The 56,520-nt window shown below is 67.0% G+C and carries 52 protein-coding genes, 1 tRNA gene and 1 pseudogene (1 of these 54 only partly in view); 22 read left to right on the top strand and 32 right to left on the bottom strand.

From position 1 onward, the window contains the following. A protein-coding gene (recG, locus tag CDO46_RS08975) for an ATP-dependent DNA helicase RecG (RefSeq protein ID WP_338619142.1) crosses the window boundary here: on the bottom strand, window positions 1–517 show its beginning. The gene continues 1,490 nt to the left of window position 1, outside the view; the window shows 517 of its 2,007 coding nt (coding positions 1–517); its start codon is at window positions 515–517; its stop codon lies beyond the left edge, outside the window. A 70-nt stretch (window positions 518–587) separates the two neighbouring features. Beyond that, window positions 588–977, bottom strand: a complete 390-nt coding sequence (locus tag CDO46_RS08970; RefSeq protein ID WP_087838210.1) for a Rid family detoxifying hydrolase — start codon at window positions 975–977, stop codon at window positions 588–590. 208 nt (window positions 978–1,185) lie between these two features. On the opposite strand from CDO46_RS08970, the gene CDO46_RS08965 reads away from it, so the two are divergent. Together CDO46_RS08965 and CDO46_RS08960 are read left to right on the top strand one after the other, a co-directional pair. After that, a complete protein-coding gene (locus tag CDO46_RS08965; protein WP_087838209.1) occupies window positions 1,186–3,156 on the top strand; it encodes an APC family permease in 1,971 nt (656 codons plus the stop codon). Between the two features lie 59 nt (window positions 3,157–3,215). After that, on the top strand, window positions 3,216–3,704 hold the full coding sequence (locus CDO46_RS08960; RefSeq protein WP_087838208.1) for an SRPBCC family protein: 489 nt from the start codon (window positions 3,216–3,218) through the stop codon (window positions 3,702–3,704). 6 nt (window positions 3,705–3,710) lie between these two features. On the opposite strand, the gene CDO46_RS08955 is transcribed toward CDO46_RS08960, so the two are convergent. After that, on the bottom strand, window positions 3,711–4,487 hold the full coding sequence (locus CDO46_RS08955; protein WP_087838207.1) for a ferredoxin--NADP reductase: 777 nt from the start codon (window positions 4,485–4,487) through the stop codon (window positions 3,711–3,713). 266 nt (window positions 4,488–4,753) lie between these two features. On the opposite strand from CDO46_RS08955, the gene CDO46_RS08950 reads away from it, so the two are divergent. After that, on the top strand, window positions 4,754–5,854 hold the full coding sequence (locus CDO46_RS08950; RefSeq protein WP_087838206.1) for an NAD(P)-dependent alcohol dehydrogenase: 1,101 nt from the start codon (window positions 4,754–4,756) through the stop codon (window positions 5,852–5,854). 141 nt (window positions 5,855–5,995) lie between these two features. Here the strand turns inward: CDO46_RS08950 and CDO46_RS08945 are convergent, their stop codons facing one another. From CDO46_RS08945 to CDO46_RS08930, 4 genes are read right to left on the bottom strand one after another with little or no spacing between them, the layout of a single operon-like run. Beyond that, a complete protein-coding gene (locus CDO46_RS08945; protein ID WP_087838205.1) occupies window positions 5,996–6,922 on the bottom strand; it encodes a LysR family transcriptional regulator in 927 nt (308 codons plus the stop codon). Between the two features lie 36 nt (window positions 6,923–6,958). Beyond that, window positions 6,959–7,978: an amidohydrolase family protein gene (locus CDO46_RS08940; protein ID WP_087838204.1), complete on the bottom strand. Its 1,020-nt coding sequence runs from the start codon at window positions 7,976–7,978 to the stop codon at window positions 6,959–6,961. Next, the gene (gene fahA / locus CDO46_RS08935; protein WP_087838203.1) at window positions 7,975–9,315 is read right to left on the bottom strand and encodes a fumarylacetoacetase; all 1,341 of its coding nucleotides are present in this window, start codon (window positions 9,313–9,315) and stop codon (window positions 7,975–7,977) included. Before fahA ends, CDO46_RS08940 begins: the two co-directional genes overlap by 4 nt. 26 nt (window positions 9,316–9,341) lie before the next feature. Then, window positions 9,342–10,421 carry a porin gene (locus tag CDO46_RS08930; protein WP_165963277.1) on the bottom strand — a complete coding sequence of 360 codons (1,080 nt, stop codon included), beginning with the start codon at window positions 10,419–10,421 and terminating at the stop codon, window positions 9,342–9,344. 275 nt (window positions 10,422–10,696) lie between these two features. On the opposite strand from CDO46_RS08930, the gene CDO46_RS08925 reads away from it, so the two are divergent. From CDO46_RS08925 to CDO46_RS08895, 7 genes are read left to right on the top strand one after another with little or no spacing between them, the layout of a single operon-like run. Beyond that, the gene (locus CDO46_RS08925; RefSeq protein WP_165963276.1) at window positions 10,697–11,701 is read left to right on the top strand and encodes a tripartite tricarboxylate transporter substrate binding protein; all 1,005 of its coding nucleotides are present in this window, start codon (window positions 10,697–10,699) and stop codon (window positions 11,699–11,701) included. Window positions 11,702–11,727: 26 nt separating this feature from the next. Then, window positions 11,728–12,666, top strand: coding sequence for a VOC family protein (locus CDO46_RS08920; RefSeq protein ID WP_087838200.1), 939 nt, complete (start codon window positions 11,728–11,730; stop codon window positions 12,664–12,666). Between the two features lie 8 nt (window positions 12,667–12,674). Further along, on the top strand, window positions 12,675–13,688 hold the full coding sequence (locus tag CDO46_RS08915) for a fumarylacetoacetate hydrolase family protein (RefSeq protein ID WP_087838199.1): 1,014 nt from the start codon (window positions 12,675–12,677) through the stop codon (window positions 13,686–13,688). Further along, entirely contained in the window at window positions 13,685–14,836 is a 1,152-nt protein-coding gene (locus tag CDO46_RS08910) for an FAD-dependent monooxygenase (RefSeq protein WP_087838198.1), read from the top strand. Before CDO46_RS08915 ends, CDO46_RS08910 begins: the two co-directional genes overlap by 4 nt. A gap of 11 nt (window positions 14,837–14,847) precedes the next feature. Then, on the top strand, window positions 14,848–15,777 hold the full coding sequence (locus CDO46_RS08905) for an NAD(P)-dependent oxidoreductase (protein ID WP_176400688.1): 930 nt from the start codon (window positions 14,848–14,850) through the stop codon (window positions 15,775–15,777). Window positions 15,778–15,784: 7 nt separating this feature from the next. Next, complete coding sequence (locus CDO46_RS08900) at window positions 15,785–16,570, top strand: class II aldolase/adducin family protein (protein WP_087838196.1); 786 nt, start codon at window positions 15,785–15,787, stop codon at window positions 16,568–16,570. After that, window positions 16,567–17,448 (top strand): MBL fold metallo-hydrolase, encoded by an 882-nt coding sequence (locus CDO46_RS08895; protein ID WP_087838195.1) that lies wholly within the window; start codon window positions 16,567–16,569, stop codon window positions 17,446–17,448. The genes CDO46_RS08900 and CDO46_RS08895 overlap by 4 nt, the downstream gene beginning before the upstream one ends. A 113-nt stretch (window positions 17,449–17,561) precedes the next feature. Here CDO46_RS08895 and CDO46_RS08890 read toward each other — a convergent pair whose 3' ends face one another. The 5 genes from CDO46_RS08890 to CDO46_RS08870 form a co-directional block, all read right to left on the bottom strand. Then, a complete protein-coding gene (locus CDO46_RS08890; protein ID WP_087838194.1) occupies window positions 17,562–18,779 on the bottom strand; it encodes a type II toxin-antitoxin system HipA family toxin in 1,218 nt (405 codons plus the stop codon). Continuing rightward, window positions 18,776–19,099 (bottom strand): helix-turn-helix transcriptional regulator, encoded by a 324-nt coding sequence (locus tag CDO46_RS08885; protein ID WP_087838193.1) that lies wholly within the window; start codon window positions 19,097–19,099, stop codon window positions 18,776–18,778. Before CDO46_RS08885 ends, CDO46_RS08890 begins: the two co-directional genes overlap by 4 nt. Before the next feature lie 212 nt (window positions 19,100–19,311). After that, window positions 19,312–19,387 (bottom strand) — tRNA-Ala (locus tag CDO46_RS08880). Window positions 19,388–19,402: 15 nt separating this feature from the next. Beyond that, a complete protein-coding gene (locus tag CDO46_RS08875; RefSeq protein WP_087838192.1) occupies window positions 19,403–20,578 on the bottom strand; it encodes an alpha-hydroxy acid oxidase in 1,176 nt (391 codons plus the stop codon). Between the two features lie 10 nt (window positions 20,579–20,588). Further along, window positions 20,589–21,557, bottom strand: a complete 969-nt coding sequence (locus CDO46_RS08870) for a tripartite tricarboxylate transporter substrate binding protein (RefSeq protein WP_087838191.1) — start codon at window positions 21,555–21,557, stop codon at window positions 20,589–20,591. Window positions 21,558–21,677: 120 nt separating this feature from the next. Between CDO46_RS08870 and CDO46_RS08865 the strand changes: the two are divergent. Next, window positions 21,678–22,679, top strand: a pseudogene (locus tag CDO46_RS08865) (phospholipase D-like domain-containing protein); the annotation flags it as partial. Between the two features lie 18 nt (window positions 22,680–22,697). On the opposite strand, the gene CDO46_RS08860 reads toward CDO46_RS08865, so the two are convergent. Further along, window positions 22,698–23,246, bottom strand: coding sequence for a Dps family protein (locus CDO46_RS08860; RefSeq protein ID WP_087838189.1), 549 nt, complete (start codon window positions 23,244–23,246; stop codon window positions 22,698–22,700). A gap of 284 nt (window positions 23,247–23,530) precedes the next feature. Between CDO46_RS08860 and CDO46_RS08850 the strand changes: the two genes are divergently transcribed. The 3 genes from CDO46_RS08850 (at window position 23,531) to CDO46_RS08840 (ending at window position 28,743) form a co-directional block, all read left to right on the top strand. Then, a complete protein-coding gene (locus CDO46_RS08850; RefSeq protein WP_132980376.1) occupies window positions 23,531–24,697 on the top strand; it encodes an MFS transporter in 1,167 nt (388 codons plus the stop codon). A 155-nt stretch (window positions 24,698–24,852) separates the two neighbouring features. Beyond that, a complete protein-coding gene (locus tag CDO46_RS08845; RefSeq protein ID WP_087838186.1) occupies window positions 24,853–26,451 on the top strand; it encodes a glucan biosynthesis protein in 1,599 nt (532 codons plus the stop codon). Window positions 26,452–26,523: 72 nt separating this feature from the next. Next, complete coding sequence (locus tag CDO46_RS08840; RefSeq protein WP_087838185.1) at window positions 26,524–28,743, top strand: FUSC family protein; 2,220 nt, start codon at window positions 26,524–26,526, stop codon at window positions 28,741–28,743. Between the two features lie 42 nt (window positions 28,744–28,785). Here CDO46_RS08840 and cadR read toward each other — a convergent pair whose 3' ends face one another. Next, window positions 28,786–29,238, bottom strand: a complete 453-nt coding sequence (gene cadR / locus CDO46_RS08835) for a Cd(II)/Pb(II)-responsive transcriptional regulator (protein ID WP_087838184.1) — start codon at window positions 29,236–29,238, stop codon at window positions 28,786–28,788. A gap of 109 nt (window positions 29,239–29,347) precedes the next feature. On the opposite strand from cadR, the gene CDO46_RS08830 reads away from it, so the two are divergent. Then, window positions 29,348–31,612, top strand: coding sequence for a cation-translocating P-type ATPase (locus CDO46_RS08830; protein WP_087838183.1), 2,265 nt, complete (start codon window positions 29,348–29,350; stop codon window positions 31,610–31,612). On the opposite strand, the gene yaaA is transcribed toward CDO46_RS08830, so the two are convergent. Further along, complete coding sequence (gene yaaA / locus CDO46_RS08825) at window positions 31,555–32,328, bottom strand: peroxide stress protein YaaA (RefSeq protein WP_087838182.1); 774 nt, start codon at window positions 32,326–32,328, stop codon at window positions 31,555–31,557. The two genes, CDO46_RS08830 and yaaA, sit on opposite strands and share 58 nt — an antisense overlap. Window positions 32,329–32,345: 17 nt before the next feature. Here yaaA and CDO46_RS08820 point away from each other — a divergent pair, with 17 nt between their 5' ends. After that, window positions 32,346–32,759: a YchJ family protein gene (locus CDO46_RS08820; protein WP_087838181.1), complete on the top strand. Its 414-nt coding sequence runs from the start codon at window positions 32,346–32,348 to the stop codon at window positions 32,757–32,759. 63 nt (window positions 32,760–32,822) lie between these two features. Then, on the top strand, window positions 32,823–33,692 hold the full coding sequence (locus CDO46_RS08815) for an alpha/beta hydrolase (protein ID WP_087838180.1): 870 nt from the start codon (window positions 32,823–32,825) through the stop codon (window positions 33,690–33,692). Between the two features lie 16 nt (window positions 33,693–33,708). On the opposite strand, the gene CDO46_RS08810 is transcribed toward CDO46_RS08815, so the two are convergent. Further along, on the bottom strand, window positions 33,709–35,457 hold the full coding sequence (locus CDO46_RS08810) for a thiamine pyrophosphate-binding protein (protein WP_087838179.1): 1,749 nt from the start codon (window positions 35,455–35,457) through the stop codon (window positions 33,709–33,711). A 3-nt stretch (window positions 35,458–35,460) separates the two neighbouring features. Further along, window positions 35,461–36,438, bottom strand: coding sequence for a tripartite tricarboxylate transporter substrate binding protein (locus tag CDO46_RS08805; protein ID WP_087838178.1), 978 nt, complete (start codon window positions 36,436–36,438; stop codon window positions 35,461–35,463). Between the two features lie 109 nt (window positions 36,439–36,547). Between CDO46_RS08805 and CDO46_RS08800 the strand changes: the two genes are divergently transcribed. The 3 genes from CDO46_RS08800 (at window position 36,548) to CDO46_RS08790 (ending at window position 39,242) form a co-directional block, all read left to right on the top strand. Continuing rightward, window positions 36,548–37,447: a helix-turn-helix domain-containing protein gene (locus CDO46_RS08800; RefSeq protein ID WP_087838177.1), complete on the top strand. Its 900-nt coding sequence runs from the start codon at window positions 36,548–36,550 to the stop codon at window positions 37,445–37,447. Between the two features lie 69 nt (window positions 37,448–37,516). Continuing rightward, complete coding sequence (locus CDO46_RS08795) at window positions 37,517–38,248, top strand: enoyl-CoA hydratase/isomerase family protein (protein WP_165963274.1); 732 nt, start codon at window positions 37,517–37,519, stop codon at window positions 38,246–38,248. Continuing rightward, the gene (locus tag CDO46_RS08790; RefSeq protein ID WP_347944136.1) at window positions 38,202–39,242 is read left to right on the top strand and encodes a nitronate monooxygenase; all 1,041 of its coding nucleotides are present in this window, start codon (window positions 38,202–38,204) and stop codon (window positions 39,240–39,242) included. The genes CDO46_RS08795 and CDO46_RS08790 overlap by 47 nt, the downstream gene beginning before the upstream one ends. 1 nt (window position 39,243) lies before the next feature. Here the strand turns inward: CDO46_RS08790 and CDO46_RS08785 are convergent, their stop codons facing one another. The 14 genes from CDO46_RS08785 to CDO46_RS08720 form a co-directional block, all read right to left on the bottom strand. Next, complete coding sequence (locus tag CDO46_RS08785; RefSeq protein WP_176400687.1) at window positions 39,244–40,374, bottom strand: mandelate racemase/muconate lactonizing enzyme family protein; 1,131 nt, start codon at window positions 40,372–40,374, stop codon at window positions 39,244–39,246. 2 nt (window positions 40,375–40,376) lie between these two features. Continuing rightward, entirely contained in the window at window positions 40,377–41,342 is a 966-nt protein-coding gene (locus CDO46_RS08780) for a tripartite tricarboxylate transporter substrate binding protein (protein WP_087838173.1), read from the bottom strand. Window positions 41,343–41,419: 77 nt separating this feature from the next. Next, the gene (locus tag CDO46_RS08775) at window positions 41,420–42,619 is read right to left on the bottom strand and encodes a CaiB/BaiF CoA-transferase family protein (protein ID WP_087838172.1); all 1,200 of its coding nucleotides are present in this window, start codon (window positions 42,617–42,619) and stop codon (window positions 41,420–41,422) included. Continuing rightward, window positions 42,616–43,353 carry an enoyl-CoA hydratase/isomerase family protein gene (locus CDO46_RS08770; RefSeq protein WP_243724620.1) on the bottom strand — a complete coding sequence of 246 codons (738 nt, stop codon included), beginning with the start codon at window positions 43,351–43,353 and terminating at the stop codon, window positions 42,616–42,618. Before CDO46_RS08770 ends, CDO46_RS08775 begins: the two co-directional genes overlap by 4 nt. Before the next feature lie 175 nt (window positions 43,354–43,528). Continuing rightward, a complete protein-coding gene (locus CDO46_RS08765) occupies window positions 43,529–44,005 on the bottom strand; it encodes a MarR family winged helix-turn-helix transcriptional regulator (RefSeq protein WP_087838171.1) in 477 nt (158 codons plus the stop codon). Window positions 44,006–44,040: 35 nt separating this feature from the next. Further along, on the bottom strand, window positions 44,041–44,505 hold the full coding sequence (locus CDO46_RS08760; protein WP_087838170.1) for a PaaI family thioesterase: 465 nt from the start codon (window positions 44,503–44,505) through the stop codon (window positions 44,041–44,043). Then, window positions 44,498–45,436: a hydroxymethylglutaryl-CoA lyase gene (locus tag CDO46_RS08755; RefSeq protein ID WP_087838169.1), complete on the bottom strand. Its 939-nt coding sequence runs from the start codon at window positions 45,434–45,436 to the stop codon at window positions 44,498–44,500. Before CDO46_RS08755 ends, CDO46_RS08760 begins: the two co-directional genes overlap by 8 nt. Window positions 45,437–45,440: 4 nt before the next feature. Further along, window positions 45,441–47,084, bottom strand: a complete 1,644-nt coding sequence (locus CDO46_RS08750; RefSeq protein ID WP_087838168.1) for an AMP-binding protein — start codon at window positions 47,082–47,084, stop codon at window positions 45,441–45,443. Further along, window positions 47,077–47,844, bottom strand: a complete 768-nt coding sequence (locus tag CDO46_RS08745) for an enoyl-CoA hydratase/isomerase family protein (RefSeq protein WP_087838167.1) — start codon at window positions 47,842–47,844, stop codon at window positions 47,077–47,079. Before CDO46_RS08745 ends, CDO46_RS08750 begins: the two co-directional genes overlap by 8 nt. 111 nt (window positions 47,845–47,955) lie before the next feature. Beyond that, the gene (locus CDO46_RS08740; RefSeq protein ID WP_087838166.1) at window positions 47,956–48,624 is read right to left on the bottom strand and encodes an ABC transporter ATP-binding protein; all 669 of its coding nucleotides are present in this window, start codon (window positions 48,622–48,624) and stop codon (window positions 47,956–47,958) included. Beyond that, window positions 48,621–49,376 carry an ABC transporter ATP-binding protein gene (locus CDO46_RS08735; RefSeq protein WP_087838165.1) on the bottom strand — a complete coding sequence of 252 codons (756 nt, stop codon included), beginning with the start codon at window positions 49,374–49,376 and terminating at the stop codon, window positions 48,621–48,623. Before CDO46_RS08735 ends, CDO46_RS08740 begins: the two co-directional genes overlap by 4 nt. Then, entirely contained in the window at window positions 49,373–51,316 is a 1,944-nt protein-coding gene (locus CDO46_RS08730; RefSeq protein WP_087838164.1) for an ABC transporter permease, read from the bottom strand. Before CDO46_RS08730 ends, CDO46_RS08735 begins: the two co-directional genes overlap by 4 nt. Before the next feature lie 3 nt (window positions 51,317–51,319). After that, window positions 51,320–52,531 (bottom strand): ABC transporter substrate-binding protein, encoded by a 1,212-nt coding sequence (locus tag CDO46_RS08725; RefSeq protein ID WP_087838163.1) that lies wholly within the window; start codon window positions 52,529–52,531, stop codon window positions 51,320–51,322. Window positions 52,532–52,649: 118 nt separating this feature from the next. Further along, a complete protein-coding gene (locus CDO46_RS08720; protein ID WP_087838162.1) occupies window positions 52,650–53,624 on the bottom strand; it encodes a hypothetical protein in 975 nt (324 codons plus the stop codon). A 613-nt stretch (window positions 53,625–54,237) separates the two neighbouring features. Between CDO46_RS08720 and CDO46_RS08715 the strand changes: the two genes are divergently transcribed. Both CDO46_RS08715 and CDO46_RS08710 read left to right on the top strand, forming a co-directional pair. Next, entirely contained in the window at window positions 54,238–55,266 is a 1,029-nt protein-coding gene (locus CDO46_RS08715; protein ID WP_087838161.1) for an ABC transporter substrate-binding protein, read from the top strand. Window positions 55,267–55,293: 27 nt separating this feature from the next. Further along, on the top strand, window positions 55,294–56,322 hold the full coding sequence (locus CDO46_RS08710) for an ABC transporter substrate-binding protein (RefSeq protein WP_087838160.1): 1,029 nt from the start codon (window positions 55,294–55,296) through the stop codon (window positions 56,320–56,322). Window positions 56,323–56,429: 107 nt separating this feature from the next. Here CDO46_RS08710 and CDO46_RS27945 read toward each other — a convergent pair. Continuing rightward, window positions 56,430–56,520, bottom strand: a 91-nt coding sequence (locus CDO46_RS27945; RefSeq protein WP_140416819.1) for an IS3 family transposase, incomplete at its 5' end; no start/stop codon positions are given.

Below are 56,520 nucleotides of genomic sequence, written 5' to 3'. Positions count from 1 at the left end.
GGCGCACGGCCTCGCCGAAAGGCATCAGGCCATACCGTTGCAGCAGCGCCTCCGGCAGCGTGTCGCGCAGATCCGCCTGCTGCAGCGCCGCGGCAACGGCCTTGCGCAGCGTGGCCTGCGGCAGCCCCTCGGTGGTGGGATAGACCGGCGTCAGGCGATCCGGCAAGGGCGTGTCGCCGTCGGCGACCGTGGTGCGCGGGTGCACCATCTCCATGCCGAAGAAACCGCCGCGCGCCTCGCCCCGGGCGCGAATGCGGCGCCCCACCGCCAGTTGCTTCTGCTGGCTGGGATAGAAATTCAGGTAGCGCAGCGCGAGTTCGCCGGTGTCGTCCTCGATCGCGGCCACCAGTTGGCGCCGCGGCCGGTAGGCGACCTCGCAGCGCGTCACCACGCCCTCGACCTGCGCCCACATGCCCGGCAGCAACCGCTTGATCGGCGTCAGCTGCGTCTCGTCCTCGTAGCGGATGGGCAGGTGCAGGACGAAGTCGTCCGCGACGCGCAGCCCGAGCTTGCGCATCTTGCGCTGCTGCGGCGTCAGTTCGCTTTCGTCCTGGACGGCGGGGCGCGCGCTCATGTACCGGCCCGGTTCAGATGACCAGGATCGCCTCGACCTCGAACTCGGCGCCCTTGGGCAAGGCGGCCACCCCCACCGTGGAGCGGGCGGGGAAAGGCTGGGGAATCAGTTGCGCCATGATGTCGTTGGCCGTGCCGAACTTGGACAGATCCGTCAGGAACAGCGTCAGCTTGACGATCTGGTCCAAGGTGCCGCCCGCCTGGCGCACCACCGCTTCCATGTTGGCGAAGGCCTGGCGCACCTGGGCCTCGAAACTGCTCGTCTCGAGCTGGCCGGTGGCGGGAATCAGGCCGATCTGGCCCGACAGGTACACGGTCCTGCCGGAAGCGGGCACGGCCACGGCCTGGGAATACGGGCCGACGGCCGCCGGCGCGGCGTCGGTATGGATGATCTGCTTGCTCATGCTTGCCTCGAGAATTGGGGGATCGCGCCCATGGACGCCTATGCATAAAGCTATCAGAAATTCGTTTGTCATAGTGCCCGCCCCGCCACGGGGTAACAATTTCCCTGTTGCTAGAATGGCCTTCAAAGCGCGATTCCTTCCAAAAGCGTACGCTGCGCGCCGCGCGATCAAGAAGCCACCCGACACCAGGCAGCAGGAACCCCTTCGTATGAAAGCAACCTCATGGCGCGAGCGTCTGCTGGGCAAGGCCCGGGACCCGCTGTCCCCGGATACCCGGCATTCCCTCGCGCTGGCGGCCTTCCTGGCCTGGGTGGGGCTGGGCGCGGACGGCCTGTCCTCGTCGTCCTACGGCCCCGAGGAAGCGTTCCGCGCCCTGGGCACCCATACCCACCTCGCGCTATTCCTGGCCATCGCCACCGCCATCACGGTATTCGTCGTCGCGCTGGCCTACAACCAGGTCATCGAGCTGTTCCCCACCGGCGGCGGCGGCTACCGGGTTTCGACCGCGCTGCTCGGCCCGACGGCCGGGCTGGTATCCGGTTCGGCGCTGATCGTGGACTACGTGCTGACCATCGCCATTTCCGTGGCCAGCGGCACCGACGCGCTGTTCTCGCTGCTGCCGGCAAGCTGGCAGACGTTCAAGCTGTGGACCGCCTGTGTGATGGTGCTCCTGCTGATCTGGCTGAACCTGCGGGGCGCCAAGGAAAGCATCAAGGTCCTCCTGCCCATCTTCGCCGGCTTCGTGGTCACGCATGCCGTCCTGATTGCCTGGGGCATCTTCGCCCACGCCGAGGGCCTGCCGCTGCTGATTCCCGACACGATCCGGGAAGTGCGCGAGTTCTCGCAGGAAGCCGGCTGGTTCTTCGTGCTGGCGGTGTTCCTGAAGGCCTATTCGCTGGGCGGCGGCACCTATACCGGGATCGAGGCGGTCTCCAACAACGTCGACCGCCTGGCCGAGCCCGTGGTCCATACCGGCAAGGCCACCATGCTGCTGATGGCCATCAGCCTGGCCTTCACCGCCGGCGGCATCATCCTGCTGTACCTGCTGTGGAACGCGACGCCGGTGGAAGGCCAGACGCTGAACGCCGTGGTGTTCGGCAACGTGCTGGGCGAGATGGGCTTCGGCGGCGGCAACCTGGTCGTGGCGCTGACCGTGGTGCTGGCCTTCGAGGCCGGCCTGTTGTTCGTGGCCGCCAACACCGGCTTCCTGGGCGGCCCCTCGGTGCTGTCCAACATGGCTTCCGACTCCTGGATGCCGCACCGTTTCCGCTACCTGTCGAACCGGCTGGTGACCGAGAACGGCATCCTGCTGATGGGCATCTCCGCCTTCGCCATCCTGCTGCTGACGGGCGGCAAGGTGTCCGTCCTGGTGGTGCTGTATTCGATCAACGTGTTCCTGACCTTCACGCTGTCGCTGGCGGGGTTGTCGCTGTTCTGGATACGCAACCGCCACAAGCCCCTGCACAAGAAGCACTGGCGGCAGCGGCTGGCACTGTCGCTGGTGGCCGTCACCATCACCAGCTCCATCCTGGTCGTGACCATCGTCGAGAAATTCTTCGAAGGCGGCTGGGCCACGCTGCTCATCACCAGCGTGCTGATCTTCATCTGCCTGGGGATACGGGCCCACTACCGGGAAACGCGGCGCCGCATCGCCGCGATCGACGACATCTTCGCCGACCAGTCCTTCGGCTCGGACTGCTCGCCGCCCGCGCTCGACCCCTACGCGCCCACGGCCGCCTTCCTGGTCGGCTCCAGCCGCGGCGGAGGCCTGCATGCGCTGCTGTGGGTGCAGCGCATGTTCCCCGACCACTTCAAGAACTTCATCTTCATCAACGCACGGACGGTGGACGCGCAGGTCTACGGCGGCCCGGAAGCGATGGAGGCGATGAAGCTGCAGGCGACGACCTCCCTGAAGTTCTTCGAGCGGTTCTGCAACAGCTACGGCATGGCCGCGACCAGCCGCCTGGGCTTCGGCACCGACGCCGTGCAGACCCTGGAAAAGCAGATCACCGAGGTCTTGCAGGAATATCCCAACACCATCGTCTTCGCCAGCAAGCTGGTGTTCAAGCGCGAGAATTTCGTCACCCGCCTGCTGCACAACCAGGCGATCAACTCGCTGCAGCGGCGCATGCACGTCAACGGCCAGCAGTTGATGGTGCTGCCCATGCTGATCGACTAGCGCCCGGGCGCGCCGGAGCGCGGTATCCTTAGGGGAACACTCCGGGAACCGCGCTCTCCATGCTTCGCTTCGAACACCTCATCCAGATCAACGATCCGCTCGTGCCCCTGCTCACGCCGCTGACGCGCGAGCAGATTTGGCGCGGGCTGTTCATCCGGGCCCACGAACCCACGGAATTCGTCATGGGACTGGAAAGCTGCACCATCGAGGCGGAAGCGGTCGGGCAGGAGCACACCGTGCTCAAGCGCGTGCTCGACTTCGGGCCCTTCCAGGTCCACGACGAGGTCACGCTGACGCCCATGCGCCAGGTCAAGGTGCTGGCCACCGCCACCGAGCTGTGGCCGCGCAGCGAAGCCACGGTCCGCATCGAGGAACCCGAGCCCGACGTGCTGTTCCTGCGCTTCATCTACGAACTGGACCTGCAGGACGGCCACAGCGAACTGGACGATACCGTGGTGGCCCTGCGCAAGCAGGCCTACATCGCAGCCGACATGGACACGGTCCAGCGCATCCGGGAACTGGCCGAGTCGGGCCGGCTCGTGCACTGACCCGGCTTACTTTTCGACGAAAGCGCGCTCGACCACGTAGTCGCCGGCATGGCCGGTATGCTCGGACGCCTTGAAGCCCAGGCCATCGAGGATGGCGGTGACGTCGGCCAGCATGTGCGGGCTGCCGCACAGCATGGCGCGGTCGTGCTCGGGATTGATGGGAGGCAGGCCGATGTCCGCCGCCAGCTTGCCGCTGGTCAGGAGATCGGTGATGCGGCCCTGGTTGCGGAACGGCTCGCGCGTGACCGTGGGGTAATAGATCAGCTTGTCGCGCACCATTTCGCCGAAATATTCGTTGCCCGGCAGTTCGCTGCCGATGTAGTCCGAATAGGCCAGTTCGCTGACCCAGCGCACGCCATGCACCAGCACCACTTTCTCGAAGCGTTCGTAGACGTCGGGATCCTTGATGATGCTCATGAACGGGGCCAGGCCCGTGCCCGTGCCGAACAGGTACAGGTTCTTGCCGGGCAGCAGGTCGTCCACCACCAGGGTGCCGACGGGCTTGCGGCTGACCAGGATGGAATCGCCTTCCTTCAGGTGCTGCAGGCGCGACGTGAGCGGGCCGTTGGGCACCTTGATGCTCAGGAACTCGAGGTGTTCCTCGTAGTTGGCGCTGGCGATGCTGTAGGCGCGCATCAGCGGCTTGCCTTCGACTTCCAGGCCGATCATGACGAAATGGCCGTTGTGGAAACGCAGCGCGGGATCGCGCGTGGTCTTGAAGCTGAAAAGCGTCTCGTTCCAGTGGTGAACGCTCGTGACGCGTTCGGTATTGAAAGCGGCCATGGCCTGTCGGATCCCATCTAGATAGTCGGGCCAGTTTACCAAACCAGGACTGGCCGTCGGACGTAAACCTTAGATTTTATGCGGATTAGCGGGCAGTAAGGCGAAATTGGCCGCATCTTATGAACATGGGTTTTAAGCATATTGCCAATGGCCCGGGTAACCCACTGTTTCCTTCAAATCATGGCCGCGACTGATCTGTATCAATCAGACTGTCGAAGATCTCCTGTGTAATGTTTCCTCCCCCCTTACCTTCCGGAGGCCTGACGATGACTGCCATGATGAAAGCCGCCGTGTTCGTTGCACCCGGGCGCATCGAGATCGCGGACAAGCCCATCCCCGACGTGGGCCCGAACGACGCCCTGGTCCGCATCACCACCACCACCATCTGCGGCACCGACATCCACATCCTGAAGGGCGAATACCCCGTCGCGCCGGGCCTGACCGTGGGCCACGAGCCGGTGGGCGTGATCGAGAAGCTCGGCAGCGCCGTGGCCGGCTACCGGGAAGGCCAGCGCGTCATCGCCGGCGCGATCTGCCCCAACTTCAATTCCTACGCCGCCCAGGACGGCGCGCCCTCGCAGGACGGCAGCTACCTGGTGCCGCAGGGCCTGTGCGGCTGCCACGGCTACAAGGCCACCGCCGGCTGGCGCTTCGGCAACCTCATCGACGGCACCCAGGCCGAATACGTGCTGGTGCCCGACGCCCAGGCCAACCTCGCCCCCATCCCGGACGGCCTGACCGACGAACAGGTGCTGATGTGCCCGGACATCATGTCCACCGGCTTCAAGGGCGCCGAGAACGCCAACATCCGCATCGGCGACGTCGTGGCCGTGTTCGCCCAGGGCCCCATCGGCCTGTGCGCCACCGCCGGCGCCCGGCTGTCGGGGGCGACGACCATCATCGCCGTCGACGGCAACCCGCACCGACTGGACATCGCCCGCAAGCTGGGGGCGGACGTCGCCCTGAACTTCCGCGAATGCGACGTGGTGGACGAGATCATGAAGCTGACCGGCGGCCGCGGCGTGGACGCCTCGATCGAGGCCCTGGGCACCCAGTCGACCTTCGCGTCCGCGCTGCGCGTGCTCAAGCCGGGCGGCACCCTGTCCAGCCTGGGCGTCTATTCCGAGGACCTGACCCTGCCGCTGTCGGCCTTCGCCGCCGGGCTGGGCGACCACAAGATCAATACCGCGCTGTGCCCGGGCGGCAAGGAACGGATGCGGCGGCTGATCAACGTGCTGGAATCCGGACGCCTGGACCTGGGGCTGCTGGTGACCCACCAGTTCAAGCTGGACGACATCGTGGCGGCCTACGAGTTGTTCGCCAACCAGCGGGACAATGTGCTGAAGGTGGCGGTCAAGCCGCAGTGAGCGGCTTATGGTTGAGCTCTTCATGGTTTTTGAAGCGAAGCGTGCGCGTAACATTTGCGCACCCGCTGGCCGGCCTGAGTATCGGCCGCCTGGAGAAGATCCCGGCCGGCCGCGACTCCAGGAAGGAACGCCTGAAGTCGATCAAGCTCGAGCAGTAACGTGGCGGAGTCCTTCGGATATCCGGAGAAACTGTTCGCGCAGCCATTGGCCGCCAGCGTCCTGGTCGCGTATGACGGGCCATTGCATGACCATGGTGAGCTTTGGCAGCTTGAGAGGATGAGGCAAGATCCGGATGGGATGGTGCTCGATAGCCTGTTCTGCCAGGCGCCGTTGGACGGTTGCTATCCACGGGGTTCCCACTATCGCGGCCGGCAGCATGCCAAACGCCGGGACGGTCGCAACAACGCGTCGCGCCAGGCCCATTTCGCGAATCGCGCGTTCATCCCCTGAATATCCGCCAGCGTCGGGATTGACGCGAACGATATGGCCGAGTTTCAGGTAATCCGCCTGGGACGGCCTGGAATCCACATGCCTATTGTCTCGCGACACGATACAGACATACTCGTCGTCGAACAGCTCGACACTGGAACATTCCTGCAGAGCCATGGGCTTGGGCACGACGACCAGGTCGATCAGGCCCAGGGTGAAGCGCCGCACGTAGTCTACCGAACGGGTTTCGAGATCGATGCGAATACTGGGCGCGCTGACTGCCAACTGGGGCAGAAGCAACGGCAAGAAAATAGGCATCACGTAGTCGGATGCCACCACCGTGAAGGTCCGGTCGCTGGCCAGCGGGTCGAAACCCGGGCGCATCTGCACCAGTTCTGTCGTGCTCGCGAGCAGGTGCCCAACACGCCTGGAGAGGTCAAGGCCGAAGGGCGTCAGGATCATGCTGCGGCCGGAGCGCTGGATGAGCGGGTCCCCGAAATGCTCTCTAAGGCGGTTTAGCGCGCCGCTCATGGCTGGTTGACTGATCGAGAGCTTTTCGGCCGCTCGCGTCACGCTTTGCGTCGACAGAAGCGCCTCCAACGCCACCAGCAAATTCAGATCGAGTTTCTGCAAATGCATGATGCGCGAAGTCTAGCAGCACTTTCCCACGTGCCGCTACGAGGAAAGTCCCAGCAGGCGCGCGGCGTTCAACCCTGCAACCAGCCCTCGTTCATCCTCTGTGAGCGCGGTGCGCTGCAGCAACTCCAGCGGCCTGGTTTCTCCCATGTCGTATGGGTAGTCGGTTCCCAGCAGGACCTGGGACGCCCCATATTTGCGCACCAGCCAATCGAGCTGGTCCGGGTCGAATACCATCGTATCGAAGTACATTCTTTTCAGATAGTGACTCGGGGCATGCTGGCAATGGGCGTGGCAGTCGGGGCGCACACGGTAGGCGTGGTCGAAACGGCCTATGTAGGAAGGAAGCAATCCTCCGCCATGGGCGACGCAGATCTTCAGGTCCGGATATTCGTCCAGCACACCGCCGTAGATAAGGTGGGCCAGGGCCACTGTGGAATCCAACGGGTTGCCGATGATGTTGTTGAGGTGGTAAGGCGCCAGACGATCGCCGTGGGTAAAACCGGTAGGGTGCAGGAAAAGAATGGCGCCCAACTCCTGCGCGGCATGGAAGAACGGATGAAACCGTGGGTCGGACAGCTCCGTGCCCGCCACATTCGTCGAGATTTCCACCCCCGCCATGCCCAGTTCGCGCACGCACCGCTTCATCTCCTCGACAGCCAGCCGAGGGGATTGCATGGGGACGGTTCCCAACGCACGCATCCGCGTGGGATGCCGTGCAGCAACCTCGGCCAGCCCATCGTTGACGGTACGGGCGATTTCGCGCCCGAGCGATTCGTCTGCCCAATAGGCGTAGTGGTTCGGCGCTGGCGATATCACTTGGATATCGATCCCCATGGCATCCATGTCCGATAGCCGACGGTCCGCGTCCAGCAACTGTATTCGACAGGCCGCCGCCATGGCCGCGCTAGCCTGGCGTGTTTCCAGGGTCTGGAAGCGCTGGGTCGTATCCGGCGTGGGCGGCAAATGGGGGCGGGCCAGGGCCTCGGCGGCTGGGACCAGCATGTGGCAATGCATGTCGACAACGATCTTGTAGGGCCAGTGTGCATGAGCGGTCATTGGATGGGCGCTCCCTGATACCGGTCAATGGCTGGCTCGATGCGGCCGCTGCAGTCACCGAACCCTATGCTGGCATATCCATCGCGGGTGGCGCGGGCCTTCAGTGTCAGGCTGTCGCCGTCTTCCAGGAAGGTGCGCGGCACGCAATCCACCAGCAGCGAGGGGCGTTGAGGGCTGATCGCATCCAGAAAAGTGCCGAAACTGCCTTGATCGGGACCGGTTACCGTGCCCGTGCCAAACAGATCGCCCGGACTGAGATTGCAACCGTTCGAGGCCTGGTGCGTGACCATCTGGGCGGGCGTCCAGAAGAGATGCCCGGTCGACGAGCGCGAGATCAGCCGAGGTTCCTCCAAGGGCGGCGCGGTCAGCCAGACTTCCAGCTGCAACTGGGGCATGCCTTCCAAGACGTCGAGCGGATGGTGCAAATAGGACAGAGGCACAGGGTCTTCCGGCCGGCGCTTGAATGCCGATCCACGGAATGGCGCGAGCGCTTCGGGGGAAATCACCCACGGTGAAATCGTGGTGCAGAAGCTCTTCCCCAGGAATGGACCGAGGCGGGACGATTCCCACGACTGGATATCTCGGGCCGACCAATCGTTCACGATGCAGTAGCCGGCGATATAGTCAGGAGCTTCGTCGATGACCACGGGTGATCCAAGCTCATTGGCGCGTCCGATCCAGATACCGATTTCCAGTTCGAAGTCAAGCTTGCGCGTGGGTTGAAATACCGGGACGCCCGACTCGTCGGAGAGGTACTGCCCCCAAGGCCGGCGAACCGGCGTGCCGGAAGGAACCACTGACGAGGCCCTGGCGTGGTATGCGATGGGAAGGTGCCGGTAGTTGGGCAACAGCGGATCGGGCTGGCCCCGGCGGCGGCCGCCGTTGGCCGCATGGTGTATGCCGGCGTTGAAGTCGGTGAAATCGCCGATCTCGCACGGCAGCAGCAACCGGCAGTCTTGCATGTCGTGCAGGAAAACGCTGGCGCTCTTGCGCGCCGTGTCAGACCGGCTCGTGCCTATCGAGAACAGGTCGGATAAGGCTCGCCGAAGCGCCTGGCGATGCCCGGCGGAAAGCGCAATCAGCGCATTGCCGGCGTCGTGGCAAATACGCTGCGCGGCCGCTTGCGCATCTCCTTCCAGTAGGCCTGTCGCCAGCAAGCTGCCGAGATCGATTACCGAGTCGCCCAGGGCGACCCCCGCTCTTGCCTTGAGATCGCCCCCCAGCAGGAAGCGTCCCAGCGGCAGGTTCTGGACAGGAAAGTCAGGGTGTCCGTTGGCCGATTCGATCCAGCTCTGGCGATCGCCGTCGTGCGATTCGTCAATGGGGGGAAGGTACATGATGGTTGTCGTATCCTCGTCCGAGGTCAAAAGCGATGTGTCACGCCCACGCCGACAACCGTCTGGCGGCTGCTGGAAGATGGGCCTTCGAGATAGAGCGCCGCGCGTGGAGCGGCGGCGCCTCCGGCCCATTGCGAGACCACGCGCACATAGACGTCAGTGCGCTTGCTGAGAAAGTAATCGAGGATGCCATAGGCGGTCGTCCAGCGTGCGTCCCCCAGGCGGGAGTAGTTCACGCCCACCGAGGGGCGAAGACCTTCTCCCTGAGGAACGGCCGAGATGCCCGCCGACAGCGTGTTGATGCGTTCAGAACCGGTGCCAGCGCTGAGCTTGGTCGTGGTGTACTGGCCAAGAACCCGCCACCTGGCGAAGTCGTAATAAGCGCCTAGGCCGGCTATCGTGTCATTGGTGACGATGGTGCTGGTGGTAGCGGGAAAGGCAAGCCCGAAAAGATTCGCCAGGCCCACGTCGTTCGCAGGCCTGTGGGTGACGCCATCGAGCTTGAGCCAGGCCGCCGTGACGCGCAGCCGCCCTTGCTGGTAGGTCGCGCTTGCCCCCAGGCCCTTGCCGGAATTCGTAGCCGAGGTGCCGTCCTCTTTGAATATGTACATCAGCGAGCCGGTCAGGCCACCGAATGTCGGCGTCCGGTACTTGATGGAGTTGTTCACGAATACGCCTGCGCTGCGGTCCCAATTGCCGGTATGCACGGCCGTGATCGAATTGAACCGAGGCGGATCGACGCCCACCAGGTCGATGATCGTGTCGTACTGGCGCCCTAGCGTGAGCCCGCCCCACTGCCGGCTTTCCAAGCCGACGATGCTCTGGCGCCACATGGTACTGGTACCGGTGTCGACGGCGACCGAAGCCTCCAGCCGGTACGTCGCATTCAGTCCGCCCCCCAAGTCCTCGCTTCCCCGCAGGCCGAAATAACTCGGTTCATGCCGGGTTTCGGCCCGGGAGATCGAACTGCCGTTGACGTTGTTGTTGCGGTACACGCCGATATCGAGCACGCCGTATAGGGTCACGCTGCTCTGGGCATGAACGGGTTCTGACGAGAGGCACAAAGCACCCCATGCGGCAACAAGCAAGAGTCTAGTTCTGCTCAAGTTATCTCCTCCATTTATTGATTTGTAGTAGCCACGCAAGAGCAAGCAGCAAGCATAGGCACGCGCTGCGCGGCTGGAAAATCATTTAGGAGGATGGAACGCATAAGCGCCGCGGATAGCGATGCGGCAAGGTCGCGGATCATTCGCAGCGCCTATGGCTTGGATCCGCAAAAACGATTTCCCGGCCGCCCCCTAGCGTCGCTAATCTAACGATCCGGGTTCATGGCGAGGCGTATATGCCGGGGGTTGTCCCTGCTCTCCCGGAGGAGACTAAATTGAAAAATCACGACAAGGCAGCCGCTCCGGTTGCCAAAAGAAGGGCATTGTGTTCTTTCCTGTTTGCCATGGGCGCCGGCGGGGCCATGCCCGCGAAGGCGCAATCGCCGGGATTCCCCGCCAAATACATCACGGCAATCATTCCGTTCGGCCCCGGGTCCGCAGCCGATCAGCATATGCGGTTGCTGGCCGAAGGCATGTCGCAGGTGCTGAAGGTACCGATCATCATCGATCCCCGGCCGGGCGGAAACGGGGCGCTTGCCTACAACGCTTTTCGCAACGGACCGGCCGACGGCTCCTGCATCATGCTGACCACTTCCACGACGCAGGTCGCCAATCCCATACTCCTGGCCCAGCTGCCCTTCGATCCCATCCGAGACCTGAAACCGGTCGCCGGCGTCTCCAAGCTGTATCAGGTCATGGTCGTCAAGCCGGATTTCCCTGCAAAATCGGTCAGCGAGTTCATCGCTCTGGCAAAGGAGAAGCCGGGCAAGCTCACGTTTGGCAGCGGAACCTCGGTATCCCGGCTTGGCGGGGAACTGTTTGGCGTGCTCGCGGGCGTAAAGATGCTCAATGTCCCCTACAAGTCCACACCCAATGCCATGACGGAACTCGTGGGCGGTTTCGTTGACGTGATGTTCTGCGACCTGCCTGTTGCCACGCCCATGATTCGTTCGGGGCAGGTACGCGCGTTGGCCGTGGGGTCGGCGCGGCGATTGTCGGCACTGCCTGAGGTCCCCACGCTGCAGGAAGCGGGCGTGCCCGACTACGAGTTTTCGGCCTGGTCTGCCTTGTACGTGCCGCCAGGAACCCCGGACGAAGCAGTGGCCCGTCTGCACGATGCCATCACGCAAGCAAACAGGACCAAAGCTGCGGACAGGTTCAGGGATGCCGCGTCGCTCGACCGTTTCGATGTCAGCCCCGCGGAGCTCGCGCGGTTTCAGAAAGACGATCTGGCTCGGTGGAAGCGAATCGCTGCCAAGCTGGGCATCACACCCGCGTAAAACATCTTGAGGTTCTTGAAAACATCATGGCTATAGTCGGAATTCGTCGTGTTACCTATGGGGTGCACGACTTCGCCGCCAGCACCCGGTTCTATCTTGATTTTGGCCTCGTAGCCGATGGCGATGATGAAAGTCGTTGCGATTTCACCTTGCCGGACCTGTCCGTCGTTTCGCTGCGCAAGGCAGACGATCCCGAGTTGCCCGCGGCGTTTGAAGCCGGGCCCGGCGTCAGGCAGCTTACCTGGGCAGTGGATACGATGCAGGCGCTGGAGACTTTCGAGAAGTCGCTGTCTACCGACCGCGAGGTCAAACGTATTTCCGGGCAGGCGATATCTTTCGTGGACGATGCCGGCCTGCCTACCATTCTGGAGGTATTCACGCCCAGGCCGGTGACCTCTCCTGCGGATCCGCTCAATGCGCCGGGCCGCATCGAGCGTTGGAATCAGAACCGGCGCTGGTATGCCGAGGCCAAGCCCAAGATGATGCAGCATATCGTGTTCGCCCATCCCGATGTGCGGCGGGCCGCCGCTTTCTATGTCAACCGGCTCGGATTCCGCATCAGCGATATCCAGGATGGAGGCGGGTTCTTTCTTCGCGCGGATGGCAGGAATGAACACCACAACATCTTCTGGCAGCCGGGCAAGTCGCTGTCGTTCCGACATATTGCGTTCGGGGTCGAGAGTATCGACGAGATCATGGCGGGCGCTACCAACATGAATAGAAATGGCTGGCATAGCGCGCTCGGGCTGGGGCGCCATCGCATTTCCTCGACTTTCTTCTACTACATCCTCAATCCTGCAGGAGGGGATGCCGAGTATTCCTCTGACACGGACTACCTCGACGACACCTGGGTTCCACGCGTGTGGGGTCGCAAGTTCGGCCATATATGGTGGGTATCCAGGCCCCGGGACGAGGCGCCGGCGGAAGAGGTCCGCTTGACGCGTCCCGAGGAGCGCGTCCTGTGAGCCGGAGCATGCAATTGCCATTCGGATTTGGCAGCTTTTCCATCGCTGGCTGCGCACCGTTTCCCGCCGTGGTGTGCGGCGACCAGGTCCTGGCGCTTGCCGCCATCAATCGCTGGCGGCATCAGACCGGCATACGCCTGCATGGCGAAGAATGCCTGCTCGACTTCGTCGAAGATTGGGAGGCGAACATCGACTCGGTGGCCCGTTTTCTGGAGCGTGAGCAGGCCGACTGCCAGGCCCTGTGGAAGCCGGCCGGGCAGTTGCAAGTGCATGCCCCGTTCACTCCTCGGCAGATTCTTTGCACCGGAGCCAACTACCGTCAGCATGTCATCGACCATGCGGCGGATTTCGGCGGCGGCGTGAACGACCAGGCCAGTACGGCCGAACAGCGGCGCGAGCAAGCCCAGGCGAAGATCGACGAGCGAGCCAGAAACGGCCTGCCCTACGCGTTCGCGAAGTTGCCCAGCACCGTCATCGGGCCCTTCGATCCCATAGCCCTGCCTGAGGACATCGAGAAGCCGGATTGGGAGCTCGAGCTGGCTGTCGTGATAGCCAGGCCTGCTCGCCATGTGCGCCGGGAAGATGCCATGCGCTATGTGGCCGGCTATACCATCGCCAACGACATTACCGCCCGTGACAGGCTGTTCCGCCCGGACATGCGCGCCATCGCTTCCGACTGGCTGTCCAGCAAGTCTCCCCCCAGCTTCATGCCATTCGGCCCTTTCATCATGCCGGCCAGATTCGTCGCCGATCCGCATGATTTGCACATGACCCTGGCACTCAACGGCCAGGTCATGCAGGATGCAACGAGCTCGGACATGATCTTCGATATATCCCGGCAGATCGAATATGTCTCCAATCGCGTTGCCCTCGGGCCCGGAGACGTGATCCTGACGGGGTCGCCGGCGGGCAACGGCACGCACTACAAGCGCTTTCTGAAAGCAGGCGACGAAATCATCGCGTCGATCGCGGGCCTTGGGTCGCAACGCAATACCTGCGTATCGGAAGGAGCACATGCATGACATCGGCATCGTCGGAACTGCGCGCACTGATCATCGGTGCGGGCATAGGAGGGCTGTCCGCGGCGATCGCGCTGGGAAAACGCGGTGTCAAGGCCCATCTGGTCGAGCGCAGCAAGTTATGGGACGTATACGGCGTAGGTATCATTCTTCAGTCGAACGCCATACGCGCGCTGGATGCGCTGGGCTTGTCTGACGCCTGCGTGGCGGAAGGTTTCCCGTATTCCGTCAGCTCGTATTTCGACGCCGCGGGCAATATGCTGCGCAACCGCCCCAAGCCGAATGTAGGCGATTCGCGCTTCCCATCATCTTGCGGCATCCAGCGCCGCAGCCTGCATCGCATCCTGAGCCGGGAAGCCCTGTCATTGGGCGCCCACGTGGACCTGGGCACGACCGTCACTTCGCTGACTCAGCATGCTTCTCATGTCGAGGCGCAACTGAGCGATGGGCGGCGGCTCGTCTGCGATCTGGTCATTGGCTCGGACGGAGTGAACTCCGCGACCCGCCAGATGCTGTTCGGCGACGTGGTTCGTCCTGTTTTCACCGGCCAGGGATGCTGGCGGTTCACGGCACCGCGCTTGCCGGAGGTAGACAGGGCCATATTTCAACGTGGCGAAAAAAGCGTCGCGGGACTGATTCCCTTGGCCAACGAGCAGATGTACCTGCTGCTCCTGACCCCGGAGCCTGAAAATCCGTGGTTCAAGACCGAGGAGTTGCAGGCCGGCCTGGCGCAACGTCTCGAAGGCTATGGGGGCTTGGTCGGCAAGGTGGCAAGCAAGCTGCCGGCGGGCGAGGACATCGTCTACCGGCCGTTGGAGCCGCTGTTGCTCCCCGCCCCCTGGGCTAAGGGCCGGGTGGTATTGATCGGCGATGCGGTCCACAGTACGACGCCGCACCTGGCCCAGGGCGCGTCCATGGCATTCGAGGACGCTGTCGTGCTCGGAGAGCTGCTGTTCGACTCCGGGCTGGATGTCCCGAGCGCCCTGGCCAGATTCACGTCGCGCCGGTTTGCCCGTTGCCAACGCATCGTGGAGACGTCCAAGCAGTTGGGCTGCTGGCAGTTGGAACAATGGGCCGGCCGGGGCTACGACAATGCCGATTCTGTCGGCTTGTCCGCGCAGGTCCTGGAAGAACTCCGAGCGCCCATTTGATGGAACTCCCCTTGATTGCCCAGCAGTTCGGAGACCAGACTGGCGCGGCGCTGCGCAGCCGGTTGGCCCACCACTTGATCATCGATGCAGCGCCCGGCCCCGAAGGCTGGAGCCACGATACCGAAGTCCTGTTGGCAGCGCCAACGCAGGCTTGGCGCGGAAAACCTCGTCCTCGAGGATGGCCAGGAGCGACCAGGTGGGTCCAGCTTCCGGGAACGGGAATCGATGCCTATCCGGAATGGATGTTCGACGTACCCTGCGTCACCACCGCCGCGGGGCTCAATGCCCCGTTCATCGCCGAGTTCGTGATGGCCACCATGCTCGGTTTCGAAAAGCGCTTTCCTGAAGCATGGATCAAGGCGGCTGACGACTGGAAGCCCCGGATGTCAGGAACATTGCACGGGAAAAGGCTTGCCCTGGCCGGAGTGGGCGCAGTAGGCACTGCGGTAGCGCGGCATGCGTTGGGATTCGGGATGCACGTCGTGGCCCTGCGCCGGACGCTCGCCGCCCCCATGGACGGGGTGCAGGCTGTCATCGATCCCATGCGGCTCGCGCCAATGGCCGATCACCTGGTTCTTTGCATGCCGTCCACCCCGCAAACCCGGCATGTCGTCAATGAGACGTTCCTTGCGGCTTGCCGACCTGGGCTGCACATCGTCAATGTCGCGCGAGGAGATCTGATCGACCAGGAGGCGCTGCTGCGCGCGCTGGATGATGGGACCGTGGCGCGCGCCTCCCTCGACGTGGCAACGCCTGAGCCGCTGCCGGACAAGCATCCGCTGTACACCCATCCCAAGGTGCGCCTGACTCCGCATCTTGCGTGGAGTGCTCCGGGAGCCGTCGTCAAGTTGCTGGATTTTTTCGTCGGCCAGCTCGGTCTGTTCATCACGGGCCAACCGTTGAAAAATCGCGTGCCCCCTCCGCTTTCTCATCCGCTCTAGGCCTGACATGCAAGCAAACGAAGAAACGCCCAAGTATCCGATGACTATTCCACCCGCCATGGAGGATGTGCGCGAGGAAACGGAAAGGCGCCGTCGCGAACTCGCGATCGGCTGCCGCCTGCTTTCCAGCTTGAATCTGGACTGGGGAACGGCGGGGCACATTACTGTCCGGGATGCCCGCCAACCCGATTGCTTCTGGGTCAACGCATACGGCCGCCATTTTGGAACGCTGACGACAAACGATCTGCTGTTGGTCGACAAGAGCGGAAAGGTGCTTGCAGGCGACGGCATCCTCAATCCCGCGTCGTTTGCCGTGCATGCGGCCATACACGAGGCCAGGCCCGATGTTCTGGCCATTGCGCACGGGCATTCGACACATGGAAAGGCGTGGGCCAGTCTCGGCCGCCAGCTCGACCCGATTACCCAGGATGCGTGCGCCTTCTTCGACGACCATGCGGTACTGGAACTGTACTCAGGCATTGTGCTTAGCGACGAAGAGGGGAAGCTTATCGCCCGGACCCTGGGCTCGCGCAAAGCCCTGCTGTTGCAGAACCACGGCTTGCTGACCGTAGGCACGACCATCGAATCGTGCATCTTCTGGCTTGTCTCGCTGGACAATGCCTGCAGGGTGCAATTGCTCGCGGAAGCAGCCGGCCAGCCGCGCGCGCTTCCCGAGGAGGTAGCAAGGCGTACCCTGCGTGCCATAGGCCGAGAGGTAGTGGCGTACTTCGGATATCAGAATCTGCGGCAGAAGTTCATTGCCGATCATCCTTCTCTAGAGCATTGCCTATGAGCACGGCGAATTTCTTCAAGTGGGAAACCGGCATGCGGGAACTGGCGGACGGGGTGTTCGCCTATGTGCAGCCCAACGGTGCCCACGGCAATGCAGGCTATAGCAATGCTGGCCTGATCGTCGGCCCCGAGCATTGCGTGGTTATCGACACCCTGGGTACCAACTCGATGCACGAGGCGTTCATCGGCGCGATCCAGCGCGTCACCGACAAGCCGGTCGGCCGTGTACTGCTGACGCATCATCACGTGGACCACATCCTTGGCACACACCGATTCCGCTCCGCATGCGTCATCTGCCATCGCGCCTGCCGGGCCAACATCGTCAACGGCGGGCCGGATGCGGCGGCGCGATGGGCGGCGAAGCGACCGCACTTCGCGGCCGATTTGCGCGACATCCCGGTGATCGTTCCTGACCTGACGTTTGAAGACCGGGTGTTCCTGCATCAAGGCGAACGCGAAATCGTCTGCTTTCATCCAGGAATCGCCCACACCGATGGAGACGCGGTGGCCTGGCTGCCTGCCGAGCGGATCCTTTTTACCGGCGATCTGTTCTTCAATCGCGTTTGTCCAGCTGCATTTGCCGGAAACATGGCCGGCTGGATCGCCGTGGTGCGAGAGCTGCTGAAAATGGACGTGGACGTCATCGTGCCAGGGCATGGTCCGATCAGCGACAAGGCCGGCCTGGCATCGATGTTGAACTATCTTGAAACGATAGACCGTTGCTCCAGACAGGGATTCCAGGCCGGCGCGAGCGCCGAAGAGGTAGCCCGGAATATGGACCTGGGCGATTTTCGTCATTGGGCCGATACCGAGGAACGGCTGCTGGAAGACGTGCGGCGCGTATATCAAGAGCTTGTGGACGCGCTTCGCCGAACGTAGTCCCGGAGAACCCTGCGGAATCCGGAACCCGCGAGGTATTTCAATAGTATTTCAACTCGCGCAGGTTTCGAGCGAAGAGAGAGCGGACCAAAAAGAGCGAATGCGGCGGCGGATCAACGTGCAACGGGTTTCCCAGGCTTGGCCTCGGGCCTGATATCGGCCAGCCCGGCGCCCCAGGCGGCCAACATGCCTTGCGCGACATCGCGAAAGCCGGGGTAGCGCGCGGCATGGTCGGAGACCATCGGCGCAACCCCGTGCACGGCTTGCGTGATCCGTTCGCGCGCCTCGTCCATGTCCGCCTTGCTCAGGCCCAGCCGCGTGGCCCCGTAGATCGCAAGCATGCTGCCCGACGCCCACACGCGCTTGCCTTGCACGGGCAGCGCGGGCAGGTTCGTCGCAAACCTCGGATAGACGGTGCTGCTCAGGACGTCGTAGACCGGCGCCAGCCGGACGTCGTCGACGTCGGTATAGACCAGCGCGAAGTTTTTCAGATGCGCATCGGCATTGCGAACGGCGTAGTTCAGCAATATCAACGCATAGAGGCGGCGTGCCGCCTCCTTGAATGCCGCGCGCGGCACGTAGGCGCGGGTGAGCTTGGCCAGGTCCTCCAGCGTCCCCTTGTATTTATTGACGGCGTCATTGGGCTTGAGCGCGCAGTAGTCCTCGACCGCAAGCATCCGGCCGTCGGCGGTACGGTCGAAGCGTCGTACCGCCAGTACCTGCCCGTCGTCGGACAGCCTGGTCTCGGGTACCTCGAGACCGGCCTCTCGGGCGACCTCGAGGCAAAGGAACTCGTTGATCGCCAGTCCCGGCAGATCATCGAAACCCGTCTTCAGGATGAACTCGTCCGTCCAGACCGTCGCCCTATCCTCGGGCCGCACGAGCGCCTTGGGCATGACGCCGGACACCCCTTCCGCCACCCCGCCCTCCAGCAGCCGCAGCAGGTTTTCCCGCGAATTGGCCGACGCGAGCAGTCCGGCCATGTCGGCCTTGCTGGAGGCCGCAGCGAGCGTGGCGCCTCGCGGCACCACCTGGACGCGTCCGATCGTGTTGGCGCCCGTCAGCGCAAGCAGGCCGAAATCGCTGACGTCAGCATGCGGGCCCAGGCGGCGAATCATCAGGTCTTTCTTGAAGCCCTCCGGCAGATTCATCTGGAAGAAGGGGTGCAGCGTTTTCCAGTCGTACGATGCCGCCCGCACCGGCATGAGCAGCGAAACGAAGCGATCCGGCGGCGTATCGGGCAAATAGCTGAAGACATACCTGGCCGCTTCCTCGGCAAGCGTCCCCACCAGCTCGCCGCTCACATGGACATCGAGCGTCGCGCGGCTCATGGCTGGCGCTTCGTGGTTTTCGGGCCGCGCGCGGAGCGCTTGCGCACCCGCTGGCGCATGGAGGTATCGCCCGCCTCGGCAGGCTCGGCCAGAACGTCGTCGAGCGTGCGCTGATGCCCCGGCGGACGGGCGATCAACTCCAGCCCCACGGCGTCGAAAAGGCTCAGCATTTTGACTGCGCCGATTTCAGGTAACGCCCCCGTCTCGAACATGCTGATGCGGCCGCGCGCCACGCCGCTCATCTCGGCGACCTGCTGTTGAGTCAGATCGGCCGCCATGCGGGCGCTACGGAAGGCTTCCCCCAACTCGGCAAGGTTCATGTTCTATATCCGGGACACTATCAGCGAAAAACGCGATAATGAATCGTATATCAGACATTATAGCAACTGCAAGCCCATGCTCTTTATTTGAGACATTACGAGGTCAGAACAACATAATGTCTCATATTCATTACATAAAATCGAAGGCATTGCCCAAAACAAAAACGACGTCCGCATCGCAAGATGCAGTACGTCGTTTTTGAATGAAACCTTGGTGGAGCGGAGGAGGATCGAACTCCCGACCTTCGCATTGCGAACGCGACGCTCTCCCAGCTGAGCTACCGCCCCACGTGCAGACAGCAACTATACCGTATTTTTTCGATACGTGCGTGGCGCCTCGAACAACAGATCCGGACCGATCTCTGGCACGCGGCGGGCGCCGCAAAGCTGCATGCCGCGCTGGAACTCCTCGCGCAGGATGTCCAGCGCACGGGCGGCACCCGCCTCGCCCGCGGCGATCGCGCCCCACAGCGTGGCCCGCCCCACCAGCACGGCGTTCGCCCCCAGCGCCAGCGCCTTCAGGATGTCGCCGCCGCGCCGCACGCCGCCATCGACCAGCACCTCCATGCGGCCGGCGGCGGCCTGCGTCACGCCGGGCAGTGCGTCCAGCGTCGCCGCCGCGCCGTCCAGTTGCCGGCCGCCATGATTCGACACGACCACGGCATCGCAGCCCATCCGCGCCAGCCTGTCGGCGTCGTCCGGGCGCAGCACGCCCTTCACGATCAGCTTGCGCGGCCACTGGTCGCGCAGGGCCTCCAGGCGCGCCCAGTCGAACGAGGGATCGTAGCTGCGGCCCACCGACGAGGCCAGGCGCGTGGCGTCGGCGCCGGGCGCTTCCAGGCCCTTCAGGCTTTCCATCACGGGCAGGCCGCGGCACAGCATGTCCAGCGCCCAGACCGGCCGGCTGGCGAAGTCGCGCAGGTTGCGCGCGGTGTAGTGGAAGGGGAAGGACAGGCCGTTGCGGGAGTCGCGCTCGCGCTTGCCGCCCACGGGCAGGTCGACGGTGATCATCAGGCCTTCGTAGTCCGCCGCCCGCGCGCGGGCGATCAGCGACTCCAGCAACGGCCGGTGGCGCAGGATGTAGGCCTGGAACCACAGACGTCCCGGCGCGGCATCGGCGATCTGCTCGATCGAGGCGGTGGCCGAGGTCGACAGCGTATAGGGCACGCCCGCCCGGGCGGCGGCGCGGGCGATGGCGATGTCGCCGCCGCGGCGGCCGAACCCCACCGCGCCGGTAGGTGCGACGGCCAGCGGCAGGCTGGACGGGGCGCCCAGTACCCGCGCGCTGGTGTCTACCGCCGAGACGTCGACCAGCGCGCGTGGCGCCAGCCGTACGCGCCGGAAGGCCGCGCAATTGTCGGCCAGCGTCAGTTCGTCTTCGGCGCCACCGTCGAAGAAATCGAAAATGGCGCGGGGCAGGCGGCGCCGCGACGCGCGGCGCAGGTCTTCGATACTGCAGGCACGTGGCAGTCCGGTCATGGCCTCGCGCCTATTCCGCCGTGATGCCGGCGGCCTTGATCACCTCGGCCCAGCGCTTCTGGTCCTGGACCAGGAACTTGCCGAACGCCTCGGGCGTATCGCCGATGACCTCCGCCCCCAGTTCCTTCAGGCGCTTCTGCACGTCGGGCTGCCGCAGCGCGTCGACCATGGACTGGTTCAGCTTCCGCACCACCGGCTGCGGCGTGCCGGCCGGCGCCAGCAATCCCACCCACGGCGCCGTGTCCTGGAAGTCGGGGAAGCCGACGTCGGCCATCGTGGGCACGCCGGGAAACTCGGCGCCGGCCTGCGGCGTCCCCACCGCCAGCACTTTCAGGCGCTTCTCCTGGACGTTGGCGGCCACGCCTATGATGGGATAGAACATGAACGAGACGCGCCCCGCGATGACCTCGGTCAGCGCCGGGCCGTTGCCGCGGAACGGCACGTGGATCATGCGCGCCTTGGCCATGGTCGACAGCATGGCGCCCGCCAGGTGGGCCGACCCGCCGTTGCCCGCGGAACCATAGCTGATGGTGTCCGGCTTGGCGCGCGCCTGCTCGATCAACTGCTTCATGGACTGGATGGGCGACTGGTAGGCGGTGACCGCGACCATGGGCAGCGACGCCGCGTTGGAAACCGGCGCGAAGTCCTTCAGCGGGTCGTAGCCGGCCTTGGCGCCCAGCAGGAGCCAGTTGACGTTGTGCGACAGCGAGGCGAACAGCACGGTGTATCCGTCCGCCCCGGCCGCCGCCACCTCGCGCGTGGCGATCAGCGAGTTGGCGCCCGCCTTGTTTTCCACCACCACGGGGTGCCCCAGCGAACGCGTCATTTCCTGCGCCAGCACCCGGGCGATCACGTCGGTGGGCCCGCCGGCCGCGAAGCCGACGATCATGCGTATGGGCCGGTCCGGATAGGCGCCGGCGGCCGATCCCGCGGCGGCGGCCAGCGTGGCGGCCAGCAACAGTGTCGATGTCTTTTTCATTGGGGTCTCCTCCTCGTGGTCTCCAGCGTCATGCCGCCGCAACGAAATACCGGTCGGCCATGACCTGGCAGCGCTTGATCAGGCGGGGCTCGTCCGGGCCATAGTCGGCCACGGCATTGTGTCGTGGGCGGCCGCAACATCGGCGACGAATACTTCGGCGCCACCGATGGCGTGCTGTTCGCCGACCTCGACGTGCTGGCCGTGGGCGGCATCGTGAACGAGGTCTCGGCGGACTTCGACCGCTACTGGGCCAGCGTCTCGGCCTATCCGGTCGCCCAGTTGCTTGCTCCCGTCCCGGCCGCCAGGCTGGACGAGCTGGCGACCGATTCGGCCTCGATCGAGGCCAGCCCGGCCGCGGCCGCCTATGTGCGGGCCATGCGCGAGCAACCCTTCGTGCGCGACCTGCTGGCGGGCACGCTGCCGCTGACCTGGGCCCCCGCGCGCATGGTCAGCGACGACCCGGCCAAGGCGCAGGGCCAGGCCACGCCCGATGGACTGCTGGCCCATCAACTGGCCGCCATCATCGGCACGCCGGAAAAGGAACTGGACCTGGTGTCGCCCTACTTCGTGCCGGGCGCCCAGGGGACCGAAGCTTTCGCGGCCATGGCGCGACAGGGGGTGAAGCTGCGGGTGCTGACCAATGCGCTGGAGGCCACCGATGTGCCTGTCGTGCATTCGGGCTATGCCCGGCGGCGCAAGGACCTGCTGGAGGCGGGCGTGCGCCTGTATGAAATGCGCAGCAACTCGCACCACAGCGGCAGGCCCGAAGGCAAGCCGCTGTTCGGCAGTTCGGGCTCCAGCCTGCACGCCAAGACCTTCGGCGTGGACCGTACCCGGGCTTTCATCGGATCCTTCAATTTCGATCCGCGCTCGGCCAACCTGAACACGGAGCTGGGTTTCGTCATCGACAGCCCCGAGCTCGCCAGCCGGATTTCCGAGGCATTCGACACCACCATACCGGACAGTGCCTACGAGGTCGGCCTGGCGCCGGAAGGCGGCCTGTACTGGCTCGAGCGCCGGGACGGCCGCACCATCCGGCACGACACCGAACCCGGCACCGGCCTGCTCAAGCGGCTGGCGATCCGGCTGATGTCATGGCTGCCCATCGAACCCCTGCTGTGACGCGGGCCGGTCCCGCCGTCAATGCCCGGTGCCGTCGGAATTGCGGCTGGCCTCGAACAGGAACCACGTGCGCCGCTCGGCCTCGTCTATCCAGTTCTCGATCAGGCTGGCGGTGGCGATGTCGCGATGGGTGTCGCAGATCTCGTGCGCCTCGCGCAGGTGGCTGGCCAGGGTCTTGTTGTCCTCGCGCAGCTCGGCGAGCATGTCCAGCGGCTGGACGTAGTCCGCGTCGTTGTCCAGGATGCGCTGCAGCTTGGCGATATGGCCGATGGACTTGATGGTGGGCCCGCCTATCTTGCGCACGCGTTCGGCGATGACGTCGGTCATGGCGAAGATCTCGACGCCTTGCTCGTCCAGCAATACGTGGTAGTCGCGGAAGTGCGGACCGCTCATGTGCCAGTGGAAATTCTTGGTCTTCAGGTACAGGGCGAAGACGTCGGCCAGGATACCGTTGAGCACGCCGCTGAGTTCGCGCGTCGCTTCCGCGCCGAGGTCGGTGGGGGTGGCCAGCGGGGCCGCGCGGCGCTTCTTCAACTTGCCTTGACGTTCGGTGTCCATTCGCTTCATGGCATGCTCCAGGGGAGAGGTGAGGCGGGGCGCGGGGGCGCAGGCCGCGATGGCCGTACCCGCCGTCCGATTATGAAAGGCATGGGACGCCAGATCAACCGAGCGCCCGACTAATGGTAAACCCGTAGCCCATCCATGAATGGGTGTAGACTAGTGCGCTCTCGTATTCCGGCCGGCGGCAAGGACTCCACCGCCCGCCGCCCCATCCTGAGCCCTGCCGCTTGAACTCCGACTCCCCTTCGCTTCCGGCATCGACGCGCTCGCTCTGGAAAGCCCGCGCGCTCGTGACGATCTCGCTCATGACCGGCGTCATGGGCAGCAGCGTTCCCACGCCGCTCTATCCGCTCTACCAGGCGCAACTGCACCTGCCCTCGTTCACCACCACGGCGATCTTCTTCGCCTATGTGGTCGGCGTGCTGAGCGCGCTGCTCGTCGGCGGCCGCCTGGCCGACAGGGTCGCGGACCGCCGCCGGCTGCTGCTGCCCGCGCTGGCCATGGTGGCGACCGGCGCGATCCTGCTGGCCCTCGCCCATAACCTGGGCATGCTGCTGGCAGGCCGCCTGCTGGCGGGCCTGGGCACCGGCACGCTGACCGGCGCGGCCAACGCCGCGCTGCTCGATCTGGAACCGCCGCAGCACAAGCAGCGCGCCGCGCTGTTCGGCACGGCGGCCTTCACGCTGGGTTCCATCCTCGGGCCGATCCTGAGCGGCGTGGCCCTGCAAGCGGGGCTCTACCCCACCGTCCTCCCTTTCCTGGTCATCGTCTCGATCGCCCTCGCCGTCGGTCATGGGCTGTGGCGCCTGCCGCTGCGCCGGACCGCCCCGCCGGCTCCGGCGCAGCATTCGCCGCAGGCCGTGCATGCGTCCGCCCGCGCCCTGCCCGCCCGGCGCGTCACCCAGTTGATGCTGCTCTGCTGCATCACGCTGTCCATCGTCTGGGGGGTCGGCTCGTCGCTGATGGCGATGGGACCGTCGCTGGGCGAGAAACTGCTGGGCATCCACGACTATGCGCTCAGCGGCTATGCCAGCTCGCTGCTGGCGGCCTGCGCCGGCACCGCGCAATTCCTCAGCCAGCGTACGTCCAGCACGTCCGCCTTCCGCTACGGCAACGTGGTATTTGCCAGCGGACTGGCCTGCGCCGTCGCCTCGCTGCTGGCCACCCAGGCCTGGCTGATGGGCCTGGCGGTCCTGGTCACCGGCCTGGGGTTCGGCGCGGCGTTCATCGGCGCCGCGGGCATCGTCAACCAGATCGCGCCGCCCCAGCGGCGCGGCCTCATGGTCTCGCTGTTCTACATCGCGGGCTACATCGGCAACGCATGGCCCATGCTGCTGGGCTTCATCACCGACCACGCCGGTCCCATGACCGCCGCGATGACGCTGCTCCTTACCGCCATCGCCGCATCGGCGGGTTTCGTGATCCTGTCCCGCCGGCTGCTGCCTGTCCGCTCCTGACGAACGCGCGGTCCGCTGTCCCAAGTTACCCACCCCCGGTGTGGACAACTTTGGGGACAGCCGTGGGACTACACAAAAAAACCTTTTTTCACCAACGACTTACCCGACGTGATGAAAAATTGGGCACGCCGATGAAACCGGATGGCTCTCCCCCTATGACCGACCGACGTACCTTTCTCGTTACCGCCGGCGCCCTGGCCATGGCCGCCATGGGCTACGCACCGGCCGGTGCGGCGGCGCCGCTCAGGCTGGGCGCACGCGCGCCTTTCTCGTTCGACCACCTTGTGCGCCAAGCGCGCGAGGCCGCCACACGCCCGTTCCAGGCCACGCCCATGCCGAACTGGCCCATCCTGGAACGCCTGGACTATGCCGCCGTGGGAGAAATACGCTTCAAGCCGGACCATGCCCTGTTCGCCGACGGCCCGGGCCGGTTTCCGGTCACCTTCTTCCACCTGGGCCGGTTCTCGCCCACGCCGGTGCGCATGTACGTCCTGGACGGAGACGGGGCCGGCCAGGCGCGCGAGATCCTGTACGACGAAAGCTATTTCGACATGCCCGCCGACAGCCCCGCCCACGCGCTGCCCCCCGGCATCGGCTTCGCCGGCTTCCGCTTCCAGGAAAGCCGCGTGGCCGGCCCGGCCGCGCCGGACTGGCGCACGAACGACTGGGTCGCGTTCCTGAGCGCCTCTTACTTCCGCGCGATCGGCGAACTCTATCAATACGGCCTGTCGGCGCGCGGCATCGCGATCGATATCGCCGTCCCCGACCGCGCCGAGGAATTCCCCGCATTCACGCACATCTATTTCGTCCCGCCGGCGGCCGGCAGCGATACCGTCACGGTCTACGCCCGCCTGGACGGTCCCAGCATCACGGGCGCCTTCCGCTTCGACATGACGCGCGGCAAGGCGGTGCTGATGGACATCGACGCGGCCCTGTTCCTGCGCCGGGACGTCGCGCGCCTGGGAATCGCCCCGCTGACGTCCATGTACTGGTTCTCGGAAGTCTCCAAGCCCACCGCCATCGACTGGCGGCCCGAGGTGCACGACTCCGACGGGCTGGCGATGTGGACCCGCGGCGGCGAGTACATCTGGCGGCCCCTGAACAATCCGCCGCGCATCATGGCCTCGGCGTTCGGCGACGATAATCCGCGCGGCTTCGGCCTGCTCCAGCGAGACCGGAACTTCGACCACTACCTGGACGGCGTCCACTACGAGCGCCGCCCCTCGCTATGGGTGGAACCGCTGGGGGACTGGGGCCCGGGCGCCGTGCACCTGGTGGAGATTCCCACCGATGACGAGATCCACGACAACATCGTCGCGATGTGGGTCCCGGCCTCCCCGGCCAGAAAAGGCGACGAGCACCGGCTGAAGTACCGCCTGCACTGGACCGACCGCGAGCCCTACCCGCCGGCCACCGCGCGCTGCGTCGCCACGCGCCTGGGCAACGGCGGACAGCCGGGCCAGCCTCGGCCGCAGGGCGTGCGCAAGTTCATGGTGGAATTCCTGGGTGGCCCGCTGGCCGGCCTGCCCTACGGCGTCGCGCCCGAAGCCGTGCTGTGGGCGTCGCGCGGCAGCTTTTCCTACGTATACGTCGAGGCGGTGCCCGACGACATCCCCGGCCACTGGCGCGCCCAGTTCGACCTGACGGTGGACGGCACCGACCCCGTGGAGATGCGCCTCTACCTGAAGAGCGGCGAACTGACGCTGTCGGAGACGTGGCTGTACCAATACCATCCGCCGGGCAGCGGCGCCTGATCGCGCCGGGGACCTCCCCCGGCCGGCGGGTTTTCCAATAGACTCGCAGAACACCGCCCGGAATCCGCTTCGATGGATTACTCCACCAAGAACATCAAGAAATTCATCTACAGCCAGTACTTCTACATGGGGATCCGGCAGGCGTTGGGCGTGCTCATGCCTGCTCTGGTGCTGCTGGGGCTGTTCCATCACGCGGCCCTGGGGCTGGCGGCGACGTTTGGCGCCATGTGCGTGGCCATCGTCGACCAGCCCGGGCCCTTCCGGCACCGGCGCAACGAGATGCTGGGCTGCGCACTGCTGGGCACACTGGCGGCGGCCATCACCGCGCTCGCCTCGCCCTACCCGCTGGCGCTGTGGATCGCGGTGATCGCGCAGTGCTTCGGCTTCTCGCTGCTGGCGGTGTACGGCCGCAAGGGCGGGCTGATCGGCTTCGGCTGCCTGCTGCTGATGACGCTGACCATGCACGACGTCCTGGACGCGCGCGCCGCCGCCCTGCACACCGCCGCCGTCCTGGTCGGCGGCCTGTGGTACACGGCGTTCAGCCTGGCCGTGAACCGGCTCCTCTGGTACCGGCAGGCGCAGCAGGCGATCGCCGTCTGCATCTTCGCCTCGGCCGAGTACCTCGAAGCCAAGGCCCGCTTCTACGATCCGGACGTCGACATCGAAGACAACTACCGGCAACTGATCGCCCGCCAGGCCGCCGTGGCCGAACAGCAGGAAGCCGCGCGCGACGTGGTGCTGCGCGAACTGCCCCGCCGCTCCGATCGCCGGCGCGACCAGTACCGGACCATGCTGTTCAATCTGTTCATCGACATCGTCGACCTGCACGAGACCATGGTCGCGGTCCATACCGACTACCTGCTGCTGCGCAGGATGTTCAAGGATTCCGACCTGCTGGTTTTTTTCCGCGACCTGCTGCACAAGCTCTCGCAGGACACCGAGGCCGTGGGCCTGGCCGTGACGCAAGGCATGCCCAGCAAGAGCAGGGTCACCGTCAAGGCCGAAGTGCGAGCCATCGAATACGAGATCGAACTGCTCAAGCAGCGCGGCTTCCCCGAGGCCGAGCCGGAAGCCTACGCCGCGCTGATCTCGACCTTCCGCCGCGCCCGCAACGCCGCCTACATCGTCGACCGGCTGCGCCGCCACACCGACGTCGCTCACCTGGACGAACCGGGCTCGCTCCAGGTCGACGCCTCGCTGCAGCGCTTCCTGTCCCGCCAGGACTTCAAGCTGGGCCGCCTGAGCAGCAACTTCCGATGGAGCTCGCCGTATCTCCGGCACGCACTGCGGGTCACCCTGGCGGCGGCGATAGGCATGACCATCTCCAGCGAGTGGCTGATGCCGCACCATGCCATCCACGGCTACTGGGTGGTGCTGACCATACTCGTCATCATGAAGCCCGGCTTCGCCCTGTCCAAGCAGCGCAACCTGCAGCGCCTGGCCGGAACGCTGATCGGCTGCGCCCTGGTCCTGGCCCTCCTGTTCTTCGTGCACAACAAGTTCGTGCTGCTGGCGGCGATGTTCGTGGCGGTCGTCATGGCCAACAGCCTGGTGCTGCTGTACTACGTCGGCAGCTCCGCCTTCAATACCGCCTTCGTGCTGCTGAGCTTCCACTTCCTGGCGCCGGGCTCGCTCATGGTGGTGGGCGAGCGGGCCATCGACACGCTGGTCGGCTCGGCCATCGCGCTGGCCTGCAGCTACGTCTTCCCCTATTGGGAATACCGGATGCTGCGGCCGCTGCTGCGGCGCGCGATCGAGGCCAATCGCCATTACCTGATGGCCAGCCTGGGACTGGCCGGCACTTCGGTCGACAACGTCGAGATGCACCAGGAAAACGTCGACTACCGGCTGGCGCGCAAGAACGTGCACATCGCGTTCGGCAACTTCACCAACTCGTTCTACCGGATGATGCTGGAGCCCAAGTCCAAGCAGCGTTCACCGGCGCAGTTGAACAGCCTGGTCATCCAGTTGCACGACATGGCCGCGCAGGTGGGCGCGGCGGCGCCGCTGATCGCCGCGCTGCCTTCGCTGCCGCCGCCGATGACAGAGACGGTCGCGACGGTGGACCGCCTGCTGCGCGACGCCAACGCCGGCAAGCCGCCCCAGCCGGACGAGGACGACCAGCTCAAGCAGCTGACCCGCGACATGGACGGCGCCGTGGCGGCCGCCCAGGCCGGCACCGCGCCGGCCGACGCCGAGCGCGTGCTGGTCTTGCAGCAGCTCGCCTACCAGATCAAGCAGATGGCCAAGACCGCGCTGCTGATACGCGCCACGGTCCCGCAGGTGCACTAGGGCCAGTTCCCGCTAAAAGGAGGCTCGCACAGGCCGGACGGCTCAGCCGTGGGTCGGCCCCAGCAGCCCGTGCTTGTGCTCGGCGTCGCGGCGCGCCGGCTCCGGTGCGGCCGCCAGCCCCTGCAGGATGCCGCAATCGCGCGCGGCGCGTTCGTCCGAGCATTGGCTGCGCAAGGTCTTCAGCGTCGTCTCCAGGGCCTTCAGTTCGGCGATGCGGGTGGCGACGTGGCCGATGTGTTCGTCCAGCAAGGCGTTGATCTCGCCGCAGTTGTCCGCGGGATCGTCGCAGAAGCGCAGCAATCGCCGGATCTCTTCCAGCGTCATGTCCAGCGCGCGGCAGTTGCGCACCAGCAGCAACCGTTCCACGTGCGGTTCGCCGTAGATGCGGTAGTTGGCGGCCGTGCGGGCCGGCGGCGGCAGCAGGCCCTCGCGCTCGTAGTAACGAATCGTTTCGACCGGCGTGCCGGTCCGCGTGGACAGTTCTCCTATCTTCATCGCATTCCCCGCGGCTGTTTCCACCTCCCAGGATACGCCAATGTCCCCGCTTGACTCTATACCGGCTACAGGGTTTCAAATGGATCCGTAACGCCTTTGGAGCAGACGGATGTCCGATTCCTGCAAACACTGCCACGGCGACGGCCACGAAGCCGCGCCTGAAACCACTCGCCCGCGCGATGCCTTGCCGGCCACGGACGAAGGACTGCGCACGTCTCTATTCAAGATCGAGCAGATGGACTGCCCGACCGAGGAACGGCTGCTGCGCAAGGCGCTCGAATCGATGGACGGCGTGCGCACGCTGTCGTTCGACCTGATCGGCCGCACGCTGAAAGTCGGCCATGTGCTGGACGACCCGCAACCCATCATGGCGGCCATCGCCGGCCTGAACATGTCGCCGGTGCCGATCGACGCGGCCGCCGCGCCCGAGGACCAGCCGGCCGAGGCCGCGCCGCGCCAGCCGTGGGCCCGCATGGGCCTGGCCGGCGCCTTCGCGATCGGTTCGGAAGTGCTGGCCTACGCCACCGGCGCCGACACCTCGCTGCCCGTGGCCGCGCTGGCGCTGGCGGCCATCCTGCTGGGTGGCCTGGGCACGCTGCGCAAGGGCTGGCTGGCGCTGCGCCATGTCACCCTCAACATCAACCTGCTGATGACCGTGGCGGTGATCGGCGCGGCCCTGATCGGCCAGTGGCCCGAGGCGGCCATGGTGATCTGGCTGTTCGGCGTGGCCGAGATGATCGAGGCGCTCAGCCTGACGCGCGCCCGCAACGCCATACGCAGCCTGACGGCGCTGGCGCCCGAGCGCGGCCTGGTCCGCCAGGGCGACGGCTCGTGGCAGGAAATGCCCGCGCGGCTGATCGGCGTGGATGCCGTGGTGCGGGTGCGGCCGGGCGAGCGCATCGTGCTGGACGGCATCGTGGTGGGCGGCGCGTCCAGCGTGGACCAGGCCCCCATCACCGGCGAAAGCATGCCGGTGGCCAAGCAGGAAGGCGACGCGCTGTATGCCGGCACCGTCAACCAGCAGGGCGTGCTCGAATACCGCGTCACGGCGGCCGCGGGACACACCATGCTGGACCGCATCGCGCAGACCGTGCAGGACGCCCAGGGCAAGCGCGCGCCCACGCAGCGCTTCATCGATCGCTTCGCCCAGGTCTACACGCCCGCCGTGTTCGTGGTGGCGATCATCGTCGCCGTGGCAGGGCCGCTGGCGTTCGACATGGCCTGGCTCGACTCGGTCTACCGCGCGCTGGTCCTGCTGGTCATCGCCTGCCCGTGCGCGCTGGTCATCTCGACGCCGGTCACCATCGTCAGCGGCCTGGCCTCGGCCGCGCGGCGCGGCATCCTGATCAAGGGCGGCCTGTACCTGGAGCAGGGACGGCGCCTGCGCCGCCTGGCCCTGGACAAGACGGGCACGCTCACCCACGGCAAGCCGGCCCTGACCGACGTGGTGACGCTGGGCGCCTCGCCCCTGCCCCGTGCCCGTGCGCTGCAACTGGCCGCCAGCCTGGACGCGCTGTCGTCCCACCCGGTGGCGCACGCCATCGTATCGGCCCACGCGGGCGCGGCGCTGCCTGTCGAGGATTTCGCGTCGCTGGCCGGGCGCGGCGTCACGGGCAGGATCGAGGGCCGGACCTATGCGCTGGGCAGCCTGCGCCTGGCGCGCGAGCTGGGCGCGGCGGACGACGCGCTGGAAACCGGACTGGAAGCGCTGGAGCGCCAGGGCAAGACCGCCGTCATCCTGTGCGAGGACGACGTGGCCGTGGCCATCCTGGCGGTGGCCGACACGATCCGCGACTCGAGCCGGACCGCCGTGGCCGAATTGCGCCGGCTGGGCGTGGAGCCGGTGGTCCTGTCCGGCGACAACGCCGCCACGGTGCGCGCGGTGGCGGCGGAACTGGGCATCGAGGATGCGCGGGGCAACCTGCTGCCCGACGACAAGCTGGCCGCCGTGGAGGCGCTGGGCCGGGCGGCGCCCGTGGGCATGGTGGGAGACGGGGTCAACGACGCCCCGGCATTGGCCCGCGCCGACATCGGTTTCGCGATGGGCGCGGCGGGCACCGACACCGCCATCGAAACGGCCGACGTCGCGTTGATGCAGGACGATCTGCGCAAGCTGCCCGAATTCATCCGCCTGTCGCACCGGACCTCGCGGGTGCTGTGGCAGAACATCGTGTTCGCGCTGGCCATCAAGCTGGTGTTCTTCGTGCTGACCTTCACCGGCGAGGCCACCCTGTGGATGGCGGTGTTCGCCGACGCCGGCGCCAGCCTGCTGGTGGTGTTCAACGGGCTGCGGCTGCTGCGCCAGCCGCAGCCGGATCAGGCCGCCTTGCGGCGGAACACCAGCCGGTCCGGGCTCGATGCCGAGGCGTCGTAGCCGTAGCCGTCGGCATCGAAGCCCTGCAGGCCCTCGGGCTTGGCGATGCGTTTCTCGATGGCGTGGCGGGCCATCAGGCCCCGCGCACGCTTGGCGTGGAAGCTGATCACCTTGTAGGCCCCGCCCTTCCAGTCCTCGAACACGCACTGGATCACGCGGGCCTTCAGCGCCTTGCGGTCGACCGCCTTGAAGTACTCCTCGGAAGCCAGGTTCACCACGACCGGATGCCGGTCGGCCTCCTGGCGCTGGTTCAGGTAGTCGGACAGTTCGCTGCCCCAGTATTCGTACAGGTTCTTGCCCTTGGGGGTCGCCAGCCGCGTCCCCATCTCCAGCCGGTACGGCTGCATCAGGTCCAGCGGCCGCAGCGCGCCGTACAGGCCGCTCAGGATGACCACGTGCTCTTGTGCCCAGTCCAGTTGGCGGGCCGTCAGCGTGCCAGCGTCCAGCCCCTCGTAGACGTCGCCGTTGAAGGCCAGCACCGCCTGCTTGGCGTTTTCCGCCGTAAACTTCGGCGTCCACTTGGCGTAGCGGGCCACGTTCAATTCGGCCAGCGCCGGGCTCAGGTCCATGAGGCTCGCGACGTCGTCGGCGGACTTGGTTTTCAACACCGAGATGAGCTTCTTGGCGCGATCCACGAACAAGGGCTGGGTGGACGTCTCGACGTGCGCGGGCGTGTCGTAATCCAGTTTCTTGGCGGGGGAAAGAAGAAACAGCATGGCGGATACCGGAGCAAATGAAGTCAGGCGTTAATGTAGACCAATTGTGTCCCTGCGGGCTGCCCCGTCCGTATGCGCAATGCTGCGGCCGGTGGCACCAGGGTCCCGGCCATTTGCAGGCGCCCGACGCGCCGGCGCTGATGCGGTCCCGCTACAGCGCCTACGTGCTGGGCAGGCATGACTATGTGCTGGCGACCTGGCATCCCTCCACCCGGCCGGCCGCCCTGGAACCCGATCCACCGGGCCTGAAGTGGCTGGGCCTGGAGGTGCGGGCCTCGGCGCAGGCGGACGCCGACCACGCCACGGTGGAATTCGTGGCCCGCAGCAGGCTGGCGGGACGCGCCCAGCGGCTGCACGAGAACAGCCGCTTCGTGCGCGAGGACGGACGCTGGTACTACGTGGACGGGACCTTCCCCGCGCGGAATGGTTAAACTGCCGGGCGGCGCCCCAGGCGCCGCTTCCGGCCTTCGCCGTCCCGATCCGACCTACACGCCATGCCCGTCCATCCGCTGCACGACCATCCGGCCTTCACCTCCGAATTCTGCGAACACGAGTACAACAACCTCGCCCGCATTCCCGACCATCCCACCTATACCGCCCGCTGGGCCGCCGACGGCGCGCTGGCCCGCCGCACGCAAGCCGCGCAGCTGGGACTGCCGTATGGCGAAACGCCGGCCGAAACCCTGGACTATTTTCCGCCGCGCGAGCCCGGCGCCCCGCTGCTGGTCTTCATCCACGGCGGCTACTGGCGCGCGCTGAACAAGTCCGATTTTTCCTGGATCGCGCCCGCCTATGTCGCGCGCGGCGCCGCCGTCGCCATCGTCGACTACGGGCTGGCGCCCGCCACGCCCATCGAGGAAATCGTGCGGCAGATGCTGCGCGCCCATGCCTGGCTGTACCGCCATGCCGCCGAACTGGGTTTCGATGCCCGCCGCATCGTGACCAGCGGACACTCGGCCGGCGGCCAGTTGACCGCGATGATGCTGGCCGCGCGCTGGCAGGCCTGGTCCACGGACCTGCCGCCCGACCTCGTCAGCGGCGGCCTGGCGCTGAGCGGGCTGTACGACCTCGAACCGGTCGCCAAGGCGCCGTTCCTGGCCAACCTCGAATTGACGCCGGCGCGCGTGGACGCGCTGTCGCCCGCCTATTTCGTGCCTGAACGCCGCGTGCCGCTGATAGCCGCGGTCGGGGCATCCGAAACGGACGAGTTCCGCCGCCAGAACCGGCTGATCGCCGCCTGCTGGCCGCGCAACGTCACGCGCACGCTGGAAATACCCGACTGCCACCATCTGGACATCTGCGACCGGCTGGCCGATCCGGCGCAGGATTTGTTCGCGGCGGCCTGCGAACTGCTGGGCGTGTAGCCCGGCGCCGCCGCGCTCAGGCCGGCCGGGTCAGCGCCTCGAATCCGTAGCGGTTCATGCTGCCGAACGCCGCCATCGCCGGATGCGGAACGAATGCCGTGCGGCAATCGAGCACCGCGGGCAACCCCGAGGCCAGCGCCCGCTCCAGCGCAGGCGCCAGGTCGCCGGGCTGCGCCACGGTTTCGCCGTGGCAGCCGAATCCGCGCGCGATGGCGGCATAGTCCGTCCCCTCCAACCCCGTGCCCAGCTCGAAATCCGCCTGCGCCCGCTGTCCTGCGCGGATGATGCCCCAGGCCTCGTTGTTGTGGATGATATTGACGACGGGCAGGCCATGACGCCGGGCGGTATCCAGCTCCTGCAGCGTGAAGCCGAACGAACCGTCCCCCGTGACGTTGAACACGGCGCGCCCCGGATGCAGGAGCTTCAGGGCCAATGCATACGGCAACCCGAATCCCAGGTGGCTCATGCCCGGCTCGTGGAACCGGGAACGCACCTCGCGCACCGGCGTCAGGTCATTGCTCCAGAAGCTCGTATGTCCGCCATCGAAGACCACGACGGCGTCGTCCGGGATGGCCTGGCCGATCGCGCGCGCCAGCGCCGCCGGATGCATGGCTTGCCCCACGGGCGCATCCATGGCCGCCAGGGCCTGTTCGTATCGGGCGCGCACCGCCCGCAGTCCCGCCAGCCAGCCGTCCTCGACCGCCGCCAGCTCTTGCGGCAGGCACGCCAGCAGATCGTCCAGCGCTTCGCGGACATCGCTGTGCATGCCGATCTCGTGCAGCGCCGGCGCCCCCAGCGCCGACGGATCGATATTGACGTTCAGCACCCGGTGCCGGCTGCGCACGAGCGGACCACGCTCGTCCCACATCCATGAGGAATGCCTGCATCCCAGGCTGACGACGACATCGGCCTGGTCGAACGCGCGCGCCACCGCGGCGCCGGCGATCAAGCCGCCATGCCCGATGAAGTGCTGGCTGTCGCTGGATATGACGCCAAGCGCCATCTGCGTCGGCACGACAGGCGCGCGCAGGCGCTGCGCGAGCGTGCGTACGCCGCCGGCGGCGCCCGCCTGGACCACGCCGCCGCCGGCGACGATCAGGGGGCGGCGCGCCTGGGCGAGCAGGCTCGCCGCTTCCCGCACCTGGGCCGCAGGGGGCCGCGGCCCGGCCACGCCCCGGTAGCGGGACGGCGCGATCGCCAAGGCATCCAGCGGCCAATCATGCGTGCTGGCCAGCACATCCTGCGGAATGTCCAGGTGCACCGGTCCGGGGCGCCCTCCCAGCGCTTCGCGGAAGGCGCGCCTGACCAGTTCGGGAAGGCGGCGGGCATCATGGACCACGGCATTCCATTTGGTCAGCGGCGCCAGCACCGCCCGCGTATCCATGTCCATGAACATGCCATGATGCGGATAGGCGGCGGCCCGGTGCTGGTTGGTCGTGATCAGCAGGGCCGCGAGATTGTTATTGAAAGCCACGCCGGCGCCGGACGCGAGGTTCAGGCCCCCGGGCCCCATTTCCCCCAGCGCCACGGCCACGCGGCCGGATCCGGCCCGCACCGCCGCCGCCATCATCGCGCCCGCGGCTTCGTGGCGCACGCCCACGAAGGGAATGGACGAGCGCGATAACGCGTGCAGCAAGGGCGCCAGCTTGCCTCCCACTATGCCGAAGACATAGGGCACCCCTTCGGCCTGCAGGAGGCGCACCAGGACCTGCGCTCCGGTCAGGCTGGTCGTTGGCGGCCTTCCGGGCGCCTGGTCATGCGTCATGTTTCAATCCTCGGGAGTAAAGCCTGTGGCCTTGACGATGGGAGCCCAGCGCGCGGTGTCCTCGCGCACCCGTTCGGCGAACGCCTCGGGCGTTTCGATCAGCGGCATCAGTCCATTCTTGGCGAAGACGGCCGTCATTTCCGGAGTCTGCAAGGCGTCCCGCACGGCCGCATTGAGCCTGCCCACCAGTTCGGGCGGCGTGCGCGCGGGCGCGTACCAGCCCAGGAATTCGACCATCGCGATGTCGCGATACCCCAGTTCGGCGAAGGTGGGAACCTCCGGCACGGCGGGCCAGCGCTCCGGGCTGCTGACGGCGAGCGAGCGCAGCCGCCCCGTCTTGAGGTGCGGCAACACTTCGCTGATCACGTTGAACGCCACCGGCACCTGGCCGCCCAGCAGATCGGTCAGCAACGGCGCTCCCCCCTTGTAGGCCACGCTCTTCATGTCCAGGCTTGCCAGCCGGTCAAAGGTGGCGCCGACGAAATGCAGTGCCGAACCCGCGGCGGGGATGCCGTAGTTGGCCTTCTCGGGATGGCGCTTCACCCAGGCGATGAAGTCGGCCAGCGTGCGGACCTCGTCCGGCACGCCGGGCCCGACCGTCATCGAGATGGCATACGAGGCCAGCGGCGCGACGGGCACGAAATCGGCCTGCGGCGAATAGGCGAGCCTGGCCCCGTAGGTGTGCGGATAGAGGACGATGGGTGACGAAGGCCCCTGCAACAGGGTCGCCCCGTCCGGCGCCGCTCGCTTGACGAACTCCGCGGCGATGCGCCCGCCCGCGCCCGGCTTGCTGCCCAGCACGATGGTGCCCGGATAGCGCGAGCGCAACTGCTCGATCAGCGGCCGCGACACCTGGTCTCCCAGCCCGCCGACCGGAAACCCCGACCAAACCACGGTACTGGCGGGCTGCGCCCACGCCGCGGAGCAGGAAAGCCCCCATGCCGCCGCGCCCGCCCCTATCCATCCCATCCTGCTGCCCATGGTGTCTCCTTTGCTCTGCCTCTGCGGGCTCGGTAGAGGGAACTATAGATAGGACAGGGACGGAAAATAATGGACAATACCGGCGAGCCTTGCACATATCCGACCTCCCATGAAACCGCCCGCCCCGATCGCCGTCGCCTTCCGGGAAGTCAGGCACTTCATGCCGGACGACTGCCTGCACTGGGAACCCATGGATGTGCGCGGCGTGTTGCATGACTGGACGATTCCCGCCCACCGGCACGAAGGCCTGCACCAGTTCCAGTTGATCGAGCGCGGCGGAGCCGAAGCCGTGATGAATGGCGCGCGGCACGGACTTGCCGCGCCCGCCGCGCTGATGATCCCTCCCGGCACCGTCCACGCCTTCCATTACCGGCCCGGCAGCGCCGGCAGCCAGGTCACCGTCCCCACCGCCCTGCTCAAGGCCGCCTTCTCGTCCGCTCCCGCCCTGGCCAGCCTGCTGGACGTCCCGCTGATCATCGGCCCGGAGGAACTCGCGCAGGAAACCGGACGCGCGGCCAGCCTGTTCGAAGGGCTGGGGGCCGAGTTCGCCCGCGCCGAACCGGGGCGCACCGAAGTGCTCAAGGCTCATGCGATCCTGCTCGCCACCTGGTTCCTGAGGCAGGCCAGTTCGGGGGAACCCGCTCATGCCCGGCAGGCGGTGCGCGACACCCTGGTCCAGCGGTACCGTGCGTTGCTGGAACTGCACTTCCGCCGCGAGCATGCGCTGGCCTTCTTCGCCGCGGCGCTGCAGGTCACGCCGGACCACCTGAGCCGGATATGCCGGGCGGTATGCGGGCTCTCCGCGCTCGACATGCTGCACGATCGGCTGGTACGCGAGGCTCGGCGCCAATTGGCGGCCACCGACGCCACCGTCGCCGGCATCGCGCAGGACCTGGGCTTCTCGGATGCGGCCTATTTCAGCCGCTTCTTCTCCCGGCGCACCGGACTCTCTCCCCAGGCCTACCGCGGCTCGCTCCAGCAGGGGCGCGCCGTGCCGCCGGACGCCTGAGCCGCCATAAAGTTGACGAAATTAACTACATAGTTTACTTTCTCAACTATATTTCAAGGAAACGCCACCGTGGTCGAGGAAAACGAACTGCTGGCCGAGCGATACGGCCATGTCCTGCTGCTGACGCTGAACCGCCATCCTAAGCGCAACGCGCTCGGCCTGGCGATGCTGCAAGGCCTGGTCGACGCCTTCAATGGCGCCGATGCCGATCCCGACACGCGATGCGTGGTCATCGCCGCCCGGGGCAGCTGTTTCTGCGCCGGCGCCGACCTGGAAGAAGCCCGCCGCCTGGCGCGCGAGCAGCCGGAGCTGGCCAGCCGGCGCAGCGACCTGCTGGTCGACATCAACACCATCGTGGCGCGCCTGGGCACGCCCGTCATCGCCGCCGTCAATGGCCCGGCCATCGGCGCGGGCGCCGGCCTGGCGCTGGGCAGCGATCTGGTGCTGGCCGCCCCCGCCGCCCGCTTCGGCTATCCCGAGGTCAAGCACGGCATCTCGGCCGGCATGCTGATTCCCAACCTGATCCGGCAGGTGGGCCCCAAGGCGGCCTTCGAACTGGTGGCCACCGGCGACCCCATCGACGCCGAACGCGCCTACGCGCTGGGCATGATCAACCGCATCGTCCCGGAAGCCGAACTGGTCCCCGCCGCGCTCGCGCTGGCCGAGCGCCTGGCCCAGTTCGCGCCGGCCGGCCTGTCGGCCTCCAAGCGCGCCTTCCAGCAGGCCTACGAGCTGTCCCTGGAAGACGCCGTGCGTGCCGCGCGCGGCGTCAACGACCGGATCCGTGCCTCAGCCGGCTGAGCGCATCCCTACGAATCCTCCCACACTGCCCTCTCGAATCATGCTTGCTACCCGACTGACCGCCCTCCTGGGCATCCGCCACCCCATCGTCCAGGGAGGCATGAGCTGGGCCTCGTCCAACGCCGAGCTGGCCCTGGCCGTTTCCGAGGCCGGCGGCCTGGGCGTGATCGCCGCCGGCCCCATGTATCCCGACGACCTGCGCGCCGCCATCGCCCGCGTGCGCGCCGGCACGCGCCAGCCCTTCGCGGTCAACGTCCCGCTGTACAACAAGCGCGCGGCGGAATTCCTGGACATCGTGCTGGAAACCGGGGTGCCGGTGATCATCGCCTCGCAGGGCGGCCCCAAGGCCCACATCGGCCGCTTCAAGGAGGCCGGCGTCACGTGGATACAGGTCACGGCCAACCCGCTGCACGCCCGCAAGGCCGAGGACGCGGGCGTGGACGCGGTGATCGCGGTGGGCGGCGAAGCCGGCGGCCATCCCGGCCCGGACGAGGTCGGCACGCTGGTGCTGGTGCGGGCGACGGTCAACGCGGTGACGGTGCCAGTCATCGGCGCGGGCGGCATCGCCGACGGCGCGGGCATCGCCGCGATGCTGGCGCTGGGCGCCAGCGGCGCGCAACTGGGCACGCGCTTCCTGCTGACGCCCGAATCGGGCCTGCACGCCGCCTACAAGGACCTGGTGCTGAACGCCGGCATCGGCGACACCGCCATCGTCGGCCGTGGCCGCTCGCCCATCCGCATGGTCAAGAACGCCTTCTCGACCGAGTACGAGGCGGCGGCCAACCGCGGCGCCGACGATGCCGAGCTGGATGCCTTGTTCGCCCGCAGTTCCTTGCGGCAGGCCGCCAAGGACGGCGACGTGGCGCAGGGCAAGGTGGAAGCCGGGCAAAGCGCCGGCCTGATCGACAAACTGGAGCCCGCCGGTGAACTGGTCGAGCGGCTGGCGCGCGAAGCGGAAGCGGCCCTGAGCGGCGCCGCCTCCTGCATACGCTGATTCAGGCCTGCCCGATGCTGGCGGGCTGGTAGTCCACGCCCGACCCCAGGCCCTCGGGCACCGCCAGCTCGCCCGATTCGACCTCCAGGCCCACGAACGGGTCGTCCAGCAGGTGATCGAACTCCGCCAGTTCGGCACCGGCATGGATGCTGCCGGCGACACTGGCCACATGCACGCCCTGGGCCGCCAGCAGGCGCGGTCCGAAGATCGCGCCGAACCGGTAGCCCACGCCCGCCGCCTCGCACAGGCGCACGGCGATCAGCGTGTTGCGTATGCCGCCCAGGTAATGCACCTTGAGGTTGTAGGAGTCGGCCGCCCCCATGCCGATCAGGCGCACCAGTCCCGGCAGCCCGGCGATGGCCTCGTCCGCCTCGATGGGCAGCGCGCCCGCGGCGTGCACGCGGCACAGTCCTTCGATGTCCGCCGCCGGCACCGGCTGCTCCATCATCGCCACGCCCATCGGCCGCAGCGCCTGGCACACGCGGATCGCCTCGTCGGCCTGGTAGGCCTGGTTGGCGTCCACCGTCAGCGTGACGGCCTCGCCCAGCCGCTCGCGCACGGCGCGCACGCGGGCGACGTCAAGCTCCGACTCGCCGCTCAGCTTCAGCTTGAGATAGCGATAGCCCTGGCGCGCCAGCTTGGCGGCCTGTTCGGCCATGTCCTCGGGCGGCTTGATCGAGACGATGCGCGAGGCCTCGACGGTATCGCGTACCTTGCCGCCCAGCAGCACGTGCAGGGGAACGCCCAGCATCCGCGCCTGCAGGTCGTAGATCGCGCAGACGAAACCCGACAGCGCGCAGACTTCCACCCCCGCCACGGCTTCCAGCCGGCGGTGCAGGGCTTCGAGCGCGAATGCGTCCTGCCCCCGGGCCTCGCGCCGGAGCGCCTCCAGGACCGGCTCGATGCGTGCCGTGTCGGGCTTGAAGATGGGCGTGCCCAGCACGTGCCCATACCCCACCTGGCCGTTGCGCGCGGTCAGCGCCACGATCCAGCCGTCCACGTGGGTGATGGTGCCGCGCGCAAAGCGCCAGCTGGGGTCGTCCTGGCGCTGCGAGCAGGCGATGATGTCCACGCGGTCTATCGTGGAAGCCAACCCGGCCGGGGCCGGGATGCGCGGGGTATTGGCGGTCATGGTCATTCGAGCTTGAGGTTGGCCGACTTGATGAGGTCCTTGGTGCGCTGGGCGTCATCCACGACGAAGCGCGTGGTCTCCTCGGGCGTGAGCGTGGCCAGTTCGGTACCCTGGGCCTCCATCAGCTTGCGGTACTCCGCCTTCTTGGTGACCGCGTTCAGCGCCGCGTTGAGCTTGTTGACGACCGCGGCGGGCGTGCCCTTGGGCGCCGCCACCGTGTACCACGACGCGGACTCCGCGCCGCCCAGGCCCGCCTCGGCGAACGTGGGCACGTCGGGCAGCAGCGGCGAGCGGGTCTTGGACGCGTAGGCCAGGGCCCGCAGCTTGCCTGCCTTCACATAGGGCAGTTCGCCCGACAGGTTCATCACGCCCACCTGCAGGCGCCCGGCCACCAGATCGGTAATCGCGGGCGCCGCGCCGCCATAGGGGATGTGCGCCATCTCGATCCTGGCCTGCTGCTTGATCAGCTCCCCGCCCAGGTGGGGCGAGGTGCCGGTGCCGGACGAACCGTAGTTCAGCTTGCCGGGATTGCTGCGCGCGAGCTCGATCAGCTCTTTCGCGGTGTTGGCCTTGACCGAGGGGTTCACCACCAGCAGGTTGGGCTGGTTGGCCGCCAGCGCGATGAAGGTGAAATCCTTGATGCCATCGTAGGGCGTGGGCTGGATCAGCGGCGTGACGATGTGGGCCGCCGCGGTGCCGAACAGCAGCGTATAGCCATCGGCCTCCGCCCGGGCCACGTACGCCGCGCCTATGGTCGCGCCCCCGCCCGCCTTGTTCTCGACCACCACCTGCTGCCCCAGTTCGGTGCCCAGCTCCTTGGCCAGGCTGCGCGCCACGAGATCGGCCGGACCGCCCGCGGCATAGGGGTTGACCAGCACGATGGGCTTGGTCGGATAGGACTGGGCCTGCGCCCCCGAGGCGGCCAGCACAAGCGCCGCCGCCAACAACGATTGCTTGAACTGCTTCATGTATGTCTCCTGGTTTTAGGCCTCCTCCGGCCTCGTACCGCCGGAGGAGGCGAGATCCGGCTGTCGCCGGCACGGCCTTAGATGACCTTTCTTTCGCGCAGCGCCTGGATGTCCTCCTTGCCCAGGCCCAGCCTGTCCGCCAGCACCTGGTCGGTGTGCTCGCCCAGCAGCGGCGGCCGCCCCAGGCTGGGGTCGTCGAAGCCGTCGAACTTGAACGGCACCGGCAGCGCCTTGAACGAACCGAGCTGGGGATGGGCGAATTCGCGCACCATGCCGCGCGCCAGCACGTGCTCGTTGCTCAGCACCTCGTCCACGCTCAGGATGGGGCCGGCCGGCACCTTGGCTTCGTCGCACAGCCGGCAGAATTCGTCGCGGTCGAACCGGGCGACGGCCGCCGACAGGCCGGCCATCACTTCCTCGCGGCGGTTGACCCGGTCGATGTTGCGCACCAGGGTCGGATCCTGCGCCCACTCATGCAGCCCGAGCAGGTCGCACAGCGGCTGCCAGTGCTGGTCGCTGCCCGTGACCTGCACCCACTTGTCGTCGCGGCAGCGGAACGCCGCCGACGGCACGCGGCCCGGATGCTCGGTGCCCAGCCGGGGCGGCACCTCGCCCAGCGCGAAGAAACGCGCCGCGGCCAGCGACAGCAGGCCGACCTGGCCGTCCAGCATGGAGAAATCCACGTGGCAGCCCTTGCCCGTGGCCTGCCGCCCCATCAGGGACGACAGGATGGCGATCGCGACCCACAGGCCCGAGGTCAGGTCGGCCACAGGCAGCCCCGGCTTGACCGGGCCGCCGCCACGCTCGCCGGTCAGGCTCATGATGCCGCCCATGGCCTGGAACACCGTGTCGTAGCCCTTGCGAGGCGCGTAGGGGCCGGTCATGCCGAAACCCGTGCACGACACGTAGACCAGCGCGGGATTGTCCTGGGACAGCCGGGCGTAGTCCAGCCCGTAGCGCTGCAGCGTCCCGACCGGAAAGTTCTCCAGCACCACGTCGGCCTGGGCGCTGAGCTTGCGGATGAGGTCCTGCCCTTCGGCGCTACGCAGGTTGACGGTAATGGACTGCTTGCTGCGGTTGAAGGCCATGTAATAGGCCGATTCGGTACCGCCCTCGCCTTCCACCTTGGGTTCGAAGCTGCGCGTCTCGTCGCCGGTGCCGGGCTGTTCGACCTTGATCACCGTCGCTCCCAGCTCGGCCAGGATCATCGTGGCGAAGGGGCACGCCAGGACCCGCGACAGGTCCAGGATGGTGACGTTCTCCAGCGGACGCGTCATTTCGCCGCCTTGCGGAAGCCCCGCATGATGACGTTGGTGTCGCGCCCGGCGGCCAGGCCTTCCTCCAGCGTCAGCTCGGCCACGCGATGGAACAGCCGCTTGGTGGTCCCCATCGCGATGGGGCTCCAGCCCGCCAGCCTGGCGGCGATTTCCAGCGCGGCCTCCAGCACCCGGTCGTCGGGCTCGACCCGGTTGGCCAGGCCCAGCGCCAGCGCGCGCGGACCGTCGATGGGCTCGCCCATGGCCAGCAGTTCGAAAGCATGCTTGCGGCCCAACTGGCGGACCAGATTGGACATGACCACGGCCGCGACGATGCCGTGCTTGAGCTCGGGATAGCCGAAACGCACGTTCTCGGCCATGACGGCCAGGTCGCAGGCGATGGCCAGCCCCGCGCCCCCGCCCAGCGCATTACCCCGCACCGCGGCCACGACGGGCTTGGACATGCGCGAGAAGGCCAGGTGCAGCCCGGTGGTCAGGTCGGCGCGCGCGTTGACGGCCTGGGGATCCTCGGGCACCAGCGCGCTGAACTCCGAGGTATCGGCGCCGGCACAGAACGACTTGCCCGCCCCCGTCAGCACCACCGCATGGACCTCGGCATCCCGCTCGGCCTGCCACAGCGCATCCACCAGCGCCTGCGTCAGCGCGGTATTCAACGCGTTGTGCTTCTCCGGCCGGTTCATCGTCAGGATACGGACGGCCCCTCGGTTCTCAATCAGGAGTTCGGACATGCTCATGCTCGTGGTTTCCAATATAGTTGATTTTATATACTACTTAATTGATAAATTCAACTATTTTGGCGGAAACTCCCCCCACAGCCCCGTTGCCACCCCCTGAGAAAATCGCCCCAGACCAGGGCACGGAGGATCCGGCTCCGCCGGTCCCCGCCGCCCGCCCCCTGGGGGGCGCGCGTCAGCGCGTACGGGGGGGTTTTAATTCTTCCAACAACCCGATCGTATGTTCGGTCAGCTTGTCGATCGCGCGCTCGAGCACTTCCCGCTCTTCGTCGGTCAGCACGGACAGCATCTTCTCGTTGCGATCGACGGCCTTGGGGAAAACCTTGCGGTACAGCGCCCGGCCCTGCGGGGTCAGGTCGAGCCGCACGCCCCGGCCGTCCGATTCGTCGGCGCCCCGCTTGACCAGGCCGCGCTCGATCAGCTCGGCCACGCTGCGGCTGGCCTGGCTCTTGTCGATGTTGGCCTCGTGTGCCAGCGCATTGAGCGACAGCGGGGCGAAGGCGCCCAGCAACCCGATGATGCGCCAGTCGCGCGAGCCCAGTTCGTACTGGCTCTCGTTCACCCGTGCGGCGATGCGGCTGGAGACGAAGGCCAGGCGGTTCAGGCGGTAGGAAAACAATTCCTTGAGATTCGCGGGAACGGGTCTTGTCATACGTCTTTCTCGATAGGTGAACGCAGGAATTTACCTTACTCGGGCCCGGCCGGGGACGGCTTGGCCCGCCTCAGCTTGAAGCTGCTCATGGCCGTGGCCACCAGCGTGCCGGCCTCGTCCCGCACTTCGCACTGGCAGAAGGCGATGGTCCCGCCGGCATGCCGGACCTCGGCACGGGCCGTCAGGTCACCCCGTCCCGGCGCGATGAAATGGATGTTCAGGTCTACCGTTCCGGAAGTCTCCATGCCGGACTCGATCGTGCGGGTGGCGATGGCCATGCTGGAGTCCATCAGAGTGGCGATGGCCCCGCCATGGATGACCCCGCGCCGGTTTGCCAGCCGCGCGCTGGCGGTCATGACGAGCAGCGAGCGGCCATGATCGGCCTCGCGCACGGAAATGCCCAGCCATGCGGCGAACGGCGCGAGAGCCGAGCCCGCCAGGGGGCCGGTGGGAATGACCACTTCCGGCTCCAGCACCGCGCAGGACTCGGGACTATCCATGCGCCGCCACTCCCAGCAAGGGATTCAACCCGCTCTGGGCGACACGGCTGTGCAGCGTGCGGCCCAGGGCTTCCTCGCACATCGCCGCGGTTGCCATCAGCCCCTCCAGGTCGATGCCGGTGGACACCCCCATGGATTCGAACAGGTTCACCAGGTCCTCGGTCGAGACGTTGCCGGTATGGCCGCCGCCGTACTTGACCTTGGCCGGATGCCCGCCCACGCCGCCGAAGGCGCAGTCGAAATAGCGGCAGCCCGCCTCCAGCGCCGCCACGTAGTTGACCAGGCCGGTGCCGCGCGTATCGTGGAAGTGCGCCACGGTCGTCACCTCCGGCAGTTCGGCGTGCACCGCCGACATCAATTGCTTGACGGTCCGCGGCGCAGCCATGCCTGTCGTGTCGCCCAGCGCCACGTGCATGACGCCCAGCCGGGCGAAGCGCCTGACGTCCTCCAGCACGCTGTCCGCCGATACCTTGCCCTCGAAGGGGCAGCCCCAGGCGACCGACACCGTGCCGATCATGCGGAAACGCCCCTGCGACGCCGCCACCATGTCGGCCACGTTCTGCCACTGGTCGGCGCGGCTGCGCCGCAGGTTCTTCATCGAATGCGATTCGCTGGCCGACACCAGCAGGCTGATCTCGTTGGCGCCGAAGCCTGCGTCCAGGTCGGCCACCGCGCGCTCCACGGCGCGCACGTTGGCGCAGGTCGCCTTGTACCAGACACCGTCGCGGCGCGGCAGCGCGCGCAGCAGCTCGCTGGCATCGCCGAACTGGGGCACGACCTTGGGATTCGAATACGAGGTCGCCTCGACACGCTGGAAGCCGATGGCGGCGAAGCGGTCGATCAATGCCACCTTGGTGGCGGTGGGGATAAAGGTCTCCTCGTGCTGCAGGCCATCCCGGGCGAAACATTCGCAAAGCGTGACGTCGCTCATGGTTCTAGCCTCCCTTCGCGCCGTGGACGTTCGCCAGGCCGAACAGCTCGATGGCATGCGCCTTGAGCTTGTTCTTCTGGACCTTGGAACTGCCCGTCATGCCGATATTGTCGAACGTATCCACGATCTCGAGGTAGCGCGGCACCTTGAAGTTCGCGCAGCGCGCCTTGCACCAGTCGATCAGCTCCTGGCGCCCGGCCTGCTTGCCTTCCTTGAGCAGCACGAAGGCCGCCGTCACCTCGCCCAGGCGCGCGTCGGGCACGCCGACCACCTGGGCCATCTGCACCGCGGGATGCGCGTGCAGGGTCTCCTCGACCTCGGCCGGCGCGACGTTCTCGCCGCCTACCCGGTACATGTCCTTGAGCCGGCCGACCATGCGCAACCGCCCTTCCGGCGACATCTCGCCCAGGTCTCCGGTGCGCAGCCAGCCTTCCGGCGTCAGCGCCTTGGCGGTCGCCTCCGGCATCTTGTAATAGCCTCGCATCACGTGCCAGCCACGCACCTGGATCTCGCCCTGGCTTCCGGGGGGCAGGACCTCGCCGTTGTCCTGGTCGACGATGCGCACCTCGGTGCCGGGATGCGGCAGCCCCCAGCCATGGGCGCGCAACTCGAACGGGTCGTCCCGCGACGACATGATCACATTGGGCGAAGCCTCGGACTGCCCGTAGGCATTGCACACGTGGTCCACGCCCATCACGTCGCGGATCTGCTGCATGACCTCGGGCCCCGCCGCCGCCCAGCCGCCGCGCAGATGCAGCTTCTTGGGATCGAAGTCGGGATGGCCCATCATCATCAGGAAAATGGTGTCGTTGCCCGAGGTCAGCGTGCACTTTTCCTCGTCCATCACGCGCAGCGTCTCGGCCACGTCGAACTTGGGCAGCGTCAGCAGGCAGCAGCCCGCCACCAGGCTGACCAGGACGGACAGCGTGGTGCCCGAGACGTGGAAGAACGGCCGGATGCTGAAATAGCGGTCGTCGTGCCTTACGCCTATCCGCTGCCCGGCGGCCCAGGCATTGAGCAGCATGTTGGCGTGGGTCAACATCACGCCCTTGGGGAACGAGGTCGTGCCCGAAGTGAACTGCATCAGCAGCAGATCGTCGGGCGTGATGTCGGCGGCCAGCGATTCGATGGTCCCGGGCGCGACCTCCTGGCCCCGCGCCAGGAAATCCGCGTAGCGCTCGGCGCCCGCCGGGCAGGGGCCGTCGCCCACCATGACGGCGCGGCGCAGCTCGGGCAGCGCCTGGCCGGGCAGGCCGGTATCCAGTGCCGGCTCGACCGCGGTCAACAACTGGACGAAATCGATGCCCAGGAAGGTGTCGGCGAACACCAGCAGCTTCACGTCCGCCTGTTTCAGGCAGAACTGCAGTTCGTCGGTCTTGAAGCGGGTATTGACCGGCACGGTCACCGCGCCCAGGGTCGCGCAGGCGAAGAAAGTCTGCAGCCAGGTGGCGCCGTTGCCCAGCATGATCCCGACATGGTCGCCCTTGCGCACGCCGCTGGCGTGCAAGGCGGCGGCGATGCGGCGGGTGCCTGCCAGCACCTCGTTCCAGGTCAGGCGGTCGGCCTGGCAGACGAAGGCCTCGCGCGCGCCGTATTTCCCGGCCGTGCGTTCCAGCGTGCGATAAAGCGTAGTGGGCCGGTCAAGCATTTTTCTGCGCTCCCGCACCGAAGCCCGAGATCGCGCGCTTCCAGTCGCTGTGGCGCAGGTTCTCCTCGATGGCCAGCAGCTCCACGGCCATCGCGCCCTCGCGCGTGGTCTCCACGCCCTGGTCCACGCAGCGCTTGGTCAGCCGGACCGTCAGCGGGGCGGCCGCGGCGATATGGCGGGCCATTTCCATGGCGCGCGCCTCCAGCTCCGCCGGCTCGTACACATGGTTCACCAGCCCGATGGCCTTGGCTTCGTGCGCGTCCACCGTGCGGCCGGTGAACAGCAGCTCCTTGGCCATGCGCGTGCCCACCATGCGCGGCAGCCGCTGGGTCGCGCCTATGGTGCCCCAGCCGACTTCCGGGTAGCGGAACTTCGCCTCGGTGGAAGCCAGGATGAAATCGCTGGCGCCAGCGATCTCGCAGCCCGACCCGAAGGCCGCGCCATGCACCACGGCGATCACCGCCTGCGGCAGGCGCTCGAGGGCGGCGTAGGCGGTGAAGCCCTTGACGCGGCGCGCGGTCAGCTCGGCGGTGGACATGCCCTGCCGCTCCTTCAGGTCGGCGCCGGCGCAGAACACCGGCCCCTCTCCGCGGATCACGACCACGTGCACGGCGTCGTCGGCGGCAAGCGCCTCGGCCGCGGCGACCAACTCGCCGCACATGGCCGTATTGAGCGCGTTGCGGCTCTCGGGCCGGTTCAGCGTCAGCGTGGCGACGTGGTCCTCGACCTCGACGCGGATGGTGGAATATGCACTGCTCATGCGAACCCCTGGATTGTCTGGTGGCCTACGATAGTTGTTTTTATACACTACTTTGTTGACAATAACAACTATATGGACGAGCGTCGGGCGCCGCCAGCGCGGGAGGCGCCCCTACCCTGGCGCCCCTGGGGGCGCCCTTCCCAGCACGCCGTCATCCAGGTACAGGCTGCGGTCGGCCAGCGGCGCGGCCAGGGCCTCGTTCTGCTCGGACAGCAGGATCGCCAACCCCTGCCCGCGCAGGACGCGTATCGCCTCCACCAGCCGCTGCACCACGATGGGGGCCACGCCCTCGGACGGCTCGTCCAGCAGGATTACCCGGGGCTGGGTCATCAGCGCCCGGCCGATCGCCAGCATCTGCTGCTCGCCACCGCTCAGCGCGCCTCCCGGGCGATGCGCCAGCGGCTCGAGTTCGGGAAACAGGCGACAGACCCGTTCCACGGTCCAGGGTTCCGCGCCGGGACGCGGCCGGCCCGCGGCCACCTCCAGATTCTGCCGCGCCGTGAGCTGGGTGAAGATACGCCGATCCTCGGGCACCCAGGCCAGCCCCGCATGCACCCGCCTGTCGGCACGCCAGCCGGCCATGGAGCGGCCGGCCAGCAGCACCTCGCCCGTGGTTTCCACCAGGCCCGCCAAGGCGCGCATCAGCGTGCTCTTGCCGGCCCCGTTGCGTCCGACCAGGGCGACGATTTCTCCCGCCCCGACCTCCAGGTCCACGTCGAACAACGCCTGCGCCCGGCCATGGAAGGCGCACAGCGCATGCGTGCGCAACAGCGCCGTCATGCCGGCTCTCCCGCCGCGGCCGTGCCCAGGTAGGCCGCCCGCACCGCCGGGTCGGCGGCGATCTGCGCGGGCGCCCCGTCCGCGATCACGCGGCCGCGCACCAGGACCAGGACCTTGTCGGCAAAGCCGAACACCACGTCCATGCTGTGCTCGGTGAACAACACCGCCAGGCCGCCCGCGGCCTCCTGCTTCACGATGGCCATCAGGCCGCGCCGGTCGGCGCGGGTCATGCCGGCCGTGGGTTCGTCCATCAGCAGCACCCGGGGCCTCAGGGCCAGCGCGCTGGCCAGCTCCACGCGCTTGAGCTCGGGATAAGGCAGTTCCCCGCACAGCCTGCCGGCCAGCGGCTCCAGGTCGAAGCGTTCCAGCCAGGCGCGCAGTTCGGCCGGGTCCACGCCCGCCCCGCGCCCCCGGATCCCGTGCCAGACGCCGGGATCGCGGGCGGCCAGCGCCAGCGCGACGTGCTGGCCCACGCTCAGCGACGCGGCCACCTGGGCGATCTGGAACGTCCGTCCCAGACCCAGCCGGGCCCGCGCGGCGACACCCAGGCGCGCCAGATCGCGCCCATCGAATTCGATGCGTCCGGCATCAGGCCGGAGCTGGCCGTTGATGCACTGGAAGCAGGTGCTCTTGCCCGCGCCGTTCGGTCCGATCAAGGCCAGCATCTGGCCGCCTTCCAGCGTGAACCCGACGTCGTCCACCGCCCGAACGGCGCCGAACGACTTGGACAAGCCCGTGACGACCAGCTTCATCGCGGCGCCCTCCCGTCATCCGGCCGTCCCGCTGGGGCAAGGCGCCCCAGCCGCCGGACGCCGGTCAGGCCGCCCGGGGCAAGCAGGATCACCGCGAGCATGGCCAGGCCGATCGCGGCGCGCCAGTACTCGGTGGCGCGCGCCAGGAAATCCTGCCCCACCGTATACGCCAGGGCGCCCAGCCACGGGCCGGCCAGCGATTGCAGGCCGCCCAGCAGGACCATGACGAGCGCGTCGACCGAACGGGGAATGGCCAGCAGGTCGGGCGCGACCGATCCCTTGGCGAACACCGTCAGGACGCCAGCGGCTCCGGCCAGCGCCCCCGCCAGCATGAAGGCCGTCCAGCGCACCGCGAACACCGGCAGGCCCAGGCTCTCGGCGCGCAACGGCGCGTCGCGCACCATGCGCAGCGTCAGCCCGAAGGGCGCGTGCATCAGGTGCCGCAGCAGCAGGCCGCCGGCGCCGGCCACCGCCAGGACGAACCAGTAATATCCTTCGCGCGTCGCCAGCCAGCCTTGGGGCCAGAAGCCGAACAGGCCGTTGCTGCCCCCCGTCACCGCATCCCACTGGAAGGCGACGGACCAGGTGATCTGGGCAAAGGCCAGGGTCAGCATGGCCGCGTAGACTCCCGCCGCCCGGAGCACGACGAAACCGAACACCGCCGCGCCGGCCAGCGCCAGCAGCATGCCCGCCGCCAGACACAGCAGGATGCTGGCGATGCCGCCTAGCCCCGAGTCGCCCAGCCCCGGCAGCACGGCCGCCACCAGCGGCGCGGCCAGCGCCCCGCCATAAGCCCCCAGGCCCAGGAAGGCCGCATGGCCGAACGAATGGACGCCGCCCGGCCCCATCAGGACATACAGGCTGGCGGCGAAAAGACCGGCGATCAGGACATCCACGGCCAGGACCAGCACGTAAGCCATGTCGCCGGCCAGCCAGGGCAACAGCGCCAGCGCCGCCACGCCCGCGGCCAGCAACAGGCCGCCGCGGCGCGTGGGCGGCGGCAGCGGATTGAGCTCGGCGCGCGCCGCGCGCGGCGGCGCCACCGGCCGCCCGAACAGCCCCCAAGGGCGGAAGGCCAGCACGATGGCCATCAGCAGGAATTCGATCACCAGCGTCAGCTTGGGCAGCACCAGTTCCAGGCCGCCTATCGACACCGTTCCCAGCGCCACGCAGGCCGCCTTGACCACGCCTATCATCATCGCCGCCACGAAGGCGCCGATCACGCTGCCCATGCCGCCCACCACGGTCACCACGAAGGCCTCGGCCACGACCTGCAGGTCGTAGGCCAGCGACGCCGGCTCGCGCGGCATCTGCAACGCCCCCGCCAGCCCCGCCAGGCCGGCGCCCAGCGCGAATACCTGCGTGAACAGCCGCCGCTCGTCCACGCCCACGGCCAGCGCCATCTCGCGATCCTCGGTGGCGGCGCGCAATTGCAGGCCCCAGCGCGTGGACGTCATGATCCATTGCACGCCTGCCAGCACCAGCAGGCCGATCGCCATCAGCACGAAGTCATACGACGGCAGGTTCAGCGTGCCGGGCGCCAGCACGCCGGTCAGCCCCGGCGCCTTGGGCCCGAGCCGATCGTCGGCGCCCCAGGCGGCCAGCGTCGCATCGCGGATGATCAGCACCAGCGCGAAGGTCGCGACCAGTTGAAAGAGTTCGGGACTGCCGTAGAGCCGGCGCAGCACGCCGCGCTCGATCAGCGCGCCCACCACGGCCACCGCCAGCGCCGCGCCCGCCACCGCGCCCCAGAACCCCAGCGCGCCCCACAGCGGGATAAGCGCCTGGGCCAGGGTGACGCCCAGGTACAGCCCCAGCATGGCGAGCGAGCCGTGCGCGAAATTGACCACGCGCGACACGCCGAAGATCAGCGTCAACCCCAGCGACAGCAGGAACAGGCTGCTGGCGCTGGCCAGCCCGTTCAGCAGTTGCGCTAGCACCGCTCAGCGCGCCGGCCGCAGCTTCGCCACCTCGGCATCGGTGGGCTGGTACCTGGCGCCGTCGGCATAGCGGAAGTCCACCATGACGCCCGTGCGCTGCGCCCCGCTGCCCTGCAGCGCGGTCCGCCCGACGAAGGCGCCCAGCGTCGACTGGTTGTCCTGCGCGCGGAACACGATGGGTCCCCAGGGCGAGGACAGCGGCATGTTGCGGAACGCGTCGACGATCTTCTCCGGATCGGTGCCGCCCGCGCGCCGCAGCGCCTCGGCCGCGGCGTGGATGGTCACGTAGCCCACCACCGAACCCTGGCGCGGCGGCTCGCCGTACTTCTTCCGATAGGCATCCAGGAAGCGCTGGTGCTCGGGCGTCTTGATCGCATACCAGGGATAGCCCGTCACGATCCAGCCCTCGGGCGCCTCGTCCTTCAGCGGCTCGAGGTACTCGGGCTCGCCCGACAGCAGGCTGACCACCTCGCGCCCCTTGAACAGGCCTCGCGTGGCGCCTTCGCGCACGAACTTGGTCAGGTCGGTGGCGAACAGCACGTTGAAGATCGCATCCGGCTTGCTGGCCTCCAGCGCCTGCACCACGGGCCCCGCATCGAGCTTGCCGAGCGGGGTCGCCTGCTCGGTCACGAACTCGACGCCGGGCTGCGCGGCCTGCAGCAGCGTCTTGAAGGTCTGCACCGCGGACTGTCCGTACTCATAGTTCGGATAGACGATGGCCCAGCGCTTCTTGCCCAGCTTGGCCGCCTCGGGCACCAGCATGGACACCTGCATCCAGGTCGACGGCCGCAAGCGGAAGGTGTAGCGGTTGCCGTTGGCCCAGGTGATCTTGTCGGTCAAAGGCTCGCTGGCCAGGAACGGGACCTTGCGCTGCCGGGCATAGTCGCCCAGCGCCAGGCCGACGTTGGACAGGAAGCCGCCGGCCAGCATCGCCACGCGCTCGCGCGAGACCAGCTCTTCGGCCGCGCGCACCGCATCGCCCGGCACGCCGTTGTCGTCCCGGATCACCAGCTCCAGCGGACGCCCGTTCACGCCGCCCGCGGCGTTGACTTCGTCCAGGGCCAGCAGCATGGCCTTGCGATAGGGTTCGAGGAAGGCGGGCTGCGCCTTGTAGCTGTTGATCTCGCCGATGCGCAACGGGTCGGCGGCGTGCACGGGCGCGGCCAGCAGGACCGACAGACCGAGGAAACCGGAAGCAAGCGATATGCGAAGCATGGACAGACTCGGACTAGGCCCCACGAAGAAGATGCCCGGCATGCGGGGCAGGCAGACGCCGGCACCCCTCCTTTGCGGAGGAGCGCCTATTGTAAGGGGGTAAGAAGCCGCCGGAAGATCAGGCCGGTGCGTTCAGGCCCAGCCGCTGCGCGTACTGCCGCAGCGCGTGCACCTTCGGCTCGGCAAAGAATACCGGCTCGGCCCCGTCCAGCCCGGGCGCGGCGCGACGCTCGCCTTCCATCGCCAGCAGCGGCAGCACCAGATCCTGCGAACGAGCCAGCTCGTCCCGTCCCAGCGTGCCTGGATAGATCTTGTCGAGCTGGATCACGTCCAGCAGATCCTCGATGATGGCGATGCGATAGCCATCGCCTCCGCCCAGCCTGGCCCGCATATAGCTGGGCTTGAGTGCCGTGCGCAGCACCGACAGCCCGGTCTTGCGCCACGCCGCGGCTTCCGCTCCATCGAAGAACGCGCCGGCGAACAGCAGCGCCTTGCCCGCCTTCGTCGGATAGGCCGCCGTCATCGACACACCCAGCCGCTGGCGCAGGAAACGCACCTGCACGACCAGATTGCGCCGCCCCACTTCGTTCAAGCCATGCTTGTCCAGGTCCCACTTGACCCAGTTCACGATGCGGCGCGACAGGCTGGGAGGCCGCCAGCCCACGCCCTTGCCGGGCGCATTGGCCACGATCCAGTTGGTGACCAGCTTCTCGTGCCACTCGAAGCGGCCTTCCGCGCCGTCCGCCACCAGATCGTCGAAGGCATGGAGATTGTGCAGCCAGTTCTCGCCCCAGGGCCGCCAGTGCCAGCCACGATTGTCGGAAAGCACCCTTTCCACGCCGAAGAAGTGAAAAGCCTGCGCCCCCACCATGCTGGGCGGCCGCTGGCAGAAGCTCCAGCGGCTGGCCGGATGGCGCAGCACCGGTGTCTCGACCGTGTTGAACCAGGCCAGGTATTCGTCCTTGCGGCCCAGGTGCGTTCCCAGCAAGGTCATGGGCTGGGCATACCGCAGCCCCCACCAGAACCGGTGCAGGCCTTGCGAGCGCGCGTTCCAGAAGCCGGACAACTTCGAAGAATCCGTGAGGTAGGACATGGCGGGACAGCTCAATGACTAAATTGGTACCAGCGTGCCTGCGGCACGCCATGGAGACACAGCCAGGATCGAAGCAAAGCCCGCACACGGAGAACGACGTGATGCGCAGCGACTGGAAGGCGAACCAGCGCTAAAGTTTTGCGCAGCACTGCCGTTAACTTTGGCGTATGAGCGTTATTACATAATTGCGCCCACAATTCAACATGTAAAAAAATACGACATTTCCAGTTTCATGCCCTCCCTGCGAAATCCGCGACGCGTCCATCTTCCTGCAAGGCCGGCCACCATTCGATGGTAAGCGCTCGCCAGCGATTTCCGATGAAAGTGCAACATTCATTGTTGCCGGCATTCTCCCGCCTCCCTAGAGAAACCACTTAGCTCCCGGCATCGGCGCTTCCGCCATCCGCACGGCCGACACGCGCTTGGCCGGGACCTCCCCCCGGGTCCTGTTCACGCCCTGTCTCTCTCGCTTCCATAGCGTATCGAACCATTTGGTCCGAATTGTGACCTCCACGAACGCAGGGAATGACCTGACTTGCCGGCAAGCTTGCGTCAAGTTTAGTATTCGAAAACTATTTTTATATACAAAACAATCAGACAGGAGACAACGACCATGCTCATCGCGCCATTCCTTGGCAGTTCGCTCTCGCCGCAGCAGGCTGCCCGCCGCAGGCTGCTGGCCACGGCAGCCTTTCTCCCCGCCGCCTGCTGGCTGGGCCCCGCACGTGCCGCCCAGGGCGACCTGACCGAGTTCACCTTCACCATGGGCGTGAATACCGTGCCGGGTACGGCGCTGATCGACGCTACCGCCCAGGACCTCGGCCTGTGGCGCAAGCACGGCCTGAAGCCGGTCGTGCCGCCTCCCCTGGGCGGCGGCGACCGGCGGACCTGGAGTCCGGGGGAAGAAAACCACTCCGACGTGCGCCTGTATGGCATGGGTGCGACCATCAACTACCCCAGCAAGGGGGTGGATTTCGTCATCGTCGCGGATCTGGGGACGCGGGCCGAATGGCACATGTGGTCGATGGCCGATCGGCCCGTCGATGCGCGGCAGCTCAAGGGCAAGCGTTTCGCCGTCACGCAGTTGTCGGGCACGGACCGGCTGTATGTCGACCTGTTCCTGAAGTCGCTGGGCGTCAGCCAGGACGACGTCACCCTGGTGCCCACCGGCGGCGTGCCGCAGAACTACCAGGCGCTGCGCAGCGGCCAGGCCGACATCTGGGTAACCACCGAACACGCCGCCATCCTGATCGACCGTGAGCAACGCCTGCAAAGCGTCGCCAGGATCTCCGACTTCGTCGGCAAGGACTGGGATCCCTACGTCATCGTCGCCAAGCGGCGCACGCTGGCCGAACGGCCCGCGCTGGTGAAGGAAGCCGTCGCCACCATCCTGGAGGCCGTCCGGCACATCGACCAGGCCCCCCGCCAGGAAAACGTGGCCCGCCTCATGCAGCGCTTCAAGGTCGACGAGGCCGTCGCCGGCAGGCTGCTATCCACCGTATCGCTGAACCCCACCGGCAAGATCAAGCTGTCGACGATAGAAAAGATGCGCAACCACTACGTGGACACCGGTGTGATCAAACGCGATGCCCTGCCCATCGACGCGATCTTCGATGCCTCGGTCGTCGGCACGGTTGCCTGACATCCCCCTTCCACCCAGGAGAATCCCATGCAGCGCCTTCCGCTTCCCCCCTTCATCCTCCAGCCGGCACGCCGGCGCCTGCTCAAGACCATGGCCGTGCTCCCGGCCGCCGCCTGGCTTCCGGGCTGTGGCGGCGACGGCGATCCCGCGCCGGTCCCCAGCGAACCCACTCCCTTCACCTACGAGATAGGCGTACGGACCGTCCCCGGCACGGCCCTGATCAACGCGACGATCCAGGACCTGGGGCTCTGGGACAAGCACAGCATCAAGCCCGTCGACCCCGTGCCCATCGACGATCGCCGCGAGTGGACGCCCGAAGCCGAGAACAACTGCGACGTCCGGCTCTACGGCATGGGCGCGACCATCAACTATCTGAGCAAGGGCGTCCAGTTCACCATCATCGGCGACCTGGGCACCCGGGCCGAGTGGCACATGTGGACGCTGGCGGACAACCCCATCGCGCTCATCGACCTCAAGGGCAAGCGTTTCGCCGTCACCCAGCTGGCGGGCACCGACCGCTTCTATGTCGACCTCTTCCTGAAGTCGCTCGATGTCAGCCAGGACGACATCGTCTATGTGCCCACCGGCGGCGTGGGCACCAACTACACGGCGCTCAAGGAAGGCAAGGCCGATATCTGGGTCACGACGGAACATACGGGCATCCTGACCGACAGGGACAATCTGCTGCGCAGCATGGCGAAGGTCTCGGACTACGTGGGCACGGACTGGGACCCCTACGTGGTTCTGGCCAAGCGGAGCACGCTGAAGGAGAAACCCGGGCTGGTCCGGGAAGCGGCCACGGCCATCTTCGAAGCCGTGCAACACATCGGCAAGGCGCCGCGCCAGGAAAGCCTCGATCGCCTGATGAAGCTGTTCAAGGTGGACCAGGCCATGGCCGAAAGGCTGTTTGCCACCGTCTCGCTGAATCCTTCGGGCAAGACCAAGCTGTCGACCATAGAGAAAATGCGCAACCACTATATCGAGAACGGGTTGATCACCCCCGAGTCGGCGCCCCTGTCGGCGATCTACGACGCATCCATCCTCGGTACGCGGTAACACTGCTTTACGGGGTGGTCGCGACAAGCGGCCGCCCGGGAAGTTATGGTTGGGGATCGCATTCAGAGGTCTGGGCTTGCCCCGCCTCTCCGGACAGGTTGTTTAACCTAACAAACCGCCGCCTCGAACTGCATGGGGCTGACGTATCCCAGCGTTGAGTGCTGGCGCCTTGTGTTGTAGAACCGCTCGATGTAGTCG

The organism is Pigmentiphaga sp. NML030171 (genome assembly GCF_002188635.1).
Taxonomy (GTDB): Bacteria; Pseudomonadota; Gammaproteobacteria; order Burkholderiales; family Burkholderiaceae_B; genus Pigmentiphaga; species Pigmentiphaga daeguensis.
The sequence above is the reverse complement of the archived record's forward strand: the minus strand, read 5'-3'. Positions and strand labels throughout refer to the sequence as shown.

Coding starts and splice junctions, on each gene's coding strand:
- CDO46_RS08970 (WP_087838210.1), bottom strand. CDS start 977: ATGAGCAAGCAGATCATCCATACCGACGCCGCGCCGGCGGCCGTCGGC.
- CDO46_RS08965 (WP_087838209.1), top strand. CDS start 1,186: ATGAAAGCAACCTCATGGCGCGAGCGTCTGCTGGGCAAGGCCCGGGAC.
- CDO46_RS08960 (WP_087838208.1), top strand. CDS start 3,216: ATGCTTCGCTTCGAACACCTCATCCAGATCAACGATCCGCTCGTGCCC.
- CDO46_RS08955 (WP_087838207.1), bottom strand. CDS start 4,487: ATGGCCGCTTTCAATACCGAACGCGTCACGAGCGTTCACCACTGGAAC.
- CDO46_RS08950 (WP_087838206.1), top strand. CDS start 4,754: ATGACTGCCATGATGAAAGCCGCCGTGTTCGTTGCACCCGGGCGCATC.
- CDO46_RS08945 (WP_087838205.1), bottom strand. CDS start 6,922: ATGCATTTGCAGAAACTCGATCTGAATTTGCTGGTGGCGTTGGAGGCG.
- CDO46_RS08940 (WP_087838204.1), bottom strand. CDS start 7,978: ATGACCGCTCATGCACACTGGCCCTACAAGATCGTTGTCGACATGCAT.
- fahA (WP_087838203.1), bottom strand. CDS start 9,315: ATGTACCTTCCCCCCATTGACGAATCGCACGACGGCGATCGCCAGAGC.
- CDO46_RS08920 (WP_087838200.1), top strand. CDS start 11,728: ATGGCTATAGTCGGAATTCGTCGTGTTACCTATGGGGTGCACGACTTC.
- CDO46_RS08915 (WP_087838199.1), top strand. CDS start 12,675: ATGCAATTGCCATTCGGATTTGGCAGCTTTTCCATCGCTGGCTGCGCA.
- CDO46_RS08910 (WP_087838198.1), top strand. CDS start 13,685: ATGACATCGGCATCGTCGGAACTGCGCGCACTGATCATCGGTGCGGGC.
- CDO46_RS08900 (WP_087838196.1), top strand. CDS start 15,785: ATGCAAGCAAACGAAGAAACGCCCAAGTATCCGATGACTATTCCACCC.
- CDO46_RS08895 (WP_087838195.1), top strand. CDS start 16,567: ATGAGCACGGCGAATTTCTTCAAGTGGGAAACCGGCATGCGGGAACTG.
- CDO46_RS08890 (WP_087838194.1), bottom strand. CDS start 18,779: ATGAGCCGCGCGACGCTCGATGTCCATGTGAGCGGCGAGCTGGTGGGG.
- CDO46_RS08885 (WP_087838193.1), bottom strand. CDS start 19,099: ATGAACCTTGCCGAGTTGGGGGAAGCCTTCCGTAGCGCCCGCATGGCG.
- CDO46_RS08875 (WP_087838192.1), bottom strand. CDS start 20,578: ATGACCGGACTGCCACGTGCCTGCAGTATCGAAGACCTGCGCCGCGCG.
- CDO46_RS08870 (WP_087838191.1), bottom strand. CDS start 21,557: ATGAAAAAGACATCGACACTGTTGCTGGCCGCCACGCTGGCCGCCGCC.
- CDO46_RS08860 (WP_087838189.1), bottom strand. CDS start 23,246: ATGAAGCGAATGGACACCGAACGTCAAGGCAAGTTGAAGAAGCGCCGC.
- CDO46_RS08845 (WP_087838186.1), top strand. CDS start 24,853: ATGACCGACCGACGTACCTTTCTCGTTACCGCCGGCGCCCTGGCCATG.
- CDO46_RS08840 (WP_087838185.1), top strand. CDS start 26,524: ATGGATTACTCCACCAAGAACATCAAGAAATTCATCTACAGCCAGTAC.
- cadR (WP_087838184.1), bottom strand. CDS start 29,238: ATGAAGATAGGAGAACTGTCCACGCGGACCGGCACGCCGGTCGAAACG.
- CDO46_RS08830 (WP_087838183.1), top strand. CDS start 29,348: ATGTCCGATTCCTGCAAACACTGCCACGGCGACGGCCACGAAGCCGCG.
- yaaA (WP_087838182.1), bottom strand. CDS start 32,328: ATGCTGTTTCTTCTTTCCCCCGCCAAGAAACTGGATTACGACACGCCC.
- CDO46_RS08820 (WP_087838181.1), top strand. CDS start 32,346: ATGAAGTCAGGCGTTAATGTAGACCAATTGTGTCCCTGCGGGCTGCCC.
- CDO46_RS08815 (WP_087838180.1), top strand. CDS start 32,823: ATGCCCGTCCATCCGCTGCACGACCATCCGGCCTTCACCTCCGAATTC.
- CDO46_RS08810 (WP_087838179.1), bottom strand. CDS start 35,457: ATGACGCATGACCAGGCGCCCGGAAGGCCGCCAACGACCAGCCTGACC.
- CDO46_RS08805 (WP_087838178.1), bottom strand. CDS start 36,438: ATGGGCAGCAGGATGGGATGGATAGGGGCGGGCGCGGCGGCATGGGGG.
- CDO46_RS08800 (WP_087838177.1), top strand. CDS start 36,548: ATGAAACCGCCCGCCCCGATCGCCGTCGCCTTCCGGGAAGTCAGGCAC.
- CDO46_RS08785 (WP_176400687.1), bottom strand. CDS start 40,374: ATGACCGCCAATACCCCGCGCATCCCGGCCCCGGCCGGGTTGGCTTCC.
- CDO46_RS08780 (WP_087838173.1), bottom strand. CDS start 41,342: ATGAAGCAGTTCAAGCAATCGTTGTTGGCGGCGGCGCTTGTGCTGGCC.
- CDO46_RS08775 (WP_087838172.1), bottom strand. CDS start 42,619: ATGACGCGTCCGCTGGAGAACGTCACCATCCTGGACCTGTCGCGGGTC.
- CDO46_RS08770 (WP_243724620.1), bottom strand. CDS start 43,353: ATGAGCATGTCCGAACTCCTGATTGAGAACCGAGGGGCCGTCCGTATC.
- CDO46_RS08765 (WP_087838171.1), bottom strand. CDS start 44,005: ATGACAAGACCCGTTCCCGCGAATCTCAAGGAATTGTTTTCCTACCGC.
- CDO46_RS08760 (WP_087838170.1), bottom strand. CDS start 44,505: ATGGATAGTCCCGAGTCCTGCGCGGTGCTGGAGCCGGAAGTGGTCATT.
- CDO46_RS08755 (WP_087838169.1), bottom strand. CDS start 45,436: ATGAGCGACGTCACGCTTTGCGAATGTTTCGCCCGGGATGGCCTGCAG.
- CDO46_RS08750 (WP_087838168.1), bottom strand. CDS start 47,084: ATGCTTGACCGGCCCACTACGCTTTATCGCACGCTGGAACGCACGGCC.
- CDO46_RS08745 (WP_087838167.1), bottom strand. CDS start 47,844: ATGAGCAGTGCATATTCCACCATCCGCGTCGAGGTCGAGGACCACGTC.
- CDO46_RS08740 (WP_087838166.1), bottom strand. CDS start 48,624: ATGACGGCGCTGTTGCGCACGCATGCGCTGTGCGCCTTCCATGGCCGG.
- CDO46_RS08735 (WP_087838165.1), bottom strand. CDS start 49,376: ATGAAGCTGGTCGTCACGGGCTTGTCCAAGTCGTTCGGCGCCGTTCGG.
- CDO46_RS08725 (WP_087838163.1), bottom strand. CDS start 52,531: ATGCTTCGCATATCGCTTGCTTCCGGTTTCCTCGGTCTGTCGGTCCTG.
- CDO46_RS08720 (WP_087838162.1), bottom strand. CDS start 53,624: ATGTCCTACCTCACGGATTCTTCGAAGTTGTCCGGCTTCTGGAACGCG.
- CDO46_RS08715 (WP_087838161.1), top strand. CDS start 54,238: ATGCTCATCGCGCCATTCCTTGGCAGTTCGCTCTCGCCGCAGCAGGCT.
- CDO46_RS08710 (WP_087838160.1), top strand. CDS start 55,294: ATGCAGCGCCTTCCGCTTCCCCCCTTCATCCTCCAGCCGGCACGCCGG.